This window comes from Haloarcula sp. CBA1115, from assembly GCF_000827835.1.
Classification (GTDB): Archaea; Halobacteriota; Halobacteria; order Halobacteriales; family Haloarculaceae; genus Haloarcula; species Haloarcula hispanica.
Map to the genome: position 1 here is coordinate 342,889 of NZ_CP010529.1, position 57,384 is coordinate 400,272.

Annotated in this window: 53 protein-coding genes, 3 rRNA genes and 9 pseudogenes (2 of these 65 cut by a window edge); 28 read left to right on the top strand and 37 right to left on the bottom strand. The window is 56.3% G+C overall.

The window, feature by feature from the left end:
• The 4 genes from SG26_RS01525 to SG26_RS01535 form a co-directional block, all read right to left on the bottom strand.
• Positions 1-186, bottom strand: partial view of a type II toxin-antitoxin system HicA family toxin gene (locus SG26_RS01525; protein WP_008313655.1) — the 5' portion only. It extends 66 nt beyond the left edge of the window; only the first 186 of its 252 coding nucleotides appear in the window; it begins with the start codon at positions 184-186; its stop codon lies off the left edge, out of view.
• Positions 187-456, bottom strand: coding sequence for a type II toxin-antitoxin system HicB family antitoxin (locus SG26_RS01530; RefSeq protein ID WP_050036667.1), 270 nt, complete (start codon positions 454-456; stop codon positions 187-189).
• Between the two features lie 113 nt (positions 457-569).
• The gene (locus SG26_RS21440) at positions 570-719 is read right to left on the bottom strand and encodes a hypothetical protein (protein WP_014030608.1); all 150 of its coding nucleotides are present in this window, start codon (positions 717-719) and stop codon (positions 570-572) included.
• A gap of 363 nt (positions 720-1,082) precedes the next feature.
• Complete coding sequence (locus SG26_RS01535) at positions 1,083-1,379, bottom strand: hypothetical protein (RefSeq protein ID WP_050036668.1); 297 nt, start codon at positions 1,377-1,379, stop codon at positions 1,083-1,085.
• 338 nt (positions 1,380-1,717) lie between these two features.
• On the opposite strand from SG26_RS01535, the gene SG26_RS01540 reads away from it, so the two are divergent.
• Both SG26_RS01540 and SG26_RS01545 read left to right on the top strand, forming a co-directional pair.
• Positions 1,718-2,362 carry a helix-turn-helix domain-containing protein gene (locus SG26_RS01540; RefSeq protein ID WP_023842882.1) on the top strand — a complete coding sequence of 215 codons (645 nt, stop codon included), beginning with the start codon at positions 1,718-1,720 and terminating at the stop codon, positions 2,360-2,362.
• A 72-nt stretch (positions 2,363-2,434) separates the two neighbouring features.
• Positions 2,435-3,394, top strand: a complete 960-nt coding sequence (locus tag SG26_RS01545; protein ID WP_050036669.1) for a hypothetical protein — start codon at positions 2,435-2,437, stop codon at positions 3,392-3,394.
• 267 nt (positions 3,395-3,661) lie between these two features.
• Here the strand turns inward: SG26_RS01545 and SG26_RS01550 are convergent, their stop codons facing one another.
• A complete protein-coding gene (locus tag SG26_RS01550) occupies positions 3,662-5,005 on the bottom strand; it encodes a radical SAM protein (protein ID WP_050036670.1) in 1,344 nt (447 codons plus the stop codon).
• A gap of 133 nt (positions 5,006-5,138) precedes the next feature.
• Between SG26_RS01550 and SG26_RS01555 the strand changes: the two genes are divergently transcribed.
• Positions 5,139-6,182, top strand: a complete 1,044-nt coding sequence (locus SG26_RS01555; RefSeq protein ID WP_050036671.1) for a radical SAM protein — start codon at positions 5,139-5,141, stop codon at positions 6,180-6,182.
• A gap of 113 nt (positions 6,183-6,295) precedes the next feature.
• A complete protein-coding gene (locus SG26_RS01560) occupies positions 6,296-7,465 on the top strand; it encodes a three-Cys-motif partner protein TcmP (RefSeq protein ID WP_050036672.1) in 1,170 nt (389 codons plus the stop codon).
• 444 nt (positions 7,466-7,909) lie between these two features.
• Here SG26_RS01560 and SG26_RS20635 read toward each other — a convergent pair whose 3' ends face one another.
• The 7 genes and pseudogenes from SG26_RS20635 to SG26_RS01590 all read right to left on the bottom strand — a co-directional run bounded on the left by SG26_RS20635 (position 7,910) and on the right by SG26_RS01590 (position 14,675).
• The gene (locus SG26_RS20635; RefSeq protein WP_175055135.1) at positions 7,910-8,908 is read right to left on the bottom strand and encodes an HNH endonuclease; all 999 of its coding nucleotides are present in this window, start codon (positions 8,906-8,908) and stop codon (positions 7,910-7,912) included.
• 290 nt (positions 8,909-9,198) lie between these two features.
• On the bottom strand, positions 9,199-10,062 hold the full coding sequence (locus tag SG26_RS01570) for a transcription initiation factor IIB family protein (RefSeq protein ID WP_050036674.1): 864 nt from the start codon (positions 10,060-10,062) through the stop codon (positions 9,199-9,201).
• A 133-nt stretch (positions 10,063-10,195) separates the two neighbouring features.
• Positions 10,196-10,315: pseudogene (locus SG26_RS21040) on the bottom strand (IS5/IS1182 family transposase); the annotation flags it as partial.
• Positions 10,316-10,502: 187 nt separating this feature from the next.
• Positions 10,503-10,709 (bottom strand): hypothetical protein, encoded by a 207-nt coding sequence (locus SG26_RS21835; protein ID WP_050036675.1) that lies wholly within the window; start codon positions 10,707-10,709, stop codon positions 10,503-10,505.
• A 42-nt stretch (positions 10,710-10,751) separates the two neighbouring features.
• The gene (locus SG26_RS21045; protein WP_154020783.1) at positions 10,752-13,571 is read right to left on the bottom strand and encodes a hypothetical protein; all 2,820 of its coding nucleotides are present in this window, start codon (positions 13,569-13,571) and stop codon (positions 10,752-10,754) included.
• 559 nt (positions 13,572-14,130) lie between these two features.
• On the bottom strand, positions 14,131-14,382 hold the full coding sequence (locus SG26_RS01585) for a hypothetical protein (RefSeq protein ID WP_050036677.1): 252 nt from the start codon (positions 14,380-14,382) through the stop codon (positions 14,131-14,133).
• On the bottom strand, positions 14,379-14,675 hold the full coding sequence (locus tag SG26_RS01590) for a hypothetical protein (RefSeq protein ID WP_050036678.1): 297 nt from the start codon (positions 14,673-14,675) through the stop codon (positions 14,379-14,381). The genes SG26_RS01585 and SG26_RS01590 overlap by 4 nt, the downstream gene beginning before the upstream one ends.
• A gap of 817 nt (positions 14,676-15,492) precedes the next feature.
• On the opposite strand from SG26_RS01590, the gene SG26_RS01595 reads away from it, so the two are divergent.
• From SG26_RS01595 to SG26_RS01615, 5 genes are all read left to right on the top strand, one after another.
• A complete protein-coding gene (locus SG26_RS01595; RefSeq protein WP_050036679.1) occupies positions 15,493-16,122 on the top strand; it encodes a hypothetical protein in 630 nt (209 codons plus the stop codon).
• Complete coding sequence (locus SG26_RS01600) at positions 16,119-16,436, top strand: PadR family transcriptional regulator (RefSeq protein ID WP_050036680.1); 318 nt, start codon at positions 16,119-16,121, stop codon at positions 16,434-16,436. Before SG26_RS01595 ends, SG26_RS01600 begins: the two co-directional genes overlap by 4 nt.
• 505 nt (positions 16,437-16,941) lie before the next feature.
• Positions 16,942-17,247 (top strand): hypothetical protein, encoded by a 306-nt coding sequence (locus tag SG26_RS01605; RefSeq protein ID WP_050036681.1) that lies wholly within the window; start codon positions 16,942-16,944, stop codon positions 17,245-17,247.
• Entirely contained in the window at positions 17,247-17,459 is a 213-nt protein-coding gene (locus tag SG26_RS01610; RefSeq protein ID WP_050036682.1) for a hypothetical protein, read from the top strand. Before SG26_RS01605 ends, SG26_RS01610 begins: the two co-directional genes overlap by 1 nt.
• A 272-nt stretch (positions 17,460-17,731) precedes the next feature.
• Positions 17,732-18,604 carry a hypothetical protein gene (locus SG26_RS01615; protein WP_050036683.1) on the top strand — a complete coding sequence of 291 codons (873 nt, stop codon included), beginning with the start codon at positions 17,732-17,734 and terminating at the stop codon, positions 18,602-18,604.
• Positions 18,605-18,928: 324 nt separating this feature from the next.
• Here SG26_RS01615 and SG26_RS01620 read toward each other — a convergent pair whose 3' ends face one another.
• On the bottom strand, positions 18,929-19,174 hold the full coding sequence (locus SG26_RS01620) for a hypothetical protein (protein ID WP_050036684.1): 246 nt from the start codon (positions 19,172-19,174) through the stop codon (positions 18,929-18,931).
• 85 nt (positions 19,175-19,259) lie between these two features.
• On the opposite strand from SG26_RS01620, the gene SG26_RS01625 reads away from it, so the two are divergent.
• The 10 genes and pseudogenes from SG26_RS01625 (at position 19,260) to SG26_RS20650 (ending at position 28,361) form a co-directional block, all read left to right on the top strand.
• Positions 19,260-19,520 carry a hypothetical protein gene (locus tag SG26_RS01625; protein ID WP_050036685.1) on the top strand — a complete coding sequence of 87 codons (261 nt, stop codon included), beginning with the start codon at positions 19,260-19,262 and terminating at the stop codon, positions 19,518-19,520.
• A 491-nt stretch (positions 19,521-20,011) separates the two neighbouring features.
• Entirely contained in the window at positions 20,012-20,377 is a 366-nt protein-coding gene (locus tag SG26_RS20640) for a VOC family protein (RefSeq protein WP_023842880.1), read from the top strand.
• Between the two features lies 1 nt (position 20,378).
• A pseudogene (locus SG26_RS21840) lies at positions 20,379-20,650 on the top strand (transcriptional regulator); the annotation flags it as partial.
• Positions 20,638-20,772 (top strand): annotated as a pseudogene (locus SG26_RS22260) (hypothetical protein); the annotation flags it as partial. The pseudogenes SG26_RS21840 and SG26_RS22260, both read left to right, overlap by 13 nt.
• A gap of 105 nt (positions 20,773-20,877) precedes the next feature.
• The gene (locus SG26_RS01640) at positions 20,878-21,075 is read left to right on the top strand and encodes a hypothetical protein (protein WP_225308227.1); all 198 of its coding nucleotides are present in this window, start codon (positions 20,878-20,880) and stop codon (positions 21,073-21,075) included.
• Positions 21,076-21,353: 278 nt separating this feature from the next.
• A complete protein-coding gene (gene cutA, locus SG26_RS01645; protein WP_050036688.1) occupies positions 21,354-21,662 on the top strand; it encodes a divalent-cation tolerance protein CutA in 309 nt (102 codons plus the stop codon).
• Between the two features lie 48 nt (positions 21,663-21,710).
• Positions 21,711-24,299, top strand: coding sequence for a PD-(D/E)XK nuclease family protein (locus SG26_RS01650; RefSeq protein ID WP_050036689.1), 2,589 nt, complete (start codon positions 21,711-21,713; stop codon positions 24,297-24,299).
• On the top strand, positions 24,296-27,160 hold the full coding sequence (locus tag SG26_RS01655; RefSeq protein ID WP_050036690.1) for a UvrD-helicase domain-containing protein: 2,865 nt from the start codon (positions 24,296-24,298) through the stop codon (positions 27,158-27,160). Before SG26_RS01650 ends, SG26_RS01655 begins: the two co-directional genes overlap by 4 nt.
• Before the next feature lie 27 nt (positions 27,161-27,187).
• A pseudogene (locus tag SG26_RS01660) lies at positions 27,188-27,601 on the top strand (MFS transporter); the annotation flags it as partial.
• Positions 27,602-27,728: 127 nt separating this feature from the next.
• A pseudogene (locus SG26_RS20650) lies at positions 27,729-28,361 on the top strand (IS6 family transposase).
• 217 nt (positions 28,362-28,578) lie between these two features.
• On the opposite strand, the gene SG26_RS01670 reads toward SG26_RS20650, so the two are convergent.
• The 13 genes and pseudogenes from SG26_RS01670 to SG26_RS01725 form a co-directional block, all read right to left on the bottom strand.
• Positions 28,579-29,097, bottom strand: coding sequence for a hypothetical protein (locus tag SG26_RS01670; protein ID WP_014030580.1), 519 nt, complete (start codon positions 29,095-29,097; stop codon positions 28,579-28,581).
• Positions 29,097-30,088: pseudogene (locus tag SG26_RS01675) on the bottom strand (ParA family protein). The gene SG26_RS01670 and the pseudogene SG26_RS01675 overlap by 1 nt, the downstream one beginning before the upstream one ends.
• A gap of 679 nt (positions 30,089-30,767) precedes the next feature.
• Positions 30,768-31,085, bottom strand: a pseudogene (locus SG26_RS01680) (hypothetical protein); the annotation flags it as partial.
• Positions 31,086-31,117: 32 nt separating this feature from the next.
• A pseudogene (locus SG26_RS22180) lies at positions 31,118-31,619 on the bottom strand (twitching motility protein PilT).
• A pseudogene (locus tag SG26_RS22110) lies at positions 31,616-31,753 on the bottom strand (UPF0175 family protein); the annotation flags it as partial. The pseudogenes SG26_RS22110 and SG26_RS22180, both read right to left, overlap by 4 nt.
• Before the next feature lie 283 nt (positions 31,754-32,036).
• The gene (locus tag SG26_RS01690) at positions 32,037-32,543 is read right to left on the bottom strand and encodes a twitching motility protein PilT (RefSeq protein ID WP_014030575.1); all 507 of its coding nucleotides are present in this window, start codon (positions 32,541-32,543) and stop codon (positions 32,037-32,039) included.
• Positions 32,540-32,866 (bottom strand): UPF0175 family protein, encoded by a 327-nt coding sequence (locus tag SG26_RS01695; RefSeq protein WP_014030574.1) that lies wholly within the window; start codon positions 32,864-32,866, stop codon positions 32,540-32,542. Before SG26_RS01695 ends, SG26_RS01690 begins: the two co-directional genes overlap by 4 nt.
• A gap of 408 nt (positions 32,867-33,274) precedes the next feature.
• Positions 33,275-33,859, bottom strand: a complete 585-nt coding sequence (locus tag SG26_RS01700; protein ID WP_014030573.1) for a helix-turn-helix domain-containing protein — start codon at positions 33,857-33,859, stop codon at positions 33,275-33,277.
• A gap of 207 nt (positions 33,860-34,066) precedes the next feature.
• Positions 34,067-34,189: ribosomal RNA gene (gene rrf / locus SG26_RS01705) — 5S ribosomal RNA — on the bottom strand.
• Positions 34,190-34,325: 136 nt separating this feature from the next.
• Positions 34,326-37,255, bottom strand: a 23S ribosomal RNA gene (locus SG26_RS01710).
• A 369-nt stretch (positions 37,256-37,624) separates the two neighbouring features.
• Positions 37,625-39,096 (bottom strand): 16S ribosomal RNA (locus tag SG26_RS01715).
• The 16S, 23S and 5S rRNA genes sit together here, the layout of an rRNA operon.
• Before the next feature lie 628 nt (positions 39,097-39,724).
• Positions 39,725-40,021, bottom strand: coding sequence for a translation initiation factor eIF-1A (locus tag SG26_RS01720; RefSeq protein ID WP_044951882.1), 297 nt, complete (start codon positions 40,019-40,021; stop codon positions 39,725-39,727).
• A 152-nt stretch (positions 40,022-40,173) separates the two neighbouring features.
• Positions 40,174-40,410, bottom strand: a complete 237-nt coding sequence (locus SG26_RS01725) for a UPF0058 family protein (protein WP_004516302.1) — start codon at positions 40,408-40,410, stop codon at positions 40,174-40,176.
• Positions 40,411-40,689: 279 nt separating this feature from the next.
• Here SG26_RS01725 and SG26_RS21445 point away from each other — a divergent pair, with 279 nt between their 5' ends.
• The gene (locus SG26_RS21445) at positions 40,690-40,866 is read left to right on the top strand and encodes a hypothetical protein (protein WP_023843307.1); all 177 of its coding nucleotides are present in this window, start codon (positions 40,690-40,692) and stop codon (positions 40,864-40,866) included.
• 65 nt (positions 40,867-40,931) lie between these two features.
• Here SG26_RS21445 and SG26_RS01730 read toward each other — a convergent pair whose 3' ends face one another.
• The 9 genes from SG26_RS01730 to SG26_RS01770 all read right to left on the bottom strand — a co-directional run bounded on the left by SG26_RS01730 (position 40,932) and on the right by SG26_RS01770 (position 50,483).
• Entirely contained in the window at positions 40,932-41,687 is a 756-nt protein-coding gene (locus SG26_RS01730) for a hypothetical protein (RefSeq protein WP_023843308.1), read from the bottom strand.
• Entirely contained in the window at positions 41,684-42,148 is a 465-nt protein-coding gene (locus SG26_RS01735; protein ID WP_050007435.1) for a hypothetical protein, read from the bottom strand. The genes SG26_RS01730 and SG26_RS01735 overlap by 4 nt, the downstream gene beginning before the upstream one ends.
• Complete coding sequence (locus SG26_RS01740) at positions 42,148-43,035, bottom strand: hypothetical protein (protein WP_050036693.1); 888 nt, start codon at positions 43,033-43,035, stop codon at positions 42,148-42,150. The genes SG26_RS01735 and SG26_RS01740 overlap by 1 nt, the downstream gene beginning before the upstream one ends.
• The gene (locus tag SG26_RS01745) at positions 43,029-43,601 is read right to left on the bottom strand and encodes a hypothetical protein (protein ID WP_014040633.1); all 573 of its coding nucleotides are present in this window, start codon (positions 43,599-43,601) and stop codon (positions 43,029-43,031) included. The genes SG26_RS01740 and SG26_RS01745 overlap by 7 nt, the downstream gene beginning before the upstream one ends.
• A 2-nt stretch (positions 43,602-43,603) precedes the next feature.
• Positions 43,604-44,125, bottom strand: a complete 522-nt coding sequence (locus SG26_RS01750) for a hypothetical protein (RefSeq protein WP_044951885.1) — start codon at positions 44,123-44,125, stop codon at positions 43,604-43,606.
• Positions 44,126-44,183: 58 nt separating this feature from the next.
• Positions 44,184-46,220: a type II secretion system F family protein gene (locus SG26_RS01755; protein ID WP_050036694.1), complete on the bottom strand. Its 2,037-nt coding sequence runs from the start codon at positions 46,218-46,220 to the stop codon at positions 44,184-44,186.
• Positions 46,217-48,709: a type II/IV secretion system ATPase subunit gene (locus tag SG26_RS01760; RefSeq protein ID WP_008313377.1), complete on the bottom strand. Its 2,493-nt coding sequence runs from the start codon at positions 48,707-48,709 to the stop codon at positions 46,217-46,219. Before SG26_RS01760 ends, SG26_RS01755 begins: the two co-directional genes overlap by 4 nt.
• Positions 48,710-48,846: 137 nt before the next feature.
• Positions 48,847-49,992, bottom strand: coding sequence for a pyridoxal phosphate-dependent aminotransferase (locus tag SG26_RS01765; RefSeq protein WP_014040636.1), 1,146 nt, complete (start codon positions 49,990-49,992; stop codon positions 48,847-48,849).
• A complete protein-coding gene (locus SG26_RS01770; protein WP_008313373.1) occupies positions 49,989-50,483 on the bottom strand; it encodes an Lrp/AsnC family transcriptional regulator in 495 nt (164 codons plus the stop codon). Before SG26_RS01770 ends, SG26_RS01765 begins: the two co-directional genes overlap by 4 nt.
• A 117-nt stretch (positions 50,484-50,600) precedes the next feature.
• On the opposite strand from SG26_RS01770, the gene SG26_RS01775 reads away from it, so the two are divergent.
• From SG26_RS01775 to SG26_RS21845, 3 genes are all read left to right on the top strand, one after another.
• Complete coding sequence (locus SG26_RS01775; protein WP_014040637.1) at positions 50,601-50,933, top strand: hypothetical protein; 333 nt, start codon at positions 50,601-50,603, stop codon at positions 50,931-50,933.
• A 75-nt stretch (positions 50,934-51,008) separates the two neighbouring features.
• Positions 51,009-51,599, top strand: a complete 591-nt coding sequence (locus SG26_RS01780) for a thioredoxin family protein (RefSeq protein WP_014040638.1) — start codon at positions 51,009-51,011, stop codon at positions 51,597-51,599.
• Between the two features lie 119 nt (positions 51,600-51,718).
• Complete coding sequence (locus tag SG26_RS21845) at positions 51,719-51,847, top strand: hypothetical protein (protein WP_023843309.1); 129 nt, start codon at positions 51,719-51,721, stop codon at positions 51,845-51,847.
• Here SG26_RS21845 and SG26_RS21450 read toward each other — a convergent pair.
• On the bottom strand, positions 51,844-52,002 hold the full coding sequence (locus SG26_RS21450) for a hypothetical protein (protein WP_014040640.1): 159 nt from the start codon (positions 52,000-52,002) through the stop codon (positions 51,844-51,846). The two genes, SG26_RS21845 and SG26_RS21450, sit on opposite strands and share 4 nt — an antisense overlap.
• A 199-nt stretch (positions 52,003-52,201) precedes the next feature.
• Between SG26_RS21450 and SG26_RS01785 the strand changes: the two genes are divergently transcribed.
• From SG26_RS01785 to SG26_RS01800, 4 genes are all read left to right on the top strand, one after another.
• Positions 52,202-53,239, top strand: coding sequence for a hypothetical protein (locus tag SG26_RS01785; protein WP_050007437.1), 1,038 nt, complete (start codon positions 52,202-52,204; stop codon positions 53,237-53,239).
• Between the two features lie 50 nt (positions 53,240-53,289).
• Positions 53,290-53,958: an O-methyltransferase gene (locus SG26_RS01790; RefSeq protein WP_050036695.1), complete on the top strand. Its 669-nt coding sequence runs from the start codon at positions 53,290-53,292 to the stop codon at positions 53,956-53,958.
• A gap of 101 nt (positions 53,959-54,059) precedes the next feature.
• A complete protein-coding gene (locus SG26_RS01795) occupies positions 54,060-54,662 on the top strand; it encodes a chemotaxis protein CheC (RefSeq protein ID WP_023843310.1) in 603 nt (200 codons plus the stop codon).
• Positions 54,663-54,764: 102 nt separating this feature from the next.
• Positions 54,765-56,417, top strand: coding sequence for a long-chain fatty acid--CoA ligase (locus SG26_RS01800; RefSeq protein WP_050036696.1), 1,653 nt, complete (start codon positions 54,765-54,767; stop codon positions 56,415-56,417).
• Positions 56,418-56,450: 33 nt separating this feature from the next.
• Here SG26_RS01800 and SG26_RS01805 read toward each other — a convergent pair whose 3' ends face one another.
• On the bottom strand, positions 56,451-57,224 hold the full coding sequence (locus SG26_RS01805; protein WP_050036697.1) for a DUF6517 family protein: 774 nt from the start codon (positions 57,222-57,224) through the stop codon (positions 56,451-56,453).
• Positions 57,225-57,350: 126 nt separating this feature from the next.
• On the opposite strand from SG26_RS01805, the gene SG26_RS01810 reads away from it, so the two are divergent.
• Positions 57,351-57,384: the 5' portion of an acyl-CoA dehydrogenase family protein gene (locus SG26_RS01810; protein ID WP_008313353.1), read on the top strand. Its footprint extends 1,121 nt past the window's final position; 34 of the gene's 1,155 nt are visible here — the first part of the coding sequence; the start codon lies at positions 57,351-57,353; the stop codon falls past the right edge of the window.

Below are 57,384 nucleotides of genomic sequence, written 5' to 3' on the forward strand. Positions count from 1 at the left end.
GCTTCGGAGCGTTCCCGTTTTGAGTTCGTCGTGCAGCGGAACGGTAACGTGTCGTCGGTCGCTCTCGTTGGTTGGGTGCTGGTAGTAGAGTTGGGCGTGATCGCCAGTCGTCCGACGCCACTCGAAGCCACCGACATTTACCAAGACCTTCACGACATCCCGACCAGAAAACGTGCCCCGGACCATTTACTGCATGAAGTCGGGCAGATCGCCATTACCGGTGGTATTGTCTTCGGGGTCAACTCCCAGCTCTCGGAGTTCTTCGTCGGTGGGTTCGTGGCCGCGTTCGCCCTTGTAGCCCGCGACCGCATCGTCAAGCATTTCGAGAGCCTCCTGACGCGTCTCACCCTGCGTGGTGACGCCGGTTTCGACATCTGTGATGATCCAGGAGTCCCCCTCGCGCCACATCCGAATCTCATCCTCGTGGGGCTCTCCATCGCGCGTCGAACTGGCCATACCTCTAATTGCTGTATGAGTGGCATAAGCGTTCGGTCAGCGCAAACGGAATGAGGGATAGGGGAACTGGAACCGAAGTATGTTAATAAAAAAGAGTAAAGTATTCGGTTCTGTCAGGCTGTCGCGACGACGTGTTGATACTCGGCTTGAGATTGCAGCGGCTGGAGCGTTAGGCCGGCCAGCGTCAGTTCCCGGAGGACCTCGGCTGGGACGCCGTCGGTGTCTCGCGGCACGGCGTCGAGAAACAGCGGGCACTGAGTCAATTGCTTGTAATGATCAAGTCAGTCCAGTTAATTGACTGCTCAGAGTCCGTCAGCGTCTTTCAGCAACCGGAGTAGCAGACCGAGAGTCAGAGTCATCACCACAAAGACTGTGAGAATTATAAGTAGCGTCCCTAGCCCAATCATATGTGTGTTCAAGTGGTCGGTCATAAGAGGGTACTGCCATGGCTTCCTCTACTCAGTATAGCGGACTCATGTATAGGCGAACCCGATCACTCGCTTAGAATCTGTCAGTAGCGGCGTGACCGATACGGAAGATCTCCCCGGGAATCGTCAGCGGTCGTGGCGGTTCTTCTTCAAGAACACACCCGGCCGGCAGCAGTGAATTCGAATCGATCACCGCTCTCAGTTGATAAGGAGGTCGGGTGTGACAAACAAAATTACGAGCATGCTCACCAGCACGACGAGTGCTGTGACCCGCAAGATGCCAGCTGCCCGTCGTCGAGGGTTCGGCAGGGACTCGGCAATGCCGGAGAGGGCCATCCCGGCGCTCAGAAACAGTCCAGCATAGAACGGTGTTGCCCCTTCTACAATGACGTAGTACCCTTGCTGCCCAGCCAGCAGAAGTGCGCCACAGAGATAAACCACTGCAAGCCCTCTGGAGGGTTCGCCGAACACGGTTTCATCGATGATAGAGGCCATCAAGCGTGTCCTCTCCCGCGACGTTCAAGTGTTGCGGGGATTCGCGATCGGTGCAACCACATCAACGGACTCAGTCGGCACTTCCTTCTGAATCGCCCGCGCAGCACGCCGAACGCGCTTCCGTTCTTCCACAGTGCAGCTCACGCTTCAACGCCTCGGACAAGATCGTCGACGAGCGACCCACCGACATTCGGACCAGTCTCCCAACCGCGCTCCAAGTGCGTGTATTCGCACCACTCCGAAAGCGTCTCGGAGGAGCATAGTTCGGCAAGAATTGGACTCAAATACCGCTTTGACTCTTCCCCAATCACATACTCCTACAAGCGAATCAGACAACAATGTCCTCATTATTACCCCTGAAACCCACCCCACAAACAGCTTCGGATCGTAGTTTGGAACCGAAGCTCGTTGACTTCGAAGATGAATCAGCGGAACAGATCATCTCAGCAGTTTCCTCAACAACTGCACGCCGCATTCTCAGCCAGATATACGCGGAACCAACGACAGCATCGGAGATCGCAACTGAACTCAATTCCTCAGTACAGAATATCAGCTATCATCTCGACCGACTCCAGGACGCAGACCTAGTGGCGGTCGTCGAGACGTGGTATTCCGAGCAGGGCCGCGAAATGGACGTGTACGCGCCGACCAATAGCGCGCTCGTTCTCTTCGCGGGGGCAGAACGAACAAGCCCGTCGCTCAAGACGGCGTTGAGTCGCGTCTTCGGCGCAGTGGGTCTCGTCGGAGCCGTCAGTGTACTCGCCCATATACGCCGGTCAGTACCGACACCAGTATCATCGCCCCGGGCTGGTGCGTCCCCTGTTCAGCAACCCGACCCAACCATGTGGGAGACGCTCGGAACGTTTGCGACCGGGCCTGGTGGAGTTGTGCTGGGAATTGGCATCTTCCTGATTCTGTTGTTCTTCGTTGCTTGGTACTGGGGAACGTATCGGCCAGCACGGAATCACGCCCACTCGGCGTGAGTGAGTAGCCGGGACTCAAAGACGTATTTGAATCTGGGATAGCGCGATACTTCCCCCTTCCAATGGTAGGGTATGAAACGGCGAGCGTTTCTGGCAGGCACAGGAATTGGTCTCACAACCGCAGTCGCCGGTTGCACCACTCAAGCTGGATCGAGTGACTCACCGCCGACAGATTCCGAGACGCCAACCTCTGAGGACACGCAAACCAACACTGAACAACAGACCGAGCGTACACACGTCGCCGCCGATGGCACTGTCGAGCGAACCATCGGCGCTGAGTCGCTCGATGAGCGCGGTCTCAGAACTCCCCACCACGTCGCGTTCGGGAATCCGACGGCGGAGTCTCACCAGGGGACGGTGACGGTTTCGACGGCGGACGAAACCGTGTTCAAGGAATCGGTGGAACTCGAACCGAACGCGAGCATTGTGGCGTCGCTCACTGATCTCGACACGTACACCGCTCGTGTGTCCGTCCCCGAGTTGGATGCGACGGAACAGATTACCGTCGAACCCAGCCAGTTCACCTGTAACGTGACCAAGACGACGATCAGCGTTCAGGACGACGGGACACTTGACTCGCTGGGTATTTCCACGCGGATGGCGTGCCAAGGCGTCGTGAGCGACCACGTTGCTGCTCGTGAATCTGCGTCGGAAACGCTCGGTGACGACCCGATTCCCGCAGACACGGGGAAAGGCAGCCACACGCTCATGCTCCGGAACCCATCGGAGGAGACGTGGACGACACGAATCCTCGTCGAGAAGGACTCGACAGCGCACTTCGACGGCGTCTACACGGTCGAACCTGAGGGCACTGTACTGATTACGCTCAGCGAGCCCGATACGTACTCCCTATCGGTAGGTGTGCTCGAAACCGAGACGACCGTCACCGAACAGGTCACGCCCGAAAACTTCGATTGTAACCGATCCTCGACGCGCGCGGAGATCGACGATACGGGAGAACTCACGGCAAGCACCGTTTCGACGCTCATGGCCTGTGACCTCGAGACAAACTCGACGAGCGAGTCCCCTTAATAGCGGGACGACTGTCGCTGCTGTTCTCATCCCAATTGAGAGTTCCAGTCGCATACTCACTGAGCGGATATTTCTGGTGAGCTCGTGACAAACGAACGCCGGGCAGCAACCAATCGCTTCTCGACTAACCAACAGTCGTGAGTTCTGGGCAGCCATTGTTGGTTAGCGGCTTCTACACCGTCGCCGCAACGTGCTGAGATTCAGCATGTGCCGGGACAGCCGTAACGTCAACCCGGCCAAACCCTGCCGCGGTGCCTGATAGACACGTTAGATGAGATGCTCTATAGATTTGCCGTCCCGAGCTAATTCGGACTGCTCAGGCGAGGCGTCCGTAGCATGTGTGGAGAACGACTCCGGTGAGACGGCCTCTTGCATCGCTTTGAGCTTCGACCGCAGTTGGCCACTCGTCGAGCGGACCAACTCATCGTCTGGCCAGGAATGGACTTCGAGCCCGTCAAAGCGCGTTGCGACTTGCTGGACCGTGTTCAACTGTTCAAGAGCGTACTCGACCCAGTACTGGTGGCTGTCCTGCATCTGCTGGAGTTCTTCGACCACGTCGTCGTAGCCGGCTTCTTTGGCGGCGCTGAGGCACTGCTGGAAATTCGCGCCACGGGGATTGATGGGTTCGTGGAAGACAACGACCTCACCGAGCGCTCTAAAGTAGCTGAGTAGCTCGTGAAAGTCGTCTTCGTCCATGGTAGGATATGTGGGTGACATCGAAACGAACACCGACACACCGGCCTGCTGGAGTTCGTCTAACGCCTGCCAGCGAGTCATCGGTGGCGGGGCATTCGGTTCCATCGCTCTGACGAGCGTCGCATCGAATGAGGGAATCGACGAGCCGACCGTAATGCGGTCACCGGCGGCCTGGAAGAGATCGATGTCCCGAGTCACGGCCGGACTTCGTGTGAGGATTCGAACCGGAATGTCGTGTGTGATGAGCTCGGCGACAGCGCCGCGGGTAATCTGAGCCGTCCGTCGGTCCTGGTAACAGTCAGTGCCGCTGGACAGCATCACCACGCCGCGACCGCGGTCAGTTTGCTTGCGCTCGCTGGGATCACGCTCGTCGAGGATGTTGCCCAGTCGCTCCGGGAGATCATCCCGGTACAGGAGATAGCTCCCCCAGTCGGTCTGTGGATCGCCGACGTTCGCTTGCTCGGTGAGCATCCCATCCCGACTGTCGATAGCCGGGGTGGTTGGCACGTAGCAGAACTCACAGCCGTGTCGGCACCCGGTGGCGACGTTGATGACGTGGTCACAGAGGCTCTTGGTGTGGAGATGGGACTCGCTCATCACCGACTTCGTCGGGTCAGTGTTGACCGTAATCCCATGCTCGTCGTGGCTTTCGGTGTCAGTGGCACAGTCCCAACATAGCAGGTCACCCTGTGGATTGGCGGCAAAGCGGTCGTTGATTTCGTCGTTGCACTGTGTACACAGCAGCCCAGCTTGCCAGAGGTCGAGTCGTTCAGTCGGGGCACCGTAGTCCCGTGAGAGTGCACGGAGCTCGTCCAGCGTGGGCTGGTCGTCGAACGCCGCGACCGTCTCTCCAGCGTGTTCGACGGCGTAGGTTCGCTCGAACCAGCTATCGCCGGTGTCCCAGGTGAGGTCCATGCGTCTCTCTCCTACCTGTCTTTTTATACTGGACCCCATTAGAAGTCAGCCACGCGGAGTGAAAGTGAAACTGAACGCGGAGTTTGTTGCACACAGTTATATCTAGTAGTAGACGGGAAAGACAAGATAACATATGACAGATGACCACGAAGACGTACGGACGGGAGAAGACCCTACAAAGGCGATTCTCAGTGAGTCGGGGCTCAACAGTAAGCATCTGTGTGACTACGTTGTCAACGTAGCGACAGGCTGTCGGCATGGCTGCAAGTTCTGCTATGTTCCCTCGACGCCGAACATCCGGACGCGGCCGGATATGCTCAAAGAAGAAGCGGACGTTGACAACGGCCAGAAAGAGTGGGGGAACTACGTGCTCTATCGGGATGATCTAGGCGAGAGACTGGACGGACATCTGGATCGAAAACGAACATGGCGGGAAACAGAGCGTGGGCAGGGTGTTGTTGGTGTCTCGTTTTCGACGGACTGCTACATGGACGGTCGTGCTGGGAAGATTACCCGCGATGTTGTCGACGCCATCGCAAGCCACGAAGAGTATGTTCGGGTGTTAACGCGGAACCCGATTCTGGCGCTGCAGGATCTAGATGTCTTTCAGGATGCTGGCGAGTACGTGACCATTGGGTCATCGATTCCGTGTATGGACGCTGAGCAAGTGGGTGCGATTGAGCCGAGTGCCCCATCGCCGGAGCTGCGGCTGAAGGGGTTGAAGGAATTCAACGAGCATGGCGTGCAGACGTTTGTCAGTATGAGTCCGACCTATCCCACGCAAGGGAAGGCCGACCTTCGGGACCAGCTAGAGCGGGTCGCAGAGTGTGACCCGGCTGTGGTGTTCCACGAGCCGATCAACCCGCGTGGTGGGAACTTCGAGATGACTGTTGAAGCAGCACGGGACGCTAGTGAAACGGAGTTAGCCGAAGAGTTGGATGCGCTGCGGTCTCGTGAGCAGTGGGTCGAGTACGCGACGAATCACCTACGCTGGGTGCAGGAGATCGGGCGCGAGTTGGATTTGCCCGTGCATCTGTGGCCTGATAAGCAACTGATCAAGCACGTCGACGAAGAGACGGCCGCGTGGTTGCAGTCTTGGCGGGATCGGCAGTCTCCCGAAGAGTTTGCAGAGCGAGAGGTGCCGGAAGAGTCACCTGTGGCCTACCCTGCAACCTAGCTCACCGGAGAATCAGAGAAGATTCTTTCAACGAGCTGTCTATTTTATGTTAGATACCTATCTCTCCGGCAGAATAAAATAGGACAAACACTGTACATTAGGTGTCCCCCGCCATGCCATTAGCTGACGATGATGATGACAAGTGGGTTTATCGGCCACATACTGCAGCTAAACACGAGGTTCTGGGTAAATATCTAACCCCTTGGGTGAACAAGCTCACCTCTTACAATCTCGCGGCTGACAATCCCAACAAGATTCGGGTTGTAGACTGTTTTGCGGGACGTGGCTCATACGTTGACACTGATTCAACGGAACCCATAGATCTCGAATCTGTTTCAACGCCTGCTGAAATCCCTGGCTCACCACAGCTCATATTAGATCGCCTTACAAACAGGGCAGATCAGTTCGATTCAGCAGAGTGTGTATTTATCGAGGCTAATTCAACGAATTACGAAACTCTGTCCGAGACAATTGCTGGAACAACCGGGTATGCTGATAACATATCTATCCGGTGTGAACACGGGGAATTCCAAAATACAGTTCTCGACGTTGTTGAGACTCTTGACGGTAGTGACTGTCCGACGTTCTTTTTTATAGACCCATTCGGATTCAGCAGTCTGGATTATGATGTTGTTGCGAAGATCGGTTCAACCCCGCAATTCGAGTTCCTCATTACGTTTATGTCGCGGGATATGAACCGGTTCTTAGAGTCAGAAGATCACGAGGAAGCGTTGAATACAGTCTTTGGAAACGAAACTTGGAGAGAGGAAATTGGCGAGTACGATTCGACCAACTGGGTTCCGCTAGTAGAATACTACACGGATCGGTTAGAAGCGAATGGACCCGATGAAACATTTGAGTATATGATTTCGGAGCCAGAAACGACGCAGACAATCTACTACCTTGTCTATGGGACAAATCACCCAGAGGGTCTGCGGACCATGCGTGAAGTGATGAGCTACTGTGGAACAGGAAAATTCGCATATGCCCCAAAGCAGCCAGAATATGACCGAAACCAAGCACGGCTGTTTGGTGGTGGTGATGAGACTAAACAGTTCCTGCAGGATCGGTTTGAAGAGTACATCGTTACATTTGATAAACTAGTTGAAACGTGTACTGAGGAGCGACGCTATCAAGATGCAACGGAAGCAGACTACCGTGAGGCGTTGCGTGAGCTAGAGCAGGAGGGAGCTGTCGATATCCAGCGCATTACATCGAAAGAGACTGGAATACAAGGGAGCGATCTGATTGACTTCCACGATTCCACAGAGTTCATGGGATAGAGACGGTCCGTTCGAAGTCCGTATTATGTCCTGGTACAAGAACTAAATGTAGGTTTCAGGCAGGTGTTTCGGGCAACGAACAACGTTCAGTAGCAAGTGGATTCCCAGCTAACCAACAAGCAAGTGGCCTGTGCCCGACGTGTTGGTTAGTCTTTGTATAGTTTTCCGGAAAGAGTCGATAAGTATTGGCTGTCTCGGTAAGTTTGCATCCAAGTTTGAATCGCCCAGCAAGAGCAATGTAATCCTGCTGCTGCCAGAGCGAAACCGATACTACCCACCGTAGCATTCGTCTTCAGCTAAGATTTACATTTCGGTTACGTAGCGGTAACAAGCGTGCCTTGTAGTATCGGTCGCTAGTGGTGGATCTTCTATGCATTTTCGATCAACCGCTCCAACAGTGGCGGTGGCGGCTCGATGATCTAGCATAATCGTAGCGGCGCGCCCTCAGAGTTTTGATATTTCCTCGTTGTTGTATTCGAGCATCGCCGCGTCAATGTCGTGAGCGTCTTTGCAGAGGAGTTCACGGCCGGATACGGTCTCGTCGGTGGCGTGCGTGATTTCCAGCGTTTCAGGGTCAATATGGATGAGTCCGTGGTCGAAGTCGGCATGGTGGTTCGGACAGAGAACCAGCATGTTCGATTTCGTGTCGGGGCCTTCGTGTGGACGTCCAAGTGGTTTGATGTGGTGTGCTTCTGCGTAGTGTTCCAGCGGCGTGCGGTGTCTCGCGTCACCACAGAGTTGACAGTGTGACTCGTACGTGGCTTTCAGTTCACGTGCGCGGTCGGTATTGCGGACAATCCTAGTCGTCGTGGTTTCAACGCGGGTCGTGTTGGGTTGCGGGAGGTCGGCGACGGCTTCCTCGTTGTCCGGCGAATGCACGCCGGTTTCGGCAGCGATTCCCGAGTAATCCGGACCGGGCTCTGTACCGGGCTCCGACGTGCCCGGTTCGATGTCTGGTTCGTCGGTGTCATCGACATCTTCAGGAAGGTCGTCTTCATCAAGGAGGTCCTTCCACCCCGAGATGCTGTCTAACAGTGTTGACTCGGGGTCGTGTGAGCAGCGGAATCGAATGTGTTTTCGAATAGTACCGGTGGATGCTTCGTACTCCTCAGCCAGTTTGTCGAGGTTCGAGAGTGTTAGGTCGTTATCGGCTCTGTACCGGTTCCGGAATTCCAGACACAAAGCTTCTGAGACGTGCGCTCGCTCTCTTATTGCCCGTGTCGGTGCATCGATATCATGTGTGCACTCTCCGTTGATATGCCGAACGACTGTCTGATACGTCCAAGGGACGGTTTGCGCGAAGTCCAGTAGGTCTTGATCCGCGTCCTCGTGGTAATCACGTCGAAGCGAAGCGCAGTCTTGCTCCCGAACCGGCATTCGCTGTAGAACTTCACGCTTGTCGACGACGAGAGCATCGTCGTCATGGGAACACTCCCCAGTCAAGTGCCGGACTGTGGTTTGCCACGTGTGATTAAGTGACGCGGCGATGTCGTCAGTGGAATCTCCTTCGGCGTATCGCCTACGGATTTCACGGCATTCGTTACGCGGCAGCTCGGGATGTGCCGGTGTCAGAGACTCCGGTCCTGCCTTGTGGCCGCACTCACCGTACACGTGATACCGGATCGTGCCAACGCTGAGGTCATGGTTTTCGGCAAGAACTCTTGCCGTGTCGCCACTTGCTGCTTGACTTCGCAGCGAGCTACACAGCGATTCGGAGACTGTCGTCGATGACATCACACCGACCCCTTGTACTTCGCAACCGTCTGTGAGTTCGTTCCGACCATATCAGCCAGTCGCGGTTGGCTGAGGTCAATATTATGCTCGTCAGCTACGACGAGATACGCTGCGGCGGCGATTGCAGCGCGACTCTGTCCACGAGCGATTTCTTTATTATCGATGTTGCGTGCTCGCTTTCTCGCTTCTTCACAGACAACATCTGGTACATTGATATTGTCTTCGAGAATCTCAAATGCGAATTCGAAGGCCCTCGACGCGAGATCTTTTGCTTCGACGTCCGGGGCGTACGGCATTATTTGAGGGTATGTTTTTTGAATGGTCGTGGTTGTCGTATTCGCTGGCCCTGCAAAATCACTCTGCGTGTAGCCGAGATCCTCAATTTCTGACCGGGCGTATAGAACAGAAGCAGCGAACCCTGATGGTGACCGCCCGCTGTGGACGTTCGCGTCTTTCGCATGCTCGCACAGTTCGAGTGCCCGGTCAGTCGCATCCTCCGACCACTTTAGTTCACTTGCGTACTCTTCGACGAAGTCAGCAGGGTCATCGGGTTCGATTTGTAATCCGGTTGCGTCGGACAATTTGCTTGTTTCGTGGTAGATATTCGTCGCTTCGCGGCGACTCACAGCGGCGACATTATCGATAGTCACCGGTGTATCTCGGACGCGTGCAGCGGCGTACAGGCAAGTTGCCGTTGCCCTGTCGATAGACGCTGGCTGGTACCCGCTTTTAACTGCCTGCGCGTACAGTTGCACGCCGAACTCCATGACATCAGTCGAGAGCGAGAGCTCCTCACCCATTCGTTCGATTTCACTCGCAATATATAGCAGGTTGGCTTCAGTCGCATCCCGCATCGCCGTCATTCTACCACACGAAAGACACGCACCGCAAAAAACATTCCGCGGGTATCACAGCACGAAACGCCCCTAACTCGTCTGTGATACTAACAAGGTAGTCTATATGACGGCGGGGTGAATCACCAGACGTGTCTTTTTTTCATTTTTTCAGTGACTGCTTGATGCTGTGAAAGATACATTTCAAAACGAACTCACGAAGTTCACCGTACCAAGTTCGTGCACGTACGACGCCGCCGAGCGTGCGCTTAATAGTGGAAAATGGTCTCACACTTCCTCTCTGCCGGCATAAAAATAGACGAGAGAGTTCATGATACCAGAACAGAAATTGAGCAAAATTAGAGAGTATGCACCGTGCGGGGAGCTGAGCTCTGTTCTCAGCAATACCATGTTTTGATATGTTGGAAATAGATCGTTTTATCATAGTTCGGTCTCGGCTGTAATGCATCCTACACCGTCGCCGCCACGTGCTCATATCCAGCCTGCGATGGCGTCGGCTGCAACGTCAACCCGGCCAGCGCTAACTCCCTGAGCACTTCGGGCGGCACACCCTCAGTACCCCGAAGCGCGGCATCAAGCGTCCACACGTCGTACTGACTCGCGCTCGGGGCAAGCACGTCGACAGATTCAGTTTTGGATGCTCTATGTCGGCTAATGCTCTTTCAATAGCAGCGTTGATTCCTATCAAATACTAGCTGTTAATTTACATACTGTTCTAGATTATCCTTGGTGCGTTCTGACTGTACTGGTAGAATTTGGTCAGAGGGTATATCCACAATGGGGCCTTTAGTTGCCTTCTCAATAGGTATATAATATTTACAGCCTTCCTCAAGTGAAGCATCCGCTTGAATCCGTATCGCTTTTTTAGCATTTTCCCAATGAATCTGTAACTCATAGGGACCTAATCTGGTTCTTTGACTTACTGAAACCAACGCAGGTATTTGTGATCTCATTCTAGTCAAAATGACCAATGTTTTATTTCTAATTTCCTCGTATTCCTCGAAATTAATACGCGAGCGCCGATCATGACCTAATGCATTTCTAGCATCAATTAGACTATCTTCGCCGATTAGTGGTTCGTCAAGAAGCTCACGGACGGTGTCACACCATACGATTTCGCTCATATACTCGGTGTTCAATATATCTCTGAGGTGACCCAGCGTCAATCTACTATCATCTGCAAATTCATATACCCAGTCCGGACCCAAATCTTGCTGAATAAAATAATCTGCTATAAAATCTAATGTTTGCTCGACTAACCGGAGTAAGGCTAAACCTTCATCAGCATAATTGTCTACGCCAGTTATTTCCTTCTCTCTAATTTCCTGATATCGCCGTACAATATGTGTTGGGAAATACTGTTTCCATTGATGCTGTATATTTATATCGCTGATGCCAGATTCCAGGATTTCATCTTGGGCCCTTTCAGGTGTGAGTACTTCATTAACAGATATAGACAGAATGCCATCAAGCAACTGCTCATCAATATCAAATTTGCGGAGACGCTGTGCTGCGAGTGTGTTAACTACTGCTGGTCTATAGTCGTGTCCGTACTCAAAGGGGAATTGTTCGTCAAACTCGCTAAGGTCAGGTAGCTCCTGTAGCTTATCGAGTACAGCACCTATATTTTGGATTTCATTGTCTTCATATGAAGTGATTGTGTGTAAGAGAAACCCAATATGTTGAGCCTCCGCGTAGGCTATATTTGTCGCCTCAGGCTGTCGGGGGAGTTCACTCTTAGCCTCCTCTATGTTTAGTTGATTGAGTTGTTTTTTTGCCTTTATTATTTGCACCCGGTCTTTATTGAATTTCTTGAAATTATTGTCATTCGTTATATTAGCGATCTCCTCATGAGCTTCCTGTGCACCACTAAAATCACCTTCCTGCTCAGCTAGCGAAGCTTTGATTAGATTCCTGCGCTGCTTCAGATACCGACATTCATCATTCATCCCATGCTGCCTATACTTGCCAATAGCACGTCCATAGTGGCTGTAAGCAGAATTCAAATTTTGATTCTCTAATTCCCTGTCGCCATGAATTTCATGTTCCAGTGCATTGAGCTGCTCAGCAAAATCACTAGTTTTCGACTCATCGGAAGTGTCCTCTAAAGATACCAATAGATTTTGACCTTCTTGTAAACTATCTATCGCCATTTGATACTCTGTATCCTCCAGAGCAGCATCGGCTTTCGATTTATGAATCCAATATATAGGCCAGTATTCTGTTACTCCACTAATATCATTGTCAATCCCATGTAAGCCAAAAGAGAGTGCCTGCCGATACGATTCAACTGCCTGAGAATAATCATCATTCAAACGACTTAACCGGCCAGACTTCATATTGTATTGATAACCCTGTAATGTACTCAAACCTTCAACCCCTCTTTTATTAAATAGTATATGTGAGCAACGTGATATTTCGCATTCAGTGTATAGCTGTTTGCTACTGAACTTGTAATTATAGAAGAATTGGTGAAGGAAATTTGCGACTGCATATCTTAGTTCGGACCTCTGATCCTCTATCGCATATCTTAGACTCGTCTTCCAACGATCAAGAGAAGTTTCTCCTTGTGCATCAAGAGCCTCCTCAAATTCGGCTCTTATATCTTCTACTTTTTCGCCTTCCCCAAGCCATGATTCAATTATATTTTCCGCGAGGGCGTAATCTCCTTCCACAGTTGCACGTCCAAGCAAAGCAGCTAGTTGGTCTTCGCGAAGAATCCTTTGCCAATTGTCACGGGCAATGTTATAATCACGCTCAAATTCCCATAGTCGGTCAAAACTCTGCTGAGACTCTATTTTCGACAAGGCACGACCGAGTACATTATACAATCCAACGGTAGGAAGTTCTGAAAGTGAATTTAAATTTTCAATCACCTGTTCAAGCCGACGTCGATCAGGGATATCGAAATTCCCGTCGGATAGTATTTGATAGCTCAGATAAGTGGTGGTTTTGTCTGTATCAACTGCTTGCCTTACTTCCTCAGATTTTTTAGCAGTCACATTTAGAATCTGATAGTTTATGTCCAATGTGATCCACGAATTAATTTCCGATAGAAGGTCAAATACTGCGTCCTGATAATTGTCCTCGTTATATCTTTCAGTTAGCCTATCAAGTGTCGTTAAAGATGGGTGATCAATTAATAGTCGATGTGCACCTAAACAGCGGAAATAAGACGGCAACATAAATTCGATTGGCCCAGACCACGAAGTACCGCTCTTGAATAAAACTCGTATAGATGTGGTGTTTGTAGGCTCATAATAGACTGAGTGTGTCTGTTCGATTTGCCTATCAGATATATCCACTTGCGTAGGTACAATGGAACCGCGTTCAGAAGTTTCTAAGAGCATTGCCTCTGGTCTGTCACCATCTCGAAAATCTACATGCAGATCTACGTCTATGCGACAAAGACCAGTTTCATCCAGACGCTCTGATTCTCCATCTCCTATATTAAATGAGGCTATGATGTGTGGGGTAAAGGGAGGTATCTGAGCTTCCACCTCAGTGGCAAATTCCATACTTTTTACTAAAGTATAGTTGATTTAAAAGTACGCTATTATTCCAATCCATTATATTCGTATTCAATCTGGTTATGTACAATATCATTCCACAGCTGCTCCAGTTGCTGCTCTAGACCGATAAGCCAACTTGATACGAGCTTATCTCTGTGGCTATCGCGTCAATATTATAAACATCCGAACACGCTCCAGTGACTGCTTCACTCATCTGGCCCGTTGCACGGTTGTAAAATTATCTCAGACCTATCACAATTCAACTACTAGCGGACGAAACAGTCACTTTAGCCAGATTAGAAGGCGGATTAATGATATATCCAATACCAGATCCGGCACTACCAATGACACGGTTGAGAGCCACGAAACTGCTGTTCAAAGAGTGCTTGCGAGCACACACACACTCTCGAGCCGATAGAATGTCCGACAGTCCAGTTCCATACTAACTGATTGGATTTTTCTGGTAGGATTGTGAGAGACAAGCGATGTTCAGAAGCCAATCGATAATCGGCTAACCAACAGGCGTGGGCGCTACCCACCAATTGTTGGTTAACATTTCGCTGGTCTACACCGTCGCCGCGACGTGCTGATACTCCGCTTGCGACGGCGTCGGCTGCAACGTCAACCCAGCCAACGCCAACTCACGTAACACCTCTGGCGGAACTCCCTCACAGTCCCGAAGCACGGCATCCAACGTCCATTCGCCGTACTGACTCGCGCTCGGTGCGATTACGTCGACGGACTCAGTAGCCACCTCGTCACGAATAGCCCGCGCGGCCCGCCGCACCCGCTGTCGTTCCTCCACAGTGCAGCTCACGCTTCAACACCTCGCACGAGATCGCCGACGAGCGAGCCACCGACGTGCGGCCCGATGTCCCACCCACGCTCGCCACGCGTGTACTCGCACCACTCCGAGAGCGTCTCGAAGGGCGTCTCGGCCAACACAACCTTCTCTGCCTCACCGTCAGCCTCGACAACAGCCACGGCGAACTCGTAGCTGTCCCAGTAATGCGCTGCCCCCTCGCCGTCGACGCCGAGAAAGAGCGGTCGGCCCTGGGTCAGTAGTCCGCGGGCGGTACGTTCTTGTAGATTGGATTGCGTAGTTGCCATTGGTTCTTGTGGGAACCACGCGCCTCGGTGTTACAGCACCGGGGCGATTTCGTACAAAATCGACCAGTGGCGCGTGTGTTCCTATACTTAGCTTATGTTACGCCACCACCATAATACTCTTGCTAGCCGTAAACAATAGTACTGGTAGAAGATGTCTCAAGGAAAACGCGAAGTGACCGACTCAGAGATTGTAGATGCATTCGAGGACATTGCTGGTCCGTTCGCTGCGGCTTCCGAAATTGCAGAATTCTTCGGACATACCCGGCAATGGGCACATCAGCGGCTCACACAGCTACACAACCAGGGAGCTGTAGAGAGAAAGAAAACAGGAGAACAGTCCGTAGTCTGGTGGGTCGAGGACTAGCTATCGCGCGTCTCAGAAAGGTACTGCCGACCTTCATCAGTAACCCAGTAGAAGCGTGAATTTCCACCGGGATTCTTACTATCGACGTAGTCAGACGATTCCAGTTTCTGTAGCTGTTGATGGCCCCACTGTCGGGTTTTATCGAATTCATCTCCGACCTCGCTGGCGGTGAATGCAGGGTCGGGAGATTGGACCATAAAGAGAAGAATCTCACGGGGGCTTGCGGCCGGATCTGGTCCACTGGGCACAACAAACCACAATCTCGACTGGTGATTAAGTTATGCGGTGTATATCATTTACGGCCAGCAAAGGTTAAGTGCGGTCAGCGTAACAGTCTGAGATAGGCGACGCCCACAGCAACCACCGGCGTCCCATCGAACCCATGACCGTCCGCAAGCCCACCCACGAAGAGTCGCATCGCTCGCCAACCACTCCCTTCGCTGGAGGGAGAGCATGACTGCCTGGCACACTTGCACCGCCCTCCAGCGGGATCTCCTGAAAGCGATTGCCGACCACGACCATTACGACCGCGCGGCCACCGCCGACGCCCTCCAGATCGCTGTCGAAACCCGACACGAAGCCACGCTCAACGACGCCCGCGTCACGGACGCTCTCGCCGGGCTCGAAGCAGACGACCTAGTCACTACCGACGGGACCTACGCCCTGACCGACCGCGGCCACGACTTGGTCGTTACCGATGGCGGCACCACCATCCCCTCACACGCGGCGGCGGCCAGCAAACTCGACACTGTCTTACAGGCCGCCGAACCTGCCCTCGCCGACGAGGAACTCGAACGGCTGGCCGCCGTCAGTACGTACCTCCGGAACACGGACGGCTTGGTCGTCGAGACCCATGCCGAACCTGAGATCCGTAGCCACGCGCTCGACGGTATCGCCACCAGCGAAGACGGCCACGGTGCGTCTGCCGGCGACGTACTGGACACGCTCGCCAAAGAGTACGGAGCCAAGCGGGCGCTGACAGCCTTACTGGATCTCCTGGTGCAAGGCGAGTGCTACCAGCCCGAGCCAGCGACGCTGCGGCGGGTCGACACCGATACCGACGAGCTGGGAGACAACCGATGACGACCTACCACGAGTTGACGGGCTTCCAGCGCGATCTGCTGGAAGCAATCGCCGCCGTCGAGGACGACCCCTACGGCCTCGCACTCAAGGCCTATCTCGACGAGCGCTACGCCGAGCCGATTAACCACAGCCGGCTCTACCAGAATCTCAACCGGCTCGTTGAGCAGGATCTCATCAACCGCGACGAGCTCGACGCCCGCACCAACGTGTATACGCTGACCGACGCCGGCCAGAAAGCACTCCAGAACCATGCCACGACACTCGCAGACCTCTGTGAGTTGTCCCGACTCGTTGCTGATGGGGGTGAGGAATAATGCCCCAGCAATCTACACAGTGCCGTCAAACATTAGCTCAAAGTGGGGACCCAGTCGGCCGATGCTGTCAGAGGCACACAATCACTGGGCAAGTGATGACCGCCTGGTACCCTACCAAATCGTACGTAGAGCCTGTCAATAACTGTTGCTGTCAGGGAACTCAATTCAGCTTTCTGTATAGGACAGCCACTCGCCGAACCCGGCGAGGGACTGTATCGTGTGCCTCTGACAATTGTCCAGGACAAAGTGAAAAACTTTGTTCTGGTACTACAGGTGTTGTTAGTCAGTGCAATTGTATTTTTCGGCTTACGTTTCGGATGAACTCCACTGTTCGGTACCACGAAAAGTGGGTTTCGGGCCCGCGGGAGAGAGATAAGAGGGTTCGGGGGTGGATGGAGCGCTTTGATCTCCGGGGTCGGAACCTAACCAACCGGTTCGTAGTTGGTTCTAGAAAAGCTTGCTTATCCAGACCTACACCCGTCGGGCCACGAAGGGGTGCGTCGGCATGACCATCCCAACCGTCGGCGACGTCGTCGTCCTAACCGAACTCGATAGTGAGCCACACCTGCTCGTCACCGCCGTCGATGAGGCCGACAACGAAGCCACCGGCGTCCTGCTGGCTGACTTGGCCGCGGAAACTATTGGACGTCTCAACGCCACGGCCGGCAACCGCCAGCGCCGGCAAAAGTTGACGACGGCCATCCGCCGAGCCGAGGACTGCATGACGCTCTGTGTCCCCGTCGACGAACTTCGTCAGCATAACAGGCCGACTACACAGGGCAGTGAGCCAGCCACAGGAAGGGGTCGGTGATGGTCACTGCCGACGCCCGCGGACCTAACAGGAGCGACACAGCGTCATCAGACACAACCCAGTGGCGACTCCGCTACCACGTCGGTGAGATTCAACACTACACCGAATGGACGGCCGACTTCCCTACCATCGAGAACTACTACGACCAGTACCATCACGGGGACCACGCCCACGATGTCGCCATTGAGCGACGGGCGGTGGTCGAAACGTGACCCACCATAGCACCCACTCCGGTACCAGCCACGACTGTACCACTGCCACCAGCGGAGCGCGACCGGTGAACCCAGTGCCACGCCGGTCCGGGCGACGGCAGCACATACATATCGCTAGTCGCCGGCGCGGTGCCACGACACAAATCCACTAGACAGAGCGGGGTTGCCACGAGCCAACCGCCGCGTCTAGAGAGCGCCAGCTACGTCACCGACAGCCCGTGCTGTGGTCAGCACTGCTCGGTTCGATTCCGAGCACGGGTCCTGTGGTCACAATGCCACGACAAACAAACCCCAACGACGACGACACAGCCACCGACCAAGCCCTCGCCGACCACCTCGACATGGACCTCGGACAGGCTGAGATGGATACCGACACACTCCAGGCGCTCGTCAGCGACCTCGACGGCGACGTGTCACCCCTCGTTTCGAGTGTTCTTGAGACGCTGGTCGCGACTATCGATGACCTCCACGAACGCGTCGACGACTTGGAGGCCGACCTCGAACAGACCCACGAGGTTGCCACCACAGCCGTCGGTGACGCCGCCACGAACGACCAGCGCCTCGACGACCTCGAAGCACAACAAGAGACCACCCGTGACGTCGCCAAGAGTGCTATCGCCAAAGCCCAGCAACTCGAAGCCGACACCGACCAGCAGGAAGACGCCGAGCAGTTGCCCGAGGGCATCGAACCCAGTAGCTCCCCGCTGGATTTCTTCGCGAACTGCCGCCAGTCGAAAGTCAAGGCGATGTTCGTCGAACGGTCGAACCGCCAGAACACCTATCGCGCCATCAGCATCGCCAAGCGCTGGCCGGAATTTGCCACGACACGAACCGACGGCAGCGGCGTCTTCATGACGAAAACCGACCTGCAGACCGCCCTGACCGCGGAACTCGGGAAGGAGCCCCATCGCCAGACGATCAAGCGCGTCTGGGAGACACTGGTTGACATCGGCGGCGACGACGTCGTCGAGAAAACCCGGCAGGTCGGCCGGGACCAGACCCAGACTGAGATCCTCGCGATGGATATGGCAACCGCCGAAGGGTTACTCGAAAAACGCTACATCGGTCTCGATCTGTTGGAGAACAGCGACCACAAGGCCGTGACAGGTGGCGTCACACCCGTTGTGGTGGAATCATCGCCCTAACCCTGTGACACACACCGGATAGGACACGAACCGACACTGAACCAACGCTGCTGGACGCGGTGGCACGTGCCCTGCCGCCGTCGACGCCGCTGTTTGCTAGCTGCAGCAACCGGGAGCGACCCTATTCGTACAGGAGTGTAGTGAGTAATCGTAACACGAACGGAGCGACGACAGCGATTCCAGTGGTCACAACGGGTGTGACAGGTCGATCTTGGTACTGGTCTGGGTCGCCTGCCTGTTCGGATATGGCTGATAGGCCTTCTCTGGACCGCCTCTCACTCGGCGGAGGCTCACAAAATACGGGCGAGTTCCCTTGCTGTCAGACTAGGATTGCTCTAGCGGTTCGACCCACTCGGGAGCGCAATCGTGTGTGCCGCCGTAGATCGAGTGCTCGGGGTACTGGTCGTCGTCAGCCTCGACAGCGACGATCACGTTGCCGCCGGAACACGAAATCTCTGTAACGGTTCCGACGACTGCATCTAGTGGGCCGTCTCCGTCGGTCCAGTCGGCTCGAACGTGGTCGCCGCGGTCGAAGTCATACTCCTCGAAGGAAGGCGCTGTGGTACTCATGCTCTCCTCTGGCTCCGAGGGAGACACAAAATGGCTCGGATGCCAGCCAGAGTGCTGATACTGCTTGCCGCGATAAGAAGAGGTGATGACTGAGTTGCAGGTCCGGAAACCCAATGGCTGGACAACCGTCACGTTTCCCGACGAAGTTGCGACGATCTCGGTTGTCGGTGGGAAGGTCGACGGCCAGCTGTGCCTGACCCTCACCGCCGAACGGGAGGACAGTCCCCGTCTCGTCGAAACCGGTATTCTCGACGTCGACGAAAATGACGAGAACGTGCTAGAGAATGCAGTGCCCTGGACCGAGGACGGGACGAGTGTCGTTTTGGATCGGCTACTGCCGAGTTAGCCGTCGTTGTGAATCCGGACACCTCGGTAATAGGTCCCCGGGCGTTATCGAAAATACCGTACCCGCAATCCAGACAGAATATGACCGACGATTGCCGCTGCTATTAGCAGTACTGCATCTGATTTGGAACCGGTCGTCTGTGGTAATGCCATCACAGCCGCCGAGAGCAGGTAGAGCAGGTATCCAGTCATCCACATTAATGTATTTCTTGAAACCATCTGGTTACATATGTAGAGTGGTGGGGAATTTGATTACGGTATCTTGTTACCTGAGGGGAATACCTTCACCCTTATCTATACTCTATTCCTGCGTCAGTCAGTCATTCATTCAGCGGATTATTCGGATTGTCAATGATACTACACAATCGGTCCACCTTCACCTCATTAAGATACAGGGTTATCGGTCTCCCCAGAGGATTTCCCGGTGATAGTCGTGGTAGTACTTTCCGTATCCAATAGGTGTTTTTACCCTCCGGAATATAACCAAAATGCATGCCAAGCGTGCAATTTATTACCTTTGCTTGTGATGAAGTGGAACAACTGGCAGAGTTCTGGTCAGTCGCTCTCGGAGGTACACGACGTGAGCTGCCAGAATCGCTTGAACCTGAAATCGTTGACCTGCCTGGAGATGGTCCGGATTTGCTGTTCAAAGAACAACCGAAAGGAACGGAGCGAGATCTCCCCATTCATCTTGATGTCTCAACCGAGAATCGAAGGGAGACAGTCGAACAACTCTGTAACATAGGTGGGTCTGTCCGCGAAACCAAGACCGAAGAATACGAAACGCACACCGCCACTTGGACAGTGATGTCAGATCCCGAGGGTAACGGATTCTGCGTCAGCGAGTACCAACAATAGCTACTACAGCGCTCTCAGCTACCACAGGCTGACCGAACAGGTCTCCCGGACGGGGTACGTCGTCACACGACCCGGACACAAAGCCGGGTGATTCACAGCGCCTTGTTTCGCATCACGACGGTCATAGAGCAGAAATTCTTCGGCTTTGAGCCGACATCTATCGAGGGGACGACCGTTCGGGTCAGCGATTTAGAGAACCACTGGTCGACTGTGCGGACCACTCCCAGGTTCTACGGTGTCCGTCGAGAACTCGCAACTGCGATGCGAACCAGTTGCGCGAAATTCCCGAAAATCGACGTGATGCGTTCCACCGAGATGCTCTCGAAGCCGATGTGATTCCGCTCGTGGCGGCGTTCGCTGTACAAAGTCACGGTGACGCACGGAAGGCGATCGACCCTCGTCGCCGGTTTTCGATCCTTCCGGCCGGACTGTGTTCGATTGTAGCTGACCCTGTCGGCGTAGAGGAAAGAGTTTGAGAGGGGTCCCGTCGTATGGAATGCATGGACAAAGACCAACTGCCGGAACTCGCGCTGTACTATATTGCGTTATTACTTCTGGTGTTTTTCATCCTTGAAGTGCTTCAAGCGGCTGTGGGTGAGATTTCATTCTGGATTGAAATGGTGATTATCCTCGGCATTGTCTTTGCGTATCGATATATCGCGGTCTGGCTCGGTATCGCCCCCAGCAGTGAAGAGTAGTGGGATCGACCAGCGAGCCATGCCAATCCTGACACGGTGAGAACCTTACCGTTCTTACGGAACACCGATGTTTCGGTGCTATCACATCTACGATTCTGTGGACGGTACACCGTCCTAATTCAGAAGCGTCTGTGGGGATGCCGCATTGGCAAGACCGAGCGTAGTGGTTCAACTGCTGCGAGCGTCAGAGGGTATTTGCTGTCCGCGTGGCGACGCTTCCTCTGTCGCAAGTCGAGCAGCGGGAGTTCTGATATACGTGTATCCCAATGCAGTAACTGATGCCGACGATCTATATCACAGCTCCACAAGAGGCTGCAACGGAGATCGCGCAGACACTCGTTGAGGAACGACTTGCAGCGTGTGTGAACCGTGTGGCCTGTGACTCGATATATCGATGGGAGGGCGAAATCCATACCGATGCTGAGGAAATCCTTCTGGCGAAGACGACAGCCGACCGGTATCCCGATCTTCGCGACCGGGTTGTTGAGTTGCACCCCTACGAGGTCCCGTGTATCGAACGCTTTGACGAAACTGATATTTTTGCGCCCTTTTCGGACTGGCGAACCAGGAACGTGGACGCTGAATAACCGCTGAAATGGAGCCATCTTTTTGCCACTGGTTATACTCCTACCAGTGTGCCTATTCAGCGTGCAAGATCACTTGCGGATCTGTATACATCGGTCGCCGACTATGATCTCGTCTTGGTTCCTGAGGCCCCGCTTGCGAGCGCCCTCAACCGCCGGCTCGACCGGCCACAGTTCGGGACGTTTGCAACCACTCCACGCCGACTGGCCGCTGGGCGGCGCGAGCAGGCCGAAGACCGGACGGCGTTTCTGGAACTCGCCGACACTGTCGACGATTCCTGGAAAGCTCTGTCCTACGCTATCGGGAACGTCCTCCAGTGCTGGGAGCACCACGGACAGGCCGCGGGGATCCTGGAGTATCCAACCTACGACGATCCCGTTACGCGCACTGTGGTAGACAGGCTCGCCGCACGCCAGTCGACGTCACAACAGCTGACAGAGTTCACGGTTGACGCGGACCAGTCGGTTGCCGTCGTTGGGCTCCCGGAGTTCACTGAACTCGAACGATCGATCCTGCCAGCGGAGTATGACACGTATCCCCTGTTGACTGACGACACCTTCGACTATCCGGCGTTCAACATCTTCAGGTCCCCATCGGCGATTGTCGACGCGGTCGTGGATACCATCGACGAGGAGTCGGCTGATAATGTCGCAGTGGTGCTGGATAGTTCGAGCCAGTACTCTCCGCTGGTCGAATCTGCGCTTGAAGCGGCAGATATTCCCTACTATGGAGGACCGGGGTTCATCGATGACCTCGATGTGCGAGCAGTACTGCGGCTCTTGCGCGTCGCCTATCGTGGTTCCGAGACGACTGTCAGCGATATCGCCCCGATACTGTCACGACTTGGGACCGATGTTGATATTGAGCACAGTGAGAAACGGCTGGCAGCGACCGACCTGCCAGCAACCGCGTGGATTACGGAGGTGTGCGAGACGATCGGGGACCGAACCTTTGGCTCGCTCCTCACGGCCTACGAATCGAAAGCCGGCCGAACACTGGACCGTCTCCGGGACGAACTCGAGTCGCTCGGGCTCCACGACACTGTGGTCACCGAATCGCGGGTTAGTGATCTGGCCTTCTATCTGGATTTCTACGAGGTCCCAGTGGACAGAGAAAACGAGGGCGTGTTACTCGCAGATGCCAAATCTGCCGGCTACGTCGACCGACAGGCCGTGTTCTTTCTCGGGCTTGACGAGGGCTGGACCAATAGCGCTCCACAGCGCCCCTGGGTCGACACGGAGGCGCAGTTCGATCGGTATATCCGCCGCTTTCAGCGACTAATCCAGAGCGGCAGCGACCAGTACTATCTGGTCGAGGATACCGCTGGGGGCCAACCGGTGACGCCGTGTCTCTACTTCGAGGAACTCCTCGAAGAGCCCTTTGAGCGATTCAGCGACCTCGAATCTGTCAGGTATGAACGAACAGTCGATGGTGACCGTGATGGCTTTGCGAAAACGGCCGTCGAACCCCCGGTCGAGTCGGCACCCATCGAAACGATCAGCCAGACCAGTCTCAACAATTTCGTCAACAGCCCACGGGAGTATCTTTTCAGCCGGCTGGTCGATTCCCCCGACAAGGACTATTTCCGCGAGGGGAATCTGTTCCATGACTTCGCGGAGTTCTACGTCAACTATCCCGAGATCATCGACACAGACACGCTCTCGGAGGTGGTCGATGTCATGCTCGAGGAAGCCAAACCCTTCTACCCTGAGACGGACCGAATGTTACGCCGACGCCAGTATCGGATCGGGCTGGAAACCATCGTCGAATATCTGGATGCCAATCCACCGACGGCACCTGCCGATCTGCCCCCGGCCGGGGAGCCCGATGAGAACTTCTTCGCATCGTATTTCGACCGCCCCGTGGACTCGCCGCTTACCGAACGCCAGTTCACCAACCCGGACCTCGGTATCAACGGGAAAATCGACCTCGTGGAGGGACCCACAGCCCTGCTCGACTACAAGAGCGGGTCGAAGAAATCAGCCTACGATGTCTGTAAACAGGCTGCGATGGACCCGCCCAATGATACAATCAACTATCAGGCAATCGCCTACCTGGCACAGTTCCGTACACACCAGCCAAACGCGGAGCTATCCTTCTCGTTCTTCCACTTCCTCGAAACGCTCGACGATGCGATCACCGGCGACGCGGCTGTGGATGATACGCTGACAATAGTCTCCTACTACCCGCAGTCATTCGACGAGTTCGTCGGGACGCGCCCGGCGTACGAGGTCCTCTTGGATGGCTACAAGGACTGCGTGGCGACCTTCGAGGAGCTTGGCTTCGGGGGCTACAGCGATATCATGACAGACCTCACGTTCCCGGACACGACGGAGCGGTCGGCATTACGGGAGTCTGACTTCGCCGACCGATTTGCCAAGGCCGTGCATCAAGAAACCAGCGACGACGTCGATGCCGAGAAAGGGGCTGACCAGGCGATTCGAGCGCTCAACGGCGTCAGGAAGCGCAACTTCTTCAAAGATGATCTCGACCAGTTCGAGGAATTCGTCGCCGACCGACTGACCGAGATCAATCGCTACCGGGCGGGCGAGGAGCGATTCCCGATTGAGGGGCTGGGTGGCGAACCCAACTATCGCCGGATCGATCATCGCGATATGTTCCTGGAGGGCAGCCGATGAGTGACGACACACCGAACGAGGCCCAGCAACAGCTGATCGATGAGACCGAGGGGATCTACCATGTCGACGCCGGTGCTGGCACCGGCAAGACCTTCGCCATCACACGCCGGTATGCGAACATCGTCGACCAGCCCGACGTCGAGCCAGAAGACATCCTGCTGGTTACCTTCACCCGCAGTGCGGCCACCGAGATGCGTGAGCGCATCGTCGAGCACTGTTCGTACGGAATGCGTGAGCTGGCCGACGCACCGATCCAGACGTTCCACTCGTACTGTCACGACCTGCTCGACGAGCACGGCTATCGCGCCCCGACGCATCTGGGCATCGACGATCGAATCACTGGCGGTACCCAGATCCTTGAGGATAGCCAACTCGAGAATGAGCTGTTCCGTGAGTTCTTCGGGCAGTTCCGGGATCGCCATCCTGAGTACAACGACATCTTTCGGGCACTCTCAGAACCTACCGAGCCGCTCTCGCTCATTAACGAACTCGCTGCGAAGGGTATCTTCCCGACTGCAGATGGCTGGTATCGAGAGGGGAAACAACATCTGCTGGGGGACTACGAGCTGTTCAAGCAGTATTTCGATGCCCAAAATCAGGCCCGCAACGATGGGCGCAAGCAGTCCCCGCTCCGGGACGATCTCTCGCGGTTCGGGACGAACAAAACCTACCGCTCGGCGGCTCCTTCCAAATCGGAGCTTCGGGGTGGCCGGGGAACCAAGGAACTCGACGATAGCGTCGCTCGCGAGGTCTTTGAAGAGGATCGGAATGAGCTACTGGCATTCGTTCACGACTGTTACTTCGAGTATCTGGAGTTCGCCCTGGAACGGAACTACCTGAACTTCGGGTTCCTCCAGCTGTTTGCTTTCGTGGCACTGTGCGAGGAGCCAGCGCTGCGTGACCGCGTCGGGTTCGAGTACGTGATGGTCGATGAGTTCCAGGACTCCAGTGAGATTCAGTTCAAGCTGGCGCTGCTGCTCGCTGAGACGGACAATCTCTGTGTCGTGGGCGACTGGAAACAGAGCATCTACTCGTTCCAGTACGCCGCCGTCGAGAACATCGCGGAGTTCGATTCCCGGCTGAAGCGATTCCGGAGCGAGTTGAACGCTGATTCCGAGCAGGTCGAATTCGGGACGGATGGGATAACATACATCGAACTAACGGAGAACTACCGATCGACACAGACACTGCTTGACTTCTCGACAAATGCATTGACCACGCCAGCGACCAGCTCGGAAACAATCGATGAGCCCGTCGACATCGACTCGCTGTCCTCGAATGCCACCTTCGACGAGACCAGCATCGAGGCCGTTCAGCATGAGGATGAACACGAGGCGGTACTGACCAGGATCCAGTCAATCGTCGATAGCGACGACTACCGGATTGAAGACGAGAACGGCGACCCCACAACCCCGAGCCACGGCGATATTGCGGTCCTGACCAGAACACGCGATTACGGACGAGAACTACTGACTGCAGCCGAGGAGCACGGGCTCCCGATGGCCTACGACGGGGAAGTCGAACTGTACCGCAGTGACCCCGCGAAGCTACTGCTGGCGTGGCTGCGGATCGTCGAATCCGATAGCGACCGTGGCTGGGCCGTTGTTCTAGAGCGGGCGGGCTACACGCTTGACGAGATCGATGCGCAACTGGAGCGAGAAGACTACCCGCCAGCGATGACCGAATTCCGGGACACTCTGCGGGAGCTTGAGGCAGTAAGTTCGCTGGCCCGGCGCGTCTTCGATCGTTACGGGCTGACTGGCGATTATGCACGGGAACTGCTGGCGCATATCCAGTCCGTCCACGACGCCACAACGCTCACTCGCGGGGACCTGATCCAGTTTATCGAACGCGCGATTGACAAGGGGAGTACCCACGCGATCAACACCACTACTGATACGGATTCGGTGACGGTCCAGACGATCCACGGCGCCAAGGGCCTGGAGTATCCGATCGTCATCCTGGCCAATATGAACGACGGGCGGTTCCCGCCGCGTGGTCGGACCAGTGGTGTGCTGCAGTACGACGAGGCGACGGGGCTCCGACAGCGCAAAACCTTCGCTGACGAAGGCCGGTATCCACACGTCTACGATAACTGGCGCTACGATGTCTTGCGGCAGTGCCTCCCCGATAACTACGACGAAGAACGCCGGCTCCTGTATGTGGCCATCACCCGAGCCGAGAGCCACGTCGTTTTTGCCAGTGGGGCCGATCCAAATACGTTCCTCTCTGAGCTGCCAGTCGAACTTACCGAGGGGGCGACAGAAATTGAAGCGAGCCAGCCCGACGAGTCAGTCCAGGCACAGCTGCCGTTCAGCATTGCAACACCCGATGGGCCGGTTGGCTACAGTCCACATTCACTGATGGATGACTCCGTGTTTACTGAATCGGAGGCCAATGCCGGTGAGGCCGACGCGGATAAAGAAAGTGGGGTGGACTTTGGTTCGCAGGTGCACGACTTCGCCGAGGCCTATGTGCTGGGTGAGGCGGTCTCACCATCGAACCCGCATGAGGAGCGCATCAAATCGCTGCTAGATGGGCTGGATGGAGAGTTGTACGCCGAAGAGGATGCCATCCTGCCACTCGAGATCGATGACCAGCGTGTCTCGATTACGGGTATCGTGGACCTGGTCCACATCACGCCCGATCGAGTCGAGATAATCGACTACAAGACTGACCGAAGCCGACGGGCACAGGACGAGTATCGCAAGCAACTGAGCGTGTATTATCACGTACTCGCCAGTGAGTATCCGGAGCGAGCGGTAACCACAAGCCTATTTTATTCTGCTATTGGGGAGCTGGTGTCAGTTGAACCGCTATCGAAGGGGACTCTTCGTAAGCTTGTGCTGGACCATCAGTAGATAAGAATAGGGTTCACACAGAGTTTGGGGAAGTCCTACGGCACGGTACTCGTCTCCCAGGGGCTTGGTGCAGTATGCTGGATCGTGGCGGTGTTTGCGCCAACGACTGCACTGACTATCACGCTGTTCGGTCTCGCGTGGATTCCTGTTGGCGTATCGGGCGTGCTCACCGCAACGCTGAACCAGCGCGTGTTCCCGACTGACCTACTTGGACGCGTCTCTGCGACGAAGGGAACCGCCTCGGGAGCGACGCTCCCGCTTGGCTCACTCGTTGGTGGAGGAGTTGCTGAAGCGTTGGGGACCACGACGACGATGGCGCTGGCCGCGAGCGGCTTCGGCTTTACTGCCGTCTACGTCCTCCTACGGCCACGGATCCGTCGGCTCCCCGCCGTCGAAACGGCAACTCCCGACGACTTTGATCTGGAGACCGAGACGCACTAATCGGCCGATTAGTGGGGCCTCCCACGCCCGTTCCGGCCAGAGGAACGCCCATCCCAGGTACAATCGTGAAAGCAGTCGCCATACCCCGTGTGGACACCATATTCCGCTCCATGAGGAGCGTTCGGCGATGGAATCGGGTATACAATCCCACGTTGCGGGACTTTCGTTGTCGAATACCATCGAAGTACTCGAAGATCCGGGTGTCCAACGCGGTCGCAAAGCCGTCCACAATTGGGTTCAGAAAGCCGATCTACAGCCAGAATCTGGGAAATCTCTGAATTAGATTGCGCTCGACGAAACAGTGATTCGCATCACCGATCAGCAATTCTATAGTAACAATTGAAACGATTTACATACTGATCGCACTGCCGTCGTGCGATCAGGTGCGCATTGACTTTCAATGGCTACTATAGCTGTACGCCGCTGCCGATCCGCAGTCGAACGTACTGCTTCACGTTCGGCTGTTTGCGACGACTACGACCACCCTCACAGAAATTTTCCTGCGCGAACTTCGTCAAAAGCACGATGTCGAAACTACTGTCTTTCTCGTCGATGGCGCTCAACACCTCCAAACTGCACTGCAACGAGCTGGCCTCCGATTTCAGATACGTCCCCACGGAAATTGGAACGCTGTCGAACGGATTTTCGAGAGTTGAAGCGTCGAACCTCGTCGTTTTCGAACTGCTTCAGTCACGCCGACCCGGAAACCGCCGAAAGCTGGTTGCAAACTTCCGCTCGATGGCTCAATGCCACTAACTAAACACTACCCAATTGAGAGACAGCAACTTTACTTATCCTGTGAATTGGATGGGGGGACTCTGATTCTGTGACTGAGCCGCTCTGATGTTGACATGTCGGACGACAGCAGACAGTAGCTTCGTCTATCACAATCCCTGAGATTACACCCAGAATATTGCGTGACCAGCTTTCGAGAGTGAGACACACCCTGTTTCGAGTGTAATTTGGGGCTGTTACGATTAATCGAGTTCTCCGTATCCATCTCCTCTCATGAGTTCTGCAACGTCCTCTACGTTGTCGAACGCCGCGAGAAGCGCATACTCACGGGCGTCCGTCTTCGCGATGTCGTCTGCCCCGAGTTCCGAAGCGAGCTGGCTCCGAAACTCCGCTTCTTGTGAGACGACTTCATCGCGAGCGAAGAGCTCGAGGCGATTGTCTCGTTCATCCCCGACGTTGCTCCGACGCACGAAGTACGGATACTTGTGGCCACTCGTTTGGTGTGATCCAGTATCGCTGGCTGTCGAGTTGCTCGTCGTACTCTCTTCGCTGGTACTATCCGCTTTCTTCGCTTCTGGGGAGTCCCGGCTGTCAGCTGCTTTCTCAGAGACGACCTCTTTGGATTCCAGATCATCCGCCTCCTCGTCTGCGGTGTCATCGATCTCCTCACCGGCTTCCTCTGTCTCGTCGTCTCCTTCTTCCTCATCGTTATCTCCGAAATTGAGGTTACCCGATCCCGATTTGAATGAATCGCCCCCCATTAGTCAGCCACCTCCGGTTCAGCGGGAAGGTCGAACTCTACGGTCTCGGTTCCATAATCGTCAATATCTAAGACGAGTTCATGATCAATGTCGACGTCGAACGTCTCAGTCGCAATGAAACCCGCCAGTTGCCAAAGTTTATCAAGCGTCTGGAGTTCACGGTCGGGAACTCTACGCTCCCCTTTCTTCGAGACCATCTCGCCGTCTTCCTCGTAGGTCTTCCACCGCTCCTCTACTACTTTGAATGCAGAGCCACGGGCTTCCCACATGGCGTCCATCAAACTTTCTCGTGACCCAATGGAGACTGGCGTTGCGAAGGCGTCTGTATTTTCGAACTGATCGCGATACTGCTTGTGGGCGTTCGTCTGGCCGACTCCGGATGGAACCACGCACGAAAGCCCGATTTCGATGTCCAACGCAGTCTCCATGTTTCCGACCATCTCCTCAAGGCCATCAAGGCTGAGACTCCCCTTTCCAGCTGGCTTGACGGGCGCCACCAGTGTTCGAAGCGCGTAGATAGCATTGTAGAGGAGGTCTTCAGCGCGTGCGTTGGGGTCGATGAGGACCGCGTCGTACTTTTCGTTTAATTGCTCCTGCTCCCAGAGAAGATTGTATAGTAACTCAAAGCGGGGGTATTCATCGCGAGAAATCCCCTTCATTCCAGTTTCGTAGGAAATCTTCTGCTCAAGATTTGAGGTGAAATCCCCAAGCATGTCGTGGCTCGGAATGACGTCGACGCCCTCCTCAGCGGTCTCGATGAGGTCATCAAAGTCTCCATCAGGCATTTCGAGAATGTGTTTTACGAGATTGTCTGCGTCCGGGTTGCCACGGTTTTCTCCGACGTCGAAGAGTGAGGTAAGATTCCCAGTCTGCGGGTCCAAGTCAATCACGAGAACATCAAGTCCCATCCGCTTGAATGCGACCGCGAGATTCGCTGTCATAGTCGTTTTGTACGTCCCCCGGATTCAGCGTAGACGACGGTCGTTATCATACACTTCCTCATTTGGATCCCTGTTACATATATCTGTGTCAGACATGTGGGCCAATTGTCTGTACCACTAATCTACACCATTTATCTGTACCTCCCTTCTGTAATGGTTGTCTGTACTATGATAGAGACTGAGTTGGATCGGATCTGGAATCGCCGTCTGTAATTGTAGCACGTAGCACCTACCTGTGACACATATCTGTACTAATCATATGCAACAGGGACCCGATACAGACATCAATCTGTAGTTGTTTTAGATCGCAACGTCCATGACTTTCAGAACAGATATCTGTTACAGACTGGTGCTACAGTCATCTGTCTGGAAATAATAGGCTGTGCACCGACAAGATAGCGCGGAGTGATTCACACTTCAGAACCTGTTCCAGATTTCCATTACAGAAGACTGTAACAGACGACACACCTTTGAAAATCCAGAGGTTATGACCTGCGCTGTCTCATAAACACCCAAACGCTATATAGTCTTACAGACTTGGAAGTTGAGACTACAGGGGGTTTAGCGGGACTGTAATGCGTGATTTCGGAAGGTTTAGTGAAGAGGAACAGACTCAGATCGCTCTCCAAACGTCCAAGCTTGTCGAACTTCCAATCATATCCGCGGATGTCGGAGACTTCCGACAGCGTTGCCACTCAGACGGCCCTCTATCACGGGTGGAGAACCTCACTATCCGATTCCTGTCTCCTTTTTCAGCAGCGTCAGCGTATTATCTGCCGTCACCATCGGAGAGTGCTCGTACTCACCGGTCAATTCGACCTGCACGAGTAGATCTACTGCACGCCAAATCGAGTACAGCAGACACGCGAATGCGAAGTAGAAGAACCGCAACCCGAAATTGGTTTGCATCCGCTTCGGCACGACGTACGAGAGCCCGCACTGGCTGATCATCTCCAGAACGTGCTGGCTATCGAACTCCCGGTCCATCAGCACGTTATCGACGTGAACGAGGTTCTCGGCTGAGTTGAGCAGGTCTTCGACGATTTCTAATCAGGCGTTTTGAACTCCGAACAAGCCCATCATCGATACTCCGAGGTCGTTCGATACGGGACGTAGTAGCCGATCTCATCGATCCACTTCGACAGCCACTCGTCAGCAGTGGCTTCATCGATCCTCCCAGCATCGATTGCAGCCAACAGAGCCAACCGACCCCACAACGGTCACGCCCTGGGCTTTCGCAAACGACCGGGCATCTCCGTCGTCTGTCAGCAGTCAACCGTCGTGTGCGTCGGCGAGAGCGAACGCCTGTGCTCCCCAGGATCGAGATGCCCCCAACAACGGCTTCTCTGTTTGCGACAGTATCCGAAATCGCCGCAACTGGGATTTCGTCATCAAGCGTATCGAGTGCTTCCTGAAGATATGGGTGTTAGCAACGCCGTGTTCAAGCTCCTCACGAACGACTGGTACCGTACAGATTCCAGAAAGGTCAGCAACTATCCACAGCTGATCGATGTACGCAAAATTCGAGAGGACAGTCGTGTTCAAGACGCTCGGGTTCGCTGGGAGATCGTTACCTGTCATTTAGCACGGGGCTCCTCATCAGACGAGTCCTCATCATCAAATTCGAGTTCGCGTGCTGCCTCTACCTCGTAGGCTGCGTCGTCTTCGTTAACGAGCCCGAGGCGAAGTTCAACACCGTGCTCACGGAGGATGTTGCATCGGTTGTTTTTGCGACGCCGTCCTTTTGATTCGAAATGGCAATCCGTGTCGGCGGTAGATCATCTGGAAAATTGGTACTATCTGGATTATCTAGATTATCTGTGTCATGTGGCATATCTTTACTCACCAGATTATCCAGATAATCTGGATGTTCTAACTTAATTCTTCGTCAGACACATCGCAGACATCGAGTCGATATGAGTATCGAAATATGAGAGATGTCGATAGCGACTACCCCTCAGCTGCCCCCAAGATCAGGGCTTCACGCCGATACTGGCGCTAGTCGTCAAGGAACGCATCGAAATCCCGAGCAGGTGAGTGGAACCCAGCCTCATCAATCCAGCGTTTAAGATGCGTGTCTGCAGTCGTTGCTGTAATTCGATCATCCTCAACAGAACGGGCAAGCAGCCCAATCGAACCAGTTAGTTCGATGCCCCGTTGATTCGCAGTCGCACATGCATCACCATCATCAGTGACGATCGTTCCATCAGTGTCGTCTGCAACTGCCAGTGCTTGAGCCTCACCCGGATCAAGCATTTCCAAGAGGGACTGCTCGATTTGGTGCGCCTCCGCTGATGCCTCAATGACGGGAATTTCTTCTTCAAGCGCAGTTACTGCACGTTCGAGATAGCGATGGGTTTCAACACCTTCAGTGAGTTCCATCTGGACAGCAGGAACCGTGACGAGTCGTAGCAGGTCCGCTATGAGTTCGATATGATCCACCTGCGCGAAGTTCGAGAGAACAGTTGTATTGAGAACCGTCGCATTAGCAGGCACACCTGTCATTCGAGATTCCGAGCCACGTCTATTTCATCGCGTGCGGCATCCATATCCTCCGGTCCAAATCGAAGTTCAACACCCTCCTCACGCAGGATGTCTCGCATCTCGAAGCGGTTAAACCCAGCAAGCCGAGCAGCAGTCCCAAGCGTAATTCGTTCCTCTTCATACAATGAGACAGCAGCCGCAACCCGTGCATTCTCGTGTTCTTCGAAGTATTCACGGAGTACATGGCGGATCGCGTCGCTCTTATTTTCGAAGATGCCCGCTTTGACCGCCCCCTCCATGAGGTCCGTTAGATCATCCGGAATGGTGGCAGTGGTTCGAGACATGGCTTACTAGATCCTAACTCTGCATACATTATATGAATTGCGACGAAGTTCCGCTGAGTTGTTAGGGTGCCTGTCGGCAGGTGAAATAGTGTCGTCGCAGTCGAGCCCCACATAGGTACTCCCAGCGAAGACGTAGTTGACAACGCTTGCAGCGCCGTTGATTCCTGATACCCACCGGTTGTCGGTTGGTTCCGGCGCAACACTTCGCGTAATGCCACGCAACGTGATCACTGTAGGCAGTTCCTTGATCTAGCATCCCCGATACCACCGTCCAAACGGAAACACCCGACGCAGTCCCCGAGCAACATTACTATCCTGCTGACGACCACAGGCGATGAAAAATCCGGTATCTGCGACCCACGCTACCGACCCCTGAAGTGGGTCGAATGGCGTACTGATAGTGGCTCGTTAGTCCTCCGCTGATGGTAGTTGGTCACGAGCGTTCCGAATATCCTCGAAGTATGGATCAACGGCTTCCATGTGTTGAACCACATCCTGAAGCGCATGCAAGACCGCAATAGCGAGGGCCTGCTGTAGATCAAGCTCTCGAGCTGCGACTCGTTCAGACATCTCGTCGTTGGTATAGGGAATGGCATACGTAAGCGCAGCCGCGAGTTTGCCGAGCCCATATCTCTCCAAGAGGAGGTTGAGGTCTTGGTCGTGTGGTGAGCGACCGACAGCCTCGATGAGAGTGGGAGTGACGGTATACTCGTCACCGTCCAAATCTGCAGTGAGCGTAATCGGGACAGTAGAGTACGTGTGCGTCTTCTGCGCTTCATCTCGGGTCACGACACCGAGGTCGACGAGCGTCCCCATATCCGAGTACGCTGTCGTGCGGGGGATCTCTAACACAGCGACGATATCGTCGATAATCACTTCACCCTCACGAAGGACGAACGTGTAGAGCCGGGCCAAGCGTGGCTCTTCCAGCAGTTGTGCAATCGACAGCAGACCATTGATAGCCCGTTCTGGGTCCCCGGCGGCTTTCGACATACAATTCATAATTCATGTATTGAGTAATAACGGGTAGGACGATGCCAACCAGTGAGCCAGTCACTGATAGTTGGATAATTACCAGCGTGCCACAGACGACTCACAGAGTGCGAAAGCTATCTGTTCACTGAGTGGGTCAGTTGCTTAGAAATACGGAAGGCCCACCGGGGAGAGATGTCTCTCCTGAGTGGGCTATGTAAGTATGAATGGTGGCGGCGAACCGCGTTTCCCAGAGGCTCGCGCACTCCAGTACTCCCCGGAACGCTGGTGGGCTTATCTTCCGTGTTCGGGATGGGTACGGGAGGCAACCCCACCGCTGTGGCCGCCTAACGTCGAGTCGTGGAATCGAACCACGAAGGTACCAGTCTCGATCAACTTTTCCACCGTGTGATTACGTGCGATCCAGTTTGCGCCTGGACTCGGTCAGCGACGAGTTAAATCGTCGGTGAATGAGTCACAGTGCGTATGAATGATGGCTTTGGTCTGTTAGTGCTCGTGGGCTTAACGTCTCGTTACCTCGACGCGCACACCCCGAGTCTATCGACCGCGTCTTCTACGCGGGACCTCTGCGGTGTCTCTTTTCCAAGTGGGTTTCGAGCTTAGATGCGTTCAGCTCTTACCCCGTGTGGCGTGGCTACCCGGCACGTGCTCTCTCGAACAACCGGTACACCAGTGGCCACCAACCGTAGTTCCTCTCGTACTATACGGTCGTTCTTGTCAGACACCATAACACACCCAGTAGATAGCAGCCGACCTGTCTCACGACGGTCTAAACCCAGCTCACGACCTCCTTTAATAGGCGAACAACCTCACCCTTGCCCGCTTCTGCACGGGCAGGATGGAGGGAACCGACATCGAGGTAGCAAGCCACTCGGTCGATATGTGCTCTTGCGAGTGACGACTCTGTTATCCCTAGGGTAGCTTTTCTGTCATCAATTGCCCGCATCAAGCAGGCTAATTGGTTCGCTAGACCACGCTTTCGCGTCAGCGTTCCTCGTTGGGAAGAACACTGTCAAGCTATCTTTTGCTCTTGCACTCTTCGCCGGGTCTCTGTCCCGGCTGAGATAGCCATAGGGCGCGCTCGATATCTTTTCGAGCGCGTACCGCCCCAGTCAAACTGCCCGGCTATCGGTGTCCTCCTCCCGGAGTGAGAGTCGCAGTCACCGACGGGTAGTATTTCACTGTTGACTCGGTGGCCCGCTAGCGCGGGTACCTGTGTAGTGTCTCCTACCTATGCTGCACATCGGCGACCACGTCTCAGCGACAGCCTGCAGTAAAGCTCCATAGGGTCTTCGCTTCCCCCTGGGTGTCTCCAGACTCCGCACTGGAATGTACAGTTCACCGGGCCCAACGTTGGGACAGTGAAGCTCTGGTTAATCCATTCATGCAAGCCGCTACTGATGCGGCAAGGTACTACGCTACCTTAAGAGGGTCATAGTTACCCCCGCCGTTGACAGGTCCTTCGTCCTCTTGTACGAGGTGTTCAGATACCTGCACTGGGCAGGATTCAGTGACCGTACGAGTCCTTGCGGATTTGCGGTCACCTATGTTGTTACTAGACAGTCCGAGCTTCCGAGTCACTGCGACCTGCTCCGTTCCGGAGCAGGCATCCCTTCTTCCGAAGGTACGGGACTAACTTGCCGAATTCCCTAACGTTGGTTGCTCCCGACAGGCCTTGGCTTTCGCCGCCATGGACACCTGTGTCGGTTCTCGGTACGGACATCATGCTCGTCTTTTCATGGGCCCCAGGTTGAATCACGTTTCCCTATACCGCCGTTCGTCCGCTTCCTGCCATTACGGCTTCCACGGAGTTGGACGGTTCGACCGGGCGAATGCCCGGCGTGATCGACCCCAGGGCGTCAACTTTCACTGCATGATGGCACGGGAATATTAACCCGTTTCCCATTTCGTCTCAGTCGAGTTGCGGTGAGACTTAGGACCGGCTAACCCTCAGCTGATCAGCAGTGCTGAGGAACCCTTATCCATTAGGCCGTCGGGGTTCTCACCCGACTATCGCTGCTACTATGGCCAGGATTTTCGTCACTAATCGGTCCACAGGAGCTCTCGCCCCTGCTTCCACCCAATTAGAGCGCCAATCTACTCGATCACCCTGTAACGGGTGCGGACAGGTCTCGGTGGTGGATTTGAGTCCCGATCATTTTGGGCGCCTCAAACCTCGGCCGGTAAGCTGTTACGCTTTTCTTAGAGGGTAGCTGCTTCTAAGCTCACCTCCCGGCTGTCTAGGGCTCGAGACCACCTTCAGAGGATTACACTTAATCCACACTTGGGGACCTTAACCTATCTCTGGGTTGTTCCCCTCCTGGTACACAGGCTTACCCCGCGCACCGGAATCCCCGCGTCAAACAGCGTCTGTAGGTTTGGAGTTTGACAGGTGTGCCGACTCCTCTCGGAGGCGGACACACCAATCGGTCGCTCTACCCCACAGACTACCTCGGCGGAGGTCATGCTTCGACATGTTTCGATTGGAACCAGCTGTTGCCGGACTCGATGGGCCTTTCACCCCTACACATAGATCACGAGAGGGTATTGTAGGACACCAACTCTAACAGACTTCCACGTGCCTTTCGGCACGCTTCATCTTGTCCATGCGTAGATCGTCCGGATTCGGGTCGTGTCCATATGGCTCCCCGCGCTTGAACACGGCGGCCCTCGGGCAAAGCCCTGCGGCCATGTCGGTTTCCCTGTGCCTCCCCGGATGCTCCGGTTAGACTTGCCATACAGACACACTCCCTGGCTCGTTTTTCAAAACGTACGACAGAACATCGGCTTCCTGTAAGTCTTACTGGAGACTCGCGTCTCGGTCATTCGTTACAGGACCTTGTATGCCCTGTCGCTCGATCGCCAACTGATTTCATGCTCTATTTCGCCTCCCTTCTGAGGGTACTTTGCAGCGTTCGTTCACACTACTTGTTCACTATCGGTCTCAGGTTGTGTTTAGCCTTCGCAGTCGATGCCTGCGTTATTCGCGAGGGATATCCAACCCCCGCTACTCTGGCACTACCGCACAGCGTACTGATTTCGACTACGGGGTTGTCACCCTGTATCACGCTCTGTTCCAAGAGACTTCGTCGAAATGGTCGGCTGATGAGAGGTAGCCCGGACACCACATTGCCCGTGAGGGCTTCGGTTTGGGCTGTATCGCGTTCACTCGCGGTTACTGACGACATCACGTTGCGTTTTCTGTTCCTCCCGATACTGAGATGTTTCAGTTCTCGGGGTTCCTCATTGCGCGAAGCAATTGTTAGAGAGATTCTCATTCGGAAATCTGTGGTTCTTCGCCTCCGTGCGGCTCCCCACAGCTTATCGCAGCTTGGCACGTCCTTCATCAGCGCCTGAGCCGAGCAATCCACCAGCTGGCATAGTAGCCAACGTCGTTGTGACTCGTTCAACTGAACGAGTCCAGTGGACGCCTGGATCGCACGTACACACGGTTTCATATTCGCCCCCAAGGTGGAGATGGTGGGCGAATCGACCCTTCCCAGGCGCGGTTTCACCCGACCTGGTGCATCTGTCGTCGTATCACATTCGAACGCCGTCCCACACTTAAGGGGACGGATTTCGAAGCGATACGGAGTACGGACCCGTCGGGAGTTGCACCCGACATCCCCGTGAGGGGATATCCGCCTCGGATAGGTCTTGTGAGCCCAGCGGGCCCATGCAGTAGTCGGCGCTTACCGACTCGCGGTGACTTGTGGTCACCAGTCAATGTAGGTGGGTCAGGGCAAGGCCCTGATCCCGGTCAGTAGGAGGTGATCCAGCCGCAGATTCCTCTACGGCTACCTTGTTACGACTTAAGCCCCCTTGCGGAGCCCAGATTCGACCGTCGCATGACGGCCTCATCCGGACCCCACTCGGGTGCTTTGACGGGCGGTGTGTGCAAGGAGCAGGGACGTATTCACCGCGCGCTTCTGACACGCGATTACTACCGAATCCAGCTTCATGCGGGCGGGTTTCAGCCCGCAATCCGAACTACGACTACGTTTGGAGATTAGCTTCGCCTCTCGGCGTCGCATCCCACTGTCATAGCCATTGTAGCCCGCGTGTTGCCCGGTCCATTCGGGGCATACTGACCTACCGTTGCCCATTCCTTCCTCCGCTTTAGCAGCGGCAGTCCTCCTAGTGTACCCAACCACCACAAGGGTGTTGCTGGCAACTAGAAGTGTGGGTCTCGCTCGTTGCCTGACTTAACAGGACGCCTCACGGTACGAGCTGACGGCGGCCATGCACCTCCTCTCAGTAGCGTCGAGTAAAGTCGTCAACCTGACTGTCATTACTACTGTCGGGACCGGTGAGATTTCCGGCGTTGAGTCCAATTAAACCGCAGGCTCCTCCGGTTGTGGTGCTCCCCCGCCAATTCCTTTAAGTTTCATCCTTGCGGACGTACTTCCCAGGCGGCTCGCTTATCGTCTTCACTACGGCACATCACGTGCTCATGGCGCGTGACATACCTAGCGAGCATTGTTTACAGCCAGGACTACCCGGGTATCTAATCCGGTTCGAGACCCTGGCTTTCGTCCCTCACTGTCGGGTCCGGTCTCTCAACGTGGTTTCCCCATTGGTGGTCCGTCCAGGATTACAGGATTTCACTCCTACCCCGGACGTACCCGTTGAGTCTCTCGGCCCCAAGCTGTGTAGTTTCCACCGGACGCCGACCAGTTGAGCTGGTCGATTTCCCAATGGACTTACACAGCAAGCTACGGACGCTTTAGGCCCAATAATATCGGCCATCACTTGGACTGCCGGTATTACCGCGGCGGCTGGCACCGGTCTTGCCCAGTCCTTGTTCCTGTACCACCTTACGGTACAGAAAAGCGAGGGCTATATGCCCTCACACTCGGAGTCCCCCTATCGCACTGTCGTGCAGTGTAAAGGTTTCGCGCCTGCTGCGCCCCGTAGGGCCCGGTATCTTGTCTCAGATACCGTCTCCAGGCTCTTGCTCTCACAACCTGTACCGATTATCGGCATGGTGGGCCGTTACCCCACCATCTACCTAATCGGCCGCAGCCACATCCTACAGCGCCGGAACGTTTCTAACTCTCGACACTCCAGTCTGAGAGTTATATCCGCTATTGGCCTCAGTTTCCCGAGGTTATTGCGGTCTGTAGGGTAGTTTGGCCACGTGTTACTGAGCTATATGCTACGAGTCTGAACTCGTGCAACTAGCATGGCTAAATCGGACTCCGATAGCAATGGCCTCCGGCAGGATCAACCGGAATGTGCTGATATACATCAGCGGCGGAAGTGGTTGCACTCCGTCGGAAGCTAACACACTGGTTCCTACACCAGTGTTGACTACTGCATGGGTCCGTGGGCTCACATCAGATTCCATCTTAACGGCGGACCGCAGGGGTGGAATCCTCATGGGGTGGATCTCGCCGGCCCCAAAGGGGAAGGCGAGATCCTCTCGTAGCTCAAGCCGACCCAGGTGGCCGACCGAGCGTGTCGACCCGGACTCGCTGCCCGGTGCGACCTTCGCATTAGTTCAGAAGACGGGGGAACATATAAATGAATCGTCTCACACCCGCCCTGTGTAGAACACACACGACGCATACGTAACGTGATGGCGTGACACGCATAACCGCAAGACGGCATCCGGGTGTCGGTGATCCAACGTGTATTCGTTCTCAGATTCTGACATGCGGTTCAGTGACCGAGTTCCAGCCAGCCATTATATATCAATTGGGAGTAGTAGGAACTCGACGGTAGACAACTGTAGTGTGCCGAGAACTAAGAGCAAGGGTCGGAACACTCGACAAGCAAGCAGTCAGACCAGGGACAATCGCTGGTCACAGCAGAGAACTATCTCACTGTCGTCGTGAACCAGGACGCGGTACAGTGGTAAAATTAGGCGGTCAGCGAGTCGATGTGGCCTTCGGCACGGAGCTGGTCAGCGTCTTGCCCCTTGTAGCGCCATTCGATGTTGGCCTTCTCGTCTTGCCAGTCCCATGGTTCGGCGAGAACGATGTCGTCCTCGTTAATCCAGGTTCGGAACTTCATCCGGCCCGGAATCCGTCCGAGTCGGGTTTCGCCGTCCTCACAGCGAATGCGGACGTGGTTCCCACCAAGGTGCTCTGTTACCACTGCAAACATCTCGTCGTTTGTAGGCATGCGGAGATTCCGCCGCCCTGAATCGTCGCTCACAATATAAATACAGTGTCCTCCCGTATAAGTCGTTTGAGAGGCGAGATAGCGTGTACCATGCGCCCGACATAGCGGCCGTGCCACGGCAGGAGCTTGCCGATAGCTACTGGGAATAGTGAACGGTGAGAACGAACTGACGACAGGACGTCGATTCAGTCGGCAGTCAGCGCCTGTGGTTCGTCGGCTTCCTCGGCCATCGCATCCGTCAGTCCGGAAGCGAGCGCAAACACTGCTTCCTTGTGGTCAGTCTTCGATTTGTGGATCGATGTCGGTTTGACACCGAGATCAGCGTACAGATCGTGCTCGACGCTCGTGTCCGCTTCGTGCTCGTAGTGGTGTTGTACCTGCGCGAGAAGGCTGTGAAGGTGAATGAGTTCTTGCTTCTTCATTAGTGTCCAATCTTATGGAGTGGAGGGTAATAGTACTACCTTGCCAACGACTCACATGTCGCTACCGTTCGGATACGACTCCTCCCAATCTCAGATGCAAAGATAGAGCCGTTTACCGGCATATGAGCACCTGTATCACGATTTTCGTCTACGGATCGTAATATTCTGTTTTCCTACCCTAATATCGAACAAAACAGAGAGTTGCCACTATGTAACTCTCCCTTCATTAACGGCTAAAGAGAATTGAGGAGGCTACTGACTTGCGAAGCGCTCTCAATCATGAAAGACCACGACAATGTATTAGTATTCGAACACTTCATACCTGCTGAACACGTACCTATGGCCGTAATGAACTGGAAGCACCCACGAGACAAGACTGCGGCTATGGCGAAACAAGAAGAAGCAAACAGCGGGACGGAGTGGTCATTCATCGCAGCGCTGATGACTGCTGCATAACGGTTTTCTCACCGTCCAGAACTGAGTCCTACAGCGACGGGTCTATGCACCGCAGACAGAGGCCGTTAGGTGACAGTACGGATATCGACCGTCGTATTGTGGACGACAGCGCGGCTGACACCAGTACACTGGTAGGTGTGTGGTTCCGAGTGGCCCGACCAGTTCGACAGTTCCTGCTCGAACAGGCGGTGCCATGCATCCGGATATGCAGTCTCCGAGACGTTGATCGAGACGGTTGTCGCGGACGGTGACTTGCCAGCCTGTGGCGAAATAAGCGTCTTGTTCTGGATAGCGGTCTCGATTGTGACGCGGTTCGACGACGAGAAATCCGTCTCTCCGTCGAGGGAAAGGGCAGAGATGTATACACTGTCACTTCCGGGGCTACACCGGAAGCGGGGTTTCCGTGAAACGACCAGCCCCTCCTGCTGGACCCGGTACACTGCACCGCTGGTGTAGACGATATCAGTCCCCGAATCAGTCTCCCGAACGAACGCTCCGGTCGAAATATTCGTTGACTGCCCGTCGACAGTTACGTTAAGCGTCGACGGTCGGATGGAGAGTCCGTGACCCTGGAGTTTCATACTCGTGGTCCGTCGTGGAGCGTTGCCCTGAATGTGGTCGCCCGTGGTTTCCGCGAACCCGACCATCGACGTTTCTGCGACATCGGTTGTCGCCCCCTGTTGGATGGCATCGAACGCCCCAAGCCCACCAAGCGTCACCAGCGCAATCCCAGTAATGATGATGCTGAACGTGAGCGTAAACGCGAGCAGGTCGGACACGCCACGGTCGTGACCGCTTTGGCTTGACAGCGGCGAAGTCATCCGCGAGTCACCTCCATACAGCCGGCTGTCTGGTTGTACGATACAGCCAGGGGCCCACTGGAGACGACAGACGGGCAGACATTAGTTTCGTTCTCGAAGCGGACGACAGCATACCGATTCAGTCCTGATGCGTTCACGTACACACGCGTGCGCGGAGTATCAGGAGAAACCTCGACGTTGTACGACTGATCAGCGATGCGCTCGGGATACATCGCACGGAACGATACTGTCGAGTTGAGCGTGTCGGTGTCGAACGCATCTAAGCGGATCAGGTCGCGCGCGATACCATCGCCGACGTTCTCCAGAGCTTCTTCAGTCACTCGCTCACGCTGTGAGTCTACCATCTGGCTCCCGCCGATGAGGAGGCCGGTCACCAGCAGCGACGTGATACCGATAGTGAGTGCCTGCGTGACCGCCGGCGAGACGCCGCGGCTGTCAAACAGGAAACGGGCGAGGTTCATCAGTCGTCGACCTCCACCAGTACTGTTCGATTGTAGCTCGCAGACGGTGTGTCGTAAGTCATGTCGATGGCAGGGACGACTGGATAGTTGACACGAGCAACTGGAGCGGCATAGTTCGAGGACGGGAACGTCCCGACTGCCGCAAACTGGTACCGCCCTTCGGCCTTATTTCCGTTCTTTATTTCAATTGAGTACGGGGGGTCAAGGCTGTGATAGCTATCGAAAGAACTGCTGTTACTTCCGACAGTGCATGACCCAGCGACAAGGTCAACGTTGACGTCTCCGTTGCCGTGACACTGCGTTTTGCCGTCGACCGTGACGTTGTTTCCACTATCAATTGTACTCGGCTCAACTGACAGTTTCATGTCCTCAGAACCGTTTCGAATGACGACAGTGAAGGTATTCATCGAGCCGCCGACGACATCCGCAGTGAGATTGAACACCGCAACGCGAGAGACGTCATTCGCAACTAGCCAGTCGTTCTGCGGCCCGCCCGATGGGTCTGGACGTTGGAACTTGGAGGACGTGCCCGTCTGATTGACTTCGGTACCAAGCGACGCCGACTCGTTCAGCGTCGCGTTGAGATAGGTTCCGCCGCTGCTTGCGACGACCCGGTTGTGCGTTCGCGTGTAGTTCCGAAGCGCGTACTCGTATCGCTCCTCGAATCCATCGAGGCCATCGCCACGCGCTTGGGCCGCGAGTTGTCCGAGGTCGCGCTCGACAGAGGCTTCGCGGTCAGCCGTGCGCTCGATGGTATCCGCACTTCCGGTAGTCGTGATACCGTCAGTGACCGCGAGACTGTGAGCAAACAGAATCGTGCTGAACACGACGATAGCGACAGCAATACCACCGACCAACAGCAGTTGTCCGCGCTCGTTGGCTACCATACGACCAGACGCACCTCCACGACGTTGTAGACGATAGAGTCGGGCTCCGCGTCGGGAGCGAAATACCCGTCGACGGTCGAGAGGGGCGGTCCGGTCCCACTGCAGTCGCCGATTCGAGCGGGCATATCGTCGGTCAGCGTCACCGTTTCGGTCGCGACGGCTGCGTCGGCTGGCCGGTCAGCAACGTTTGCGTCTGTTTCCTGCGAGACGATGGTAGTCTGGCGCGCGTCCGAATCCGAGTCCCAGTAACTGAAGTATAGATTGTACTGGTCGCCCTGACGGTCGAAGGTCTGGTTCAACATCATCTCGAACTCGGTGGAACTGCCAGTCTGATTGCCGTTGAGTGTCGGCGTTCCGACGCTGTAACACGCCGTCGCGTTGTGCAGCGCACCGGTTTCTGCCGCCAGTGATAGCGTATCGCTCGCACGACTCTCCAGTTCTGCTGTCCGCTGCTGGGAACCCGTCTGGAACGGGCCAGTGTCGACTGCCGACAGGCCGTAGACGGTCGCCGTCACAACGACGATGGCCGCGAGAACGCCTTCCAGCGTATAGGCTTGGCCACGCATCGTTACCACACCCTCACGACGAGCCAGCAGACCGGGTCGCACTGGCCGGTCGCGTTGGTCAGTTTCACCACGCGAGACGTCGTTGCGACGTTGTCTCTGTCGGCGACATCGGGCCCCCAAGCGAGCCGCTGGTCGTGGTCATCAACTGCCGGGTCCCGTGTCCCTGCTTTGAGCGATGACGCGTTGACCACCGTTACGTTCACCCGCGGGTTCACGCGGCGCTCCGTCGCGACGTCGAGTCCGGCTTTCTCCTTGAGACCGCTGAGATCTGTGTCCGCGTTGAGGGACGCATTGATCCCACCACTCGTGTTGTAGCGAATGAGGTTTCGCGTCCCGTCGACGGAGTAGTTTTCGACGAGGTACGTCCCCGCCCTGTCCGCAATTGGTTGGTTACGCTGTACGTCTGGGGATTCGTACACGCCGACCGCACTTCCCTGTACGAAGGCCAATACCCCGATTATCGTCACGAGCAGGACGCTCACCCCTACGGCGAAGTCCTGCGGTGTTTGTGCTCTTGTATCCATATCCCACACACCCTATTTTCTGTCTGATACGTCCGCTGTCGAACCGCGAGTGGGGCCGCTATCCCACGGCGATCCACACCACCAGTGCAATCGTCGACAGGACGACTGCGAACTTTACGCCGGCGACGAGCTTCACTTCCCGAATGTAGCCGGCGATAAACGACGACAGCAGTGCCTGCAGCGTCACCGCGTGGAAGAACAGCATCGACAGCAGTTCCGTGTCGACACTGCCACCGAACCCACCGCCGGGCGCGCTCGAACTGCTTGACCCGGAGGCCTGCGTCGCCAGCCCCGACATCACATCGAGGAACTGTGTCTTTAGCAGCGCCATCACGCCCAAAAGCGTCAGGTAGGTCATCAGGATGATGACCGTCTGCATCCGCGTCCGGGATTTGCGCTCCCGCTCGATGTCGTCCTGGTTCTCCGAGGCCTGAGCGGCCGTCGAGAGTACGTCCTGAATCTGGCTGGAGGCCTCCTGTGCCTCCGCGATAAGCTTGACCGTCCGGGCCAGTCGTGGGACGTTGTACTTGTTGTTAAATTCCCGGAGCGCGTCTTTCAGGCTCGTTCCGTAGTTGACCTTTGCGTGGATGGTCTCGAACTCCTCGGAGAGCTTTCCAGAGGACGTCTCGGAGACCACCTTGACCGACTCCAGCAGCGTCATTCCGGTGTCGTTGGCTGACGCGAGCTTCCGGAGGTTCTCCGAGAGTTTCCCGATTATCGCCTTCCGCGAACGCTGGTTCCACTCGTAGAAGATCATCAGCGGGATGAAGTTGATGTACATCGGGACGTACACCCAGAAGAACGTCGAGCGGACCGGGACGGCGATCATTCCATCCAGCGATAACGGAGCCCAGCCGATGACGATAGCCGCGACGATGGCAAGGATGGACAGCGGCACCGTCAGCCACAGCACCAACAGCGGGTGGTCACGGAAGAACAGGTCAGGCCGTTTGAGAATGCCGAGAAGTTCGTAAGTCCCTTCCCGGCTCTTGATCCGGTCGAAGACGCTGTAGGTGCCCGTGTAGCTCTCGATGAGCCCGAGGTTGAACACGCCGACACCTTCGTCGACGACGAGTTCCTTCTCGCCGGGACTCGAACGCAGATAGCCGTCCCCGATGGAGTCCTGCGTGACAGTCGAGACGAGGACGAGAAAGCCCAGACCCGTCAGGGGAATCAGCCCGTACACGGTGCCGTAGATGAGCGACTTCTGGGCGTTCCCCATCATCGACATGATGACCAGAATGATGATGAGAAGCAGCGGGAACAGCGAGAGCGTCATGTACATCTCGCCGAACAGTTCCAGCGTCTCCAGCATCTTCTCCTGTTCCTGCCGGGCGGTTCGCATGTGCTTTTCCTTCTGGTCTTCGAGGAAGGAAGTCATGTCCCCGCCGGAGTTGATAATAGAGAGCATGTCCGTCAGGAACTGCGACAGTTCGTCCGACGGAGTCTGCAGCGCCTGGTTCCGGACAGCGGTCCGGTAGTCGGTATCGAAATACTCCGTCTCCAGTACGATAGACTGGAACTCCTTTGCGACCTCACCGTACGTGTCTTCAGCCTTCCCCATCGACTGCAGGATTTCGAGTTGATTGAGCCCGCCCACGGACAGCGCATACATGAACGAGATCGAATCGGACAACAAGACGTTGATTTCGCGCTCGCGCGCGCTCGCACGGAAATACGGAATCGAGACAAGCGAGCCAAAGCCGATACCGAACCCGATGGCGCCGAAGACGAAGCCGGTCACGATGACGAGGAAGGGGAGTTTCAGCACGGCCAGAATCTCTGAGACGCTCTCAGACACCGGAATCCCGATGAGCGTCGGCGCTTCCCCACCGGCAAACAGCAACTGGACCAGCAGATAGCCGAGGAACGTGCCGACGAGCCACAGTGCAAGGCCCGCAATGACACCGACCGCGAGCGCGCGTGCGAGGAACATCTCGACGTTGTCGGCCATCCGGGCCTCCGCGAGTTTGTTCTCGACGCTGTTGACGAAGTCGCCCTCGTCGTCGAACACCATCTGGTACGCCGGGTAGAACGTGTCACCGAGGGCACCGCCGCTGCCCACCTGTTGCTGACTCGGTGTGTCGAGGCTCATTCGCTATCTGCCTCCGCTCCGGCCTTCGGAACGAACTGGCCGAAGTCGATGCTGTCTTCGTCAGCGCTTTCCTCGGAATCGTCCATCAGCGCCGAGACGATGTCCGGCGTTTCGCGGCTCTTGTACGTGTTGAACAGCGGCTGTGCGTTGTCGAGCACCTGCTTTGTCTCCTCGACCATTTCCGGCGGCGCGTCCGGCCGGGGCACCATTTCCTCTTTCTCCGGGTCGATGTCGATTTTGACCGATTCCATCTCTCGGAGGTCCTCGAGCGACAGTTCGAGCTGGTCGTTGGCGATGAGCGTGAGAATGGTGTCGGGGTCGTTGATGAACGCCTGGATGGTCGCCGCGACCTGCGTGTAGGTGTTCAGCCCCTTCTCGATGAGGTATGCGAGGACGACCTTGCGCTTGAACAGTTCCTCGTCGAGTTTATCCTGAGTCCACCCGCGGTCGAACTTGATCTCTTCGAGTGTGTTCGAGTTCCCCATCTGGATGTACTCGTCCGTCTCGGCGCGCCACTCGTACACGTCCCGGACGTTGATCTCGTCGTTCTCGGCCGAATACTCGTTGATTTCGGTCAGGGACTTGTTCCGGCGGACCTTGTTGCCGTCGACCCGCGTCTGGGTCTGAATCGACACGAGGTCGAGCGCTGTAAACAGCGTTTTCGAGACGTTGATAGGTTCGGTCGTGAACCGCTTGATGACCTCGCCGACGGAGTCGGCGTGGAACGTGGTGTAGGTGGTGTGGCCGGTCGACATGACCTGAAACAGCGTCCGGCCTTCCTCGCCACGGATCTCACCCATGACGATGTAGTCAGGGCGCTGACGGAGTGCGGCCTCAAGCAGGTCGAACTCGTCGACGTCGCCCTTGTCGTCCTCACCGAAGGAGGGGCGCGTGACGCTTGCCACCCAGTTCCGCTGGGGTAGCTCAACCTCGCGCGTGTCCTCGATAGAGACGATCTTGGAGTTCGACGGGATGAACAGCGAGACGGCGTTCAGGCTCGTCGTCTTCCCCGAGGCAGTACCGCCGGCGAAGATCAGGCTCTTGTTGTTCTCGATACAGAGCCAGAGGAACGCCATCTCGTCCAGCGAGAAGGTGTTCCAGTTGATGAGGTCGATCGGGGTAAAGGGCACGTCCTTGAACTGCCGGATGGTGTAGTTCGTCCCGTGGTCGGACACTTCCCGGCCCAGCGTCAACTGGGCACGCGACCCGTCCGGCAGCGTCGCGTCGACCTGGGGCTGGCGCTTCGAGATACCCTTCCCGGAACGCTGGGCGAGTTTCACGACGAAGTCGTCGAGTTCCCCCTCGCCGTGTTCGACGTTCGAAATGATCTGCTCGTAGTCGGTGTGATAGACGAACACCCGGGAGTTGTACCCGTCACAGGAGATGTCCTCCACGTTGATGTCGTGTTTGACGCCGTCGATGCGGGCGTAGCCGACGAAGTCCCGCTTGAGCATGTACAGCAGCTTCTCGACCTGATACTCGTTTAGCTTCGGGTCGTCGTCTTCGAGGATAGCCGGCTCAGGCCGTGTCGAAATGCCGGAAAGTTGGCCCGTGGTTTCACTTTGTGTTTCCTCGTCCAGTCCGAACAGTTCCTTGACCTGCCCGAGAACGCTTTCTTCACCGCTACTGGAGACTGTGCCGTTGTAGAGGTCGTACCGCGAGAGGAGTTGTTCGGCCTCCCGCTGGATGACCTGTGCTCGGTCGGCGTCGGTCCCCTGGACGATGACATCGTCCTCGGAGTACTTGATCGCGGTCTTGAGCTTGCCCGAGAGGAACTCTCGGAGGTCGATCTCGATATCGGTGAGATACGGCTCGATGACGTAGTACTTCTTCTCGTTCTCTTTCCGTGAGTGGAAGATGATGACGCAGGCGTAGGGCTTGTTGACCCAGTACCGTTCTAGTTCGTTGAAGTGAGATTTCTTCGACTGGGGAACGGCTTTTTCGAGGTCGTAACGGTTGACGACGGTTGTATGGCCGTCTCGTGTCGAGAAGAACTCGTCTTCGTCCAGTTCCGGATTCACGTCGACGGTGTTTTCGTCGACGTACTCGTGCAGTTCACTGGCGATGTCTTCGGCGGCGGACAGCTTGTTTTCCGTGTGTTCGGGATCGAAGTTCAGATACTCACTTTCGTCGAAAGGGATGACTTCGCCGTCACTGTCACGGGGGAGACTGCCGTCCTCGTAATAGTACTCCTGTTTGAAATGCTCCCATGTGTAGATGTCTTTCGCGACTGGTGTCGTGGTTGGGTCGAGATACTCCTCGAACGGCGCTTGCAGTGTTTTACCGGCACTTGCCGCGTCTTCGAGACGCTGACTGAGTTCTCTCGGCTCGAAGCCGAGGTACACGCTCCGGTCGAACCGTCCCCCATCGTGTACCTCCCGCCGGAGATCGTCCCATGTGTATTCGCCGACCCGTACAGGCTCGTCAGTCAGGTTCCCCCCACCGTTGACCTGATCCGACTCACCTCCCCCAGTATCATCGATAGCCATTGTTATTCATCTCCAGTTAGGCAGGAAAAAACTTTATCCCCACCAAATGTCGATGAAAAAGAAGTTCCGGTTGTTCGTATCACGGTCTCCTTACGGTAGTAAGTGGACCATACTGAATGTTTCGCCGAGATTAATTGTCAATTAAGGAACGATTCGATCCGGGCCATCGCTTCTTTGAGATCGTCGAGACCGGTCGCGTACGACACTCGCAGGTGGCCCGACCCGCCTTCCCCGAAGGCGGTTCCGGGCACGACCGCGACCCGCTTTTCCTGAAGGAGACTCTCGGCGAACTCGCCGGCATCGTCCCAGGGACATTCCGGGAACGCGTAGAACGCCCCGGCCGCCGGGAAGCAGTCCAGGCCCATCTCTTCGAAGCGGGTGAGGACGTACTTCCGTCTGCGGTCGTACTGGGCGGCCATGTCCGTAACCTCGTCGCGGCAGTTGTCGAGGGCCTCGATAGCGGCGTGCTGGGCCGTCGTCGGGGCCGAGAGCATCGAGTACTGATGGATGCGGTTCATCGCCTCGATGGCCTCCGGCGGGGCCATCGCGTACCCCAGTCTGAACCCCGTCATCGCGAACGCCTTCGAGAAGCCGTTGAACACGACGGTCCGCTCGCGCATCCCGGGGAGGGTAGCGATAGACGTGTGGTCGTGTTCGTACGTGAGATCGGCGTAGATCTCGTCGGCGAACACGAGGAGGTCGTTTTCACGACAGAACGCCGCGACAGACGCCATCTCCTCGGCCGTCATCGTCGCACCGGTGGGGTTGTTCGGATAGCAGTACACGAGCGCGTCGGCCTCGGCCGCGCCGGACGATTCCAGCACCTCTCGGGTGAGTTTGAACTCGTCTTCCGCGCGTGTCGGAACGTCGATAACGTCGATCCCGGCGAACGTCGCGCCGGGGACGTACGAGACGTAGCAGGGCTGGGCGATAGCGATGGAATCGCCGGGGTTTAGCAGCGCCCGGAAGGCGAGGTCGAGCCCCTCGCTCGCGCCCGCCGTGACGAGGATTTCCTCGTCGGGGTCGTACTGGAGATTGTGCGTCGCCGCCTCGTAGTCCGCGATGCGTTCCCGGAGTTCCCGCTTCCCGCGGTTGGCGGTGTACGAGGTCTGGCCGCGTTCGAGCGACGCGATAGCGGCTTCGCGGGCGGCCCACGGGGCCGAGAAGTCCGGTTCCCCGACCCCGAGCGAGATGATGTCGTCCATCTCCTCGGCCAGTTCGAAGAACCGCCTGATACCCGAGGGCGGCACGCTGTCGACTCTGTCCGCTGCTTCGAATGTCATGGTGAGACGGACAGGCGGTCGTCGTCGTCGTGGTCGTCGAACTCCATCCCCTGCTCCTTGTACGACTCCATGATGTAGTGGGTTACCGTCTGCGTGATCTCGGGAATCGGCGCGATTTTGTCGCTGATGAAATGCGACACTTCGCGCATCGAATCGCCCTCGACCTCCAGGTCGAAGTCGTAGTCACCGCTGACGAGGCGAAGCGAGGTCACTTCCGGAAACTTCGCGATCCGGTCGGAGATGTCGTCGTAGCTGGTCTCACGGTCCAGCGTGACGTTGAGTTCGACGGTGGCGCGAACGCGCTCCTCGTCGGTCTCGACGGCGTTCCAGTCGACGACTGCCCCGTAGCCGCGGATAACACCTGCCTCCTCGAACTCCTCGATAGCCTCGGCTACCTCGCTCTCGGAGTAATCAGTCAACCGAGCGATGTCCTCGGTCGTGTAGCGAGCGTTCTCCCGTAGCAGGTCGAGTATCTCGCGGCGACTGCTCATACAGTGCCAGGAGAGTGACGCAGACAAAAGCCTTGCTCAATAGTGAGAGAGCATCACACCATTCGGTCGGAAATACACCAGACAGTTTTAATATCTCTGACGGTTAGGTGTCGACTAATGTTCGAAGAGGGTGGCCAGCGGGCTGGTTCTGACACGGGATGGGCACACATCTCGAACCACGACAAGGCGGCGACAGTTATTGACACGATACTCCGCCTCGATGCGGACGAAACGTATACGAAAACAGCCTTGAGCGAGGCAGCCGGTGTGCCGCTGAAGACGCTGTACCTCGACGGGACGCTCGAAGAACTGGTGACGGTCGGATTACTGGAAAAACACGAGGCGGAGGGGAAAGAGACGCTGTTCTCCGTTGACGACGGGAGCGCCGCGTTCGAGGCAGCGAAAGCCTTCGATACTGCGGCAGCGACGTCGGAAGAAGCGGACAGTTGAGCAAAAAGCGGTCGTCTCGGAAGTCAGTGTAGCGCGTCCATGGACTTTTAGCGGCGACAGTCGTAGTAGGGAGCGATGGTTTCACTCGATTCGGAGTCCGACGTGCTCGGGCGTGGGGACGAAGCACCGCCGTTCGAACTCCCGGGAGCGGACGGGGCGACGTACTCACTGTCGGATTTCGCGGACAAGGACGCACTACTGGTCGTATTCACCTGCAATCACTGTCCGTACGCGAAAGCGAAGATTGACGAGCTAAACCGGCTCGCGACGGAGTATGACGACCTCGCTGTCGTCGGGATCAATGCCAACGACCCCGAGGAGTACCCCGACGACTCCTTCGAGCGGATGCAGGAACTCGTTGAGCGCGGCGAGATACAGTACGACGCGTATCTGTTCGACGAGACCCAGGAGGTCGCGGCCGCGTACGGCGCCCGCTGTACCCCCGATCCGTTCCTGTTTCACAACGACGGCGGGACGTTCAAACTGGCGTATCACGGCCGCCTCGACGACGCGCCGAACCCGGACGACGAACCCAGCGAGCGGGAGATGGCCGCACACGTCGAAACGTTGCTCGATGGCGACCAGATTACAGCCGCTGAAAAACCGTCCAGAGGCTGTTCGATAAAGTGGAAGCCCGGCAACGAACCGGCGTACTGGGACGCCTGATCGGGGCGGCCCAGCGTGAGCAGTGCCTTCGAGACGAGTGCGTCGCCCGGAGTGAATCGGTGATCCAGAAGACGTGTTTCAAGCAAGACACTCCTAGCTACGGCCATTTTTATGCAGTGGTGGGACAGCCGTCAGCATATATCATCAAGAAGCTCATCCACGACGTGGAGACGGTCGTCGGCAAGGTGCTTGAAGATCGATCGACCGAGGCTGCCTTCTGGCACCCAGACCGTAGAGCCCGTCGTTAGATTTCGTCCAGCGACTCGAACCCGCTCCAGCACTCACAGTCGAGGTCGTCGATAGACGTGACCTCGTCCGGAAGCGAACTTATCGGCATCCCGTCGTCAAACTCATCACACTCCTCGATGTGGATAGAAAAGTCGCTACTCGACATGATTGGCATAGTAAGTAATACGCCGTAGTACTGCAAAAATCCTCGGAATCGAGACTGTCCGGGACACGCCCTGAGACCCGCTCACATAGAGGGGGGCCGATCCGGACAGTGCCTCATTTTCGAGCGGTTCCTGATTGAATGTTACCCTATATCAAGGGAACGCTTATTTGTTGATGGGTTTATGGTTCCTGATACGATACAGTACGCAATGAACTCCGGGAGTGGGACAGTGGACCAGCCTCTGAGCGAGGCCGCGTCCGTATTGGTACTGGCACGCGGTTCGAGCGACGCCGAACGAGAGGGGTGTGCCGGATTCCTGACTGAACAGGGAGTCAGTGACTCGAAGGCCATCTGTGTCACAGTGTCTGAGTCCCCCGATTCCCGCCTCTCGCTGTGGCAGCAGCACCTCGACGACGAGATGCCGGAAGAGGCGATTATCGTCGACGCCGGCAGCGAGTTACCGGCTAACTCGCAGGCAGCGGCGTCTGGCGCATTTCCCTCATTGACGCTTGATACCCTTCCCTCGACAGTGGAGCCGATAGACATCGGAGCGGCCGTCTCTCGCCATCTCGGCCGACTGGAACAGGCAGATGCACCGCTGCTTCTGTGCCTGCATTCGCTTACTGGACTGCTTGAGTCCTGGGAACGTGACCGCGTCATCGCGCTGGTGACCGCGTTGAACCGACAATGTGCCGAGATGGACGTCTCCGGCCACCACCACATGGACCCGGAGGCCCATACGGAGGAGACAATCGAGATGTTTCGGCCGCTGTATGACGTCGTGTACGAGTACCTCCCGGACCACGGCTGGACCGTCACAGCATCGAAAGACGCGGAGGAGATGCCGACGTTTCGGGACACCGTCGCCCCACCTGGTGGCGTCAAGAAGGGCGACCCGGAAGAGCCCGAAACGATTCCGATACCCTACTCGTTTGACCAGGTACTGGAACTGATCTCCGCTCCGCGGCGACGCAGTCTCCTGTATCACCTGAAAGACCGGTCGGACGCCGAGGTCCCACTGGACGACCTCGTCGACCGCGTCTACGAACGCGAGAAGGCCATCCCGGCCAGAGCGACCCCCAAATCACGCGACGAAGTGGGCGTGTCGCTGGCACACAATCACCTGCCGCGGCTGGACGACCTCGGAATTCTCTCGTACGAGACAGCGGCCAACACCGTCGAGTACTACCCCAATCCCGCGCTGGAGTCGGTCATCCAGTACGTCGAGCGCCTCGAACTCGGCTAATTCCGGTCCCGACCCACTCATTTATGTCGTCCCTACCGGCATAGCCCGGTATGGACGAAACCCCGCTCCCCGATGTCACAGAGCAATTCGCCCGTACGATAGCGCCGGCCAGCGATCCGGTCATAGAGGAGATGGACGCCAAAGCCGACCGGGAAGGGTTCCCGACGGTCGGTCCCGCAGTCGGTGGCTGGCTTCGCCTCGTCGCCCGGATGGTCGACGCCGACCGTATCTTCGAGTTCGGCTCCGGCTTCGGGTACTCCGCGTACTGGATGGCCCCCGCGGTGTCCGACGACGGGCAGATCGTCCTGACGGAGATTGACGCCGACGAACTGGAGGAAGCCCGAGAGTTCCTCGACCGCGGCGGGTTCACCGACCGGGCCGCTTTCGAGCACGGGGACGCAATCGAAACCGTTGAGAACTACGACGGCCCCTTCGACGTGGTGCTCGTCGACAACGAGAAACACCGCTATGCGGAAGCATTTGAGGCTGTCCGCCGGAAAGTGCCGGTCGGTGGGGCGGTGGTCGCCGACAATATGATCGAGGCCGGGCCGCTGGAGTTCGAGGAAGTACAGGCGTTGCTGGACGGCGGCGACATCGACGCCAACGAAACGAGTCGCGGCATCGCCACCTATCTCGAACGCGTCGGCGACGACCCGGCGTTCGAGACCGGATTGCTGCCGCTCGGCGAGGGCGTCGCTGTGAGCGTCCGCGTGGAGTGAGCAAAGCGGTATCAACACGCTCCGATTCTCGCCGACGAAAATGCGGGTGCATAGCTTATGTATGAGGACACACAACTCAGCGGCAACGCTGGTCCTAACGAATGAGTCTGATGATAGATATTCGGAAGCTCGGGTTGTTCAATCAGATGGCTAAAGAGGGCGGTAACACCGTTGCGAACCACCTCAGCCAGATGACAGGGATGGAGACGGAGATGGAGATCACGAAGATCAACTTCATCGATATCCCCGATATCAAAACGCACGTCGGCGACGAGAAGCAGATCGGTATCAGTATCGAAATGGTGGAAAAGCCCCACGGGCACATCCTGTTCCTGTTCAACGCCGCCAGTGCGAAGGACCTCGCCACTGGGATGATCGGCGATATGGGGGAAACGGACCCCAATGCCGACGGCTTCACCGACATGGAGCGCTCGGCGATTCAGGAGATCGGCAACATCATGACCAGCGGCTTCATCGATGGCTGGGCGAACGTCCTCGATACGACCATCGACATCTCTACGCCGAACTTCACGTTCGGCCCCGGGAGTGGGATGGTGGACCAGCTCGTCGGCGACCGGGACAACGAGATGGCGCTGATGTTCGATTCCCGCGTCCACGCGCTGGAGTCTAACATCAACGTGAAAGTGTACACGTTTCCGGAACTGGAAGAGCTGGTCGACCTGATGCAGGAAATCGAAGTGTAAGCAGACGTGTGCGAACGGGGCGGCGAGCACTGCGGATGAACTCCTTTTCCCTCATGAAAGATTTAGCAGTGTTTCTTGTATCGTGAGCCCCTGCATCATGATATGCCAGGAGGCAGCCCGCAAACTCTACGACCGTTCCTGTGGCGTGCAGAAACACTGTATCCGGACACGGAAGTCGTCTCTCGTACCCACGAAGGCATCGTCCGTCACGACTACGCCGAATACGCCGAACGGACGGCGCAGCTAGCGAACGCGATCGAGGAAGCCGGCTACGGCGACGGCGAACGGCTCGGGACGTTCTGCTGGAACCACAGCCGGCACTTCGAGACGTACTTCGGGGTACCGGGAACCGGTGCGCAGCTACACACTATCAATCCGCTCCTGCCAGACGAACACATCCAGTACATCGTCAACGACGCACAGGACGAACTCATTTTCGTCGACGAATCGCTCCTGCCGAAACTCGAAGGTGCCGCCACCGATGACCCCGAGTCCTTCGAAACGGTCGAGCAGTTCATCGTGATGAGCGAGTCCGTCCCCGAGACGGACCTCGATGCCGTCGCCTACGAGTCGTTCATCGCCGACCAGCCGACGGAGTACGACTGGCCAGAACTGGAAGAAGAACGGCCCGCAGGCCTCTGTTACACCTCCGGGACGACCGGACGACCGAAAGGTGTCGAGTACACCCAACAGATGCTGTGGAGCCACACGATGGCGATCCAGTCGCCACAGGGGATTCCACTCGACGACGACGACGTCATGATGCCCGTCGTCCCGATGTTCCACGTCAACGCGTGGGGACTCCCGTTTTCGGCAACTGCGGGCGGGGCCAAGCACGTCTACCCCGGCCCACAGCCGGAACCGGCGGACCTCGCGAAGCTCATCGAAGAGGAGGACGTCACCGTCACCGCCGGCGTCCCGACCGTCTGGCTGGGGCTGATGGAGTACATCAAGGAAAACGACGTCGACCTCTCGTCGCTCGAACGGCTCATCGTCGGCGGAAGCGCTGCGCCCGAAGCGATGATCCGGTTCTTCGACGACCGCGACGTGGAACTCGTCCACGCCTGGGGGATGACCGAGACGGCCCCGGTGGGTGCGGTGGCGTCCCTGCGGAGCGACCTGGAGGACGCCGACTACCAGACGCAACTGGACAAGCGGGCGAAGCAGGGACTCATCGCACCCGGGCTGGAGTTCCGTGTCATCGACGACAACGGCAACGAGGTCCCGCACAACGGGGAGGACTTCGGCGAACTCCACATCCGCGGGCCGTGGGTGACGACGGAGTACTTCAAGCGGCCGGAAGCGAACGAACAGGAGTTCGAGGACGGCTATCTGAAGACCGGTGACGTGGTGTCCGTCGACGAGGACGGCTACATCAAGATCGTCGACCGGGCGAAAGACGTCATCAAGAGCGGCGGGGAGTGGATCTCCTCGCTCGAACTGGAAAACGAACTGATCGCCCACGACGACGTGAACGAAGCGGCAGTCATCGGTGTCCCGCACGAGCGCTGGCAGGAACGCCCACTTGCGATGATCGTTCCGACGGCCGATGCCGACGAGGAGACGCTTGGTGATGAACTCCGTGAGTACATCCTCGAGTCCTACCCCAAGTGGTGGGTCCCGGACAACTTCGTCACCATCGACGAGGTTCCGAAGACGGCAACCGGAAAGTTCGACAAAAAGTCGCTCCGTGACGAGTACGCCGACGAATCGCTCGTCGAAGGTCGCGTCCCTGACGACGCCGCGCCGGAATAGGGGAGTTGGCGCGTTTTCAGCCGCTCAGTAGCGTTACTGGACGCCAGTGACGAGATTCCGGACTTCGGTCCGATAGGTTTCGGGCTGGAGTCCGAGGTCGACATCGACGGTGACCGTGATGCCGTCGCTCAGGTCGTTTTCCACGACCTGCTCGAAGTTCTGCGCCGGGTACGCACCCCCGGAGATGACGACGAAGTCGCCGTGGTGCCAGACGGCGAACATCGCCGAGATGTCGATGTCGCTGGCCGGTATCTCGACGGCCTCGTTCTCGGTCACGTCGAACGAAATCCCCTCGAAGGGGTACACGGCGGACAGTTCGACCGTCTCGGCTGTCTCACCGGTGTCGATATCGATTGTTCCCTCGCCGGTTTTCTCGATGTCGGCGAGTCCCTGGGCTTCCATCTGCTGTTCGAAGCTGTCGCGGGCGTTCGTTCTGACTTCCGCCAGCAGTTCCTTGCGGCCCACGCCAGCCGGGAGATTGTCGAGATTCGGGCTGAAGTCGACGCGGGTGGCGAAAAACACGGAGAGCGCAGTCTGGACCTGATCGAGGGTACGACTGGCGACGCGTTCCTGTAGCTGTTCGTCGACGTACTGGACCGTACTTGAGACGGCCTCGACCGAAACCGGGCCGTAGCTCCGGTCGAACACTGTTTCCGAGGACTGGTCCGTTCGCGTCCAGCCGCCGTCTTCGAGGCGCTGTTTCGGAACGTCCGGTGGCGGTGCCTCGGCCGCGGCCAGAAACGAACATCCCGCAAGCCCGGCGGTTCCGAGGGTGGCTCCGGCAAGCAGGTAGTCTCGACGGTTCATGCCCGAGGAAGGCTACAGCCATGGAAAAGCGTGCTGGCCGATTATCAGGAGTTTCCGGGAAACAACTATGGCGGTGTTTTGCAGAGTTCCACGGAGTATATCAGTACACAAACCATGATAATTCCCATGGATCTGCTATCCGAGAAACTCGTTCCGGAGC

Excerpts from the sequence above, each read along its gene's own strand:
- SG26_RS01605 (WP_050036681.1), top strand. The coding sequence starts at position 16,942 with ATGACCATCCCAACCGTCGGCGACGTCGTCGTCCTAACCGAACTCGAT.
- SG26_RS01780 (WP_014040638.1), top strand. The coding sequence starts at position 51,009 with ATGGTTTCACTCGATTCGGAGTCCGACGTGCTCGGGCGTGGGGACGAA.
- SG26_RS01755 (WP_050036694.1), bottom strand. The coding sequence starts at position 46,220 with ATGAGCCTCGACACACCGAGTCAGCAACAGGTGGGCAGCGGCGGTGCC.
- SG26_RS21045 (WP_154020783.1), bottom strand. The coding sequence starts at position 13,571 with ATGGAATTTGCCACTGAGGTGGAAGCTCAGATACCTCCCTTTACCCCA.
- cutA (WP_050036688.1), top strand. The coding sequence starts at position 21,354 with ATGCCGACGATCTATATCACAGCTCCACAAGAGGCTGCAACGGAGATC.
- SG26_RS01600 (WP_050036680.1), top strand. The coding sequence starts at position 16,119 with ATGACGACCTACCACGAGTTGACGGGCTTCCAGCGCGATCTGCTGGAA.
- SG26_RS01615 (WP_050036683.1), top strand. The coding sequence starts at position 17,732 with ATGCCACGACAAACAAACCCCAACGACGACGACACAGCCACCGACCAA.
- SG26_RS21450 (WP_014040640.1), bottom strand. The coding sequence starts at position 52,002 with ATGCCAATCATGTCGAGTAGCGACTTTTCTATCCACATCGAGGAGTGT.
- SG26_RS01640 (WP_225308227.1), top strand. The coding sequence starts at position 20,878 with ATGGACAAAGACCAACTGCCGGAACTCGCGCTGTACTATATTGCGTTA.
- SG26_RS01590 (WP_050036678.1), bottom strand. The coding sequence starts at position 14,675 with ATGGCAACTACGCAATCCAATCTACAAGAACGTACCGCCCGCGGACTA.
- SG26_RS01620 (WP_050036684.1), bottom strand. The coding sequence starts at position 19,174 with ATGAGTACCACAGCGCCTTCCTTCGAGGAGTATGACTTCGACCGCGGC.
- SG26_RS01700 (WP_014030573.1), bottom strand. The coding sequence starts at position 33,859 with ATGTCGAAAGCCGCCGGGGACCCAGAACGGGCTATCAATGGTCTGCTG.
- SG26_RS01790 (WP_050036695.1), top strand. The coding sequence starts at position 53,290 with ATGGACGAAACCCCGCTCCCCGATGTCACAGAGCAATTCGCCCGTACG.
- SG26_RS01735 (WP_050007435.1), bottom strand. The coding sequence starts at position 42,148 with ATGAACCTCGCCCGTTTCCTGTTTGACAGCCGCGGCGTCTCGCCGGCG.
- SG26_RS01805 (WP_050036697.1), bottom strand. The coding sequence starts at position 57,224 with ATGAACCGTCGAGACTACCTGCTTGCCGGAGCCACCCTCGGAACCGCC.
- SG26_RS01750 (WP_044951885.1), bottom strand. The coding sequence starts at position 44,125 with ATGGATACAAGAGCACAAACACCGCAGGACTTCGCCGTAGGGGTGAGC.
- SG26_RS01725 (WP_004516302.1), bottom strand. The coding sequence starts at position 40,410 with ATGAAGAAGCAAGAACTCATTCACCTTCACAGCCTTCTCGCGCAGGTA.
- SG26_RS01740 (WP_050036693.1), bottom strand. The coding sequence starts at position 43,035 with ATGGTAGCCAACGAGCGCGGACAACTGCTGTTGGTCGGTGGTATTGCT.
- SG26_RS01800 (WP_050036696.1), top strand. The coding sequence starts at position 54,765 with ATGCCAGGAGGCAGCCCGCAAACTCTACGACCGTTCCTGTGGCGTGCA.
- SG26_RS01745 (WP_014040633.1), bottom strand. The coding sequence starts at position 43,601 with ATGCGTGGCCAAGCCTATACGCTGGAAGGCGTTCTCGCGGCCATCGTC.
- SG26_RS01795 (WP_023843310.1), top strand. The coding sequence starts at position 54,060 with ATGAGTCTGATGATAGATATTCGGAAGCTCGGGTTGTTCAATCAGATG.
- SG26_RS01560 (WP_050036672.1), top strand. The coding sequence starts at position 6,296 with ATGCCATTAGCTGACGATGATGATGACAAGTGGGTTTATCGGCCACAT.
- SG26_RS01775 (WP_014040637.1), top strand. The coding sequence starts at position 50,601 with ATGTTCGAAGAGGGTGGCCAGCGGGCTGGTTCTGACACGGGATGGGCA.
- SG26_RS21445 (WP_023843307.1), top strand. The coding sequence starts at position 40,690 with ATGAAAGACCACGACAATGTATTAGTATTCGAACACTTCATACCTGCT.
- SG26_RS01670 (WP_014030580.1), bottom strand. The coding sequence starts at position 29,097 with ATGGGGGGCGATTCATTCAAATCGGGATCGGGTAACCTCAATTTCGGA.
- SG26_RS01535 (WP_050036668.1), bottom strand. The coding sequence starts at position 1,379 with ATGGCCTCTATCATCGATGAAACCGTGTTCGGCGAACCCTCCAGAGGG.
- SG26_RS20640 (WP_023842880.1), top strand. The coding sequence starts at position 20,012 with ATGCCAAGCGTGCAATTTATTACCTTTGCTTGTGATGAAGTGGAACAA.
- SG26_RS01785 (WP_050007437.1), top strand. The coding sequence starts at position 52,202 with ATGAACTCCGGGAGTGGGACAGTGGACCAGCCTCTGAGCGAGGCCGCG.
- SG26_RS01770 (WP_008313373.1), bottom strand. The coding sequence starts at position 50,483 with ATGAGCAGTCGCCGCGAGATACTCGACCTGCTACGGGAGAACGCTCGC.
- SG26_RS01695 (WP_014030574.1), bottom strand. The coding sequence starts at position 32,866 with ATGTCTCGAACCACTGCCACCATTCCGGATGATCTAACGGACCTCATG.
- SG26_RS01610 (WP_050036682.1), top strand. The coding sequence starts at position 17,247 with ATGGTCACTGCCGACGCCCGCGGACCTAACAGGAGCGACACAGCGTCA.
- SG26_RS01545 (WP_050036669.1), top strand. The coding sequence starts at position 2,435 with ATGAAACGGCGAGCGTTTCTGGCAGGCACAGGAATTGGTCTCACAACC.
- SG26_RS01625 (WP_050036685.1), top strand. The coding sequence starts at position 19,260 with ATGACTGAGTTGCAGGTCCGGAAACCCAATGGCTGGACAACCGTCACG.
- SG26_RS01760 (WP_008313377.1), bottom strand. The coding sequence starts at position 48,709 with ATGGCTATCGATGATACTGGGGGAGGTGAGTCGGATCAGGTCAACGGT.
- SG26_RS01570 (WP_050036674.1), bottom strand. The coding sequence starts at position 10,062 with ATGACGGCGATGCGGGATGCGACTGAAGCCAACCTGCTATATATTGCG.
- SG26_RS01655 (WP_050036690.1), top strand. The coding sequence starts at position 24,296 with ATGAGTGACGACACACCGAACGAGGCCCAGCAACAGCTGATCGATGAG.
- SG26_RS01530 (WP_050036667.1), bottom strand. The coding sequence starts at position 456 with ATGGCCAGTTCGACGCGCGATGGAGAGCCCCACGAGGATGAGATTCGG.
- SG26_RS01765 (WP_014040636.1), bottom strand. The coding sequence starts at position 49,992 with ATGACATTCGAAGCAGCGGACAGAGTCGACAGCGTGCCGCCCTCGGGT.
- SG26_RS01540 (WP_023842882.1), top strand. The coding sequence starts at position 1,718 with ATGTCCTCATTATTACCCCTGAAACCCACCCCACAAACAGCTTCGGAT.
- SG26_RS01730 (WP_023843308.1), bottom strand. The coding sequence starts at position 41,687 with ATGACTTCGCCGCTGTCAAGCCAAAGCGGTCACGACCGTGGCGTGTCC.
- SG26_RS01690 (WP_014030575.1), bottom strand. The coding sequence starts at position 32,543 with ATGACAGGTGTGCCTGCTAATGCGACGGTTCTCAATACAACTGTTCTC.
- SG26_RS01550 (WP_050036670.1), bottom strand. The coding sequence starts at position 5,005 with ATGGACCTCACCTGGGACACCGGCGATAGCTGGTTCGAGCGAACCTAC.
- SG26_RS01555 (WP_050036671.1), top strand. The coding sequence starts at position 5,139 with ATGACAGATGACCACGAAGACGTACGGACGGGAGAAGACCCTACAAAG.
- SG26_RS01595 (WP_050036679.1), top strand. The coding sequence starts at position 15,493 with ATGACTGCCTGGCACACTTGCACCGCCCTCCAGCGGGATCTCCTGAAA.